We start from the raw sequence: 56,762 nt of genomic DNA on the forward strand, positions 1-56,762 counted from the left end.
CGGTGGCCTTCCGAGTCAGGAGTGCCGGGATCCCGCCCACACACATCATCACTGTGGCCTTCACTGCGGGTCAGCGGGCTCGGACGGCGGCGGCGAGGTCGTCGAGGAGGGTCGCCGTCGTGTCCCAGTCGACGCAGGCGTCGGTGATGCTCTGCCCGTAGGCCAGCTCGTCCGCCTTGCCGAGGGTGAGGTCCTGGCGCCCGCCCTCGAGGAAGCTCTCCAGCATCAGCCCGGTGATCCCGCGTTCCCCGGCGCCGATCCGCCCGGCCAGCTCGCTCACCACACGGGCCTGCCGGTGGTGGTCCTTGCCGCTGTTGCCGTGGCTGGCGTCGATGAGCACCCGCTCGGGCAGGCCGGCCTTGCGCAGGCGGGCGAGCGTGCCGGCGACGGTCTCGGCGTCGTGGTTCGGGCCCGCGCTGCTGCCGCGCAGGATCACGTGGCAGTCCGGGTTGCCCGCCGTGGTGAACAGCGCCGCCAGCCCGTCGGAGTTGATGCCGGGGAACACGTGGCTCGCCGCGGCCGCGCGGGTGGCGTCGACGGCGACCTGCACGTCGCCCTCGGTCGAGTTCTTGATCCCCACCGGCATCGACAGCGCGCTGCACAGCTGGCGGTGCACCTGGCTGGCCGCGGTCCGCGCGCCGATCGAGCCCCAGCTCACGGTGTCGGAGATGAACTGCGGCGTGATCGGGTCGAGGAACTCGCAGCCCACGGGAAGTCCCAGCGCGGAGACGTCGAGCAGCAGCTGCCGGGCCAGGCGCAGGCCCTTGTTCACCGCGAAGCTGCCGTCGAGATCGGGGTCGTTGATGAGGCCCTTCCAGCCCAGCGTGGTCCTCGGCTTCTCGAAGTACACCCGCATCACGATGTGCAGCTGGTCGCGGACCTTCTCGGCGTGCTCGGCCAGCCTGCGGGCGTAGTCGAGCGCGGCGTCGGGGTCGTGCACGGAGCACGGCCCCGCCACGACGAGCAGCCGGTCGTCGCGGCCGTCGAGGATGTCGACGGTGTCGGCACGGCCCTGCGCGACGGTCTTGGCGACCGCGGCGTCCATCGGGTGCTCCTCGCGCAGCAGGGCGGGCGACAGCAGCGGGCTGACGTGCGTGGTCCGCTGCGCGTCCAGCTGCTGAAGCGGGTCGGTGGTGTCCGCGGGAGCTGCGGTGAGTGACATCGGGAGGCTTCCTTTCCGCAAGCCGTCCCGCGTCCCGAGCCGGCTTGGCGTCCGGCTCGAGGTGGTTTCTGATCAGCGCACGGCGTCGCCGACCGACCCACCCGGGGCCGGCCTGCTAAACCAGAAATAGCGCTGCACGGCCGTGACTGTAACAGACGACCGACGCACCTGCACCGATCAAGACCCGTGCCGCTAGGCTGGCCGCGCAAAGTGTGACGCAGAACAAACGCAGGACGAACGCGGAGGTTTGAACTGATGCGAGTCGGTGTGCTGACCGGCGGCGGGGACTGCCCCGGGCTCAACGCGGTCATCCGTGCGGTCGTGCTCAAGGGCATCGACGTGCACGGCTGGGAGTTCGTCGGCTTCCGCAACGGGTGGCGGGGACCGCTCACCGGGGAGGGCAGGCCGCTGGGCCGCGACGACGTCGAGGGCATCCTCACCCGGGGCGGCACGATCCTCGGCTCCTCGCGGACCAATCCGTACAAGGAGGAGAACGGCACCGAGCGCATCAAGGCGGTGCTCGCCGAGCAGGGCGTGGACGCGCTCGTCGCGATCGGCGGCGAGGACACCCTCGGCGTCGCGAAGCGGCTCACCGACGAGGGCGTCAACGTCGTCGGCGTGCCCAAGACGATCGACAACGACCTCGGCGCCACCGACTACACGTTCGGCTTCGACACCGCCGTGCACATCGCGACCGAGGCGATCGATCGCCTGCACACCACCGCCGAGTCGCACCACCGCGCGCTCGTCGTCGAGGTCATGGGCCGCCACGCCGGCTGGATCGCCCTGCATTCCGGTCTTGCCGGCGGCGCGAGCGTGATCCTCATGCCGGAGCGGCCGTTCTCGGTCGACCAGGTCGTGCGGTGGGTGGAGCGCCGGTTCGAGCGCGAGTACGCGCCGATCATCGTCGTCGCCGAGGGCGCGCTGCCCGAGGGCGGCGCGGAAGTGCTGCAGAGCGGCGAGAAGGACGCCTTCGGGCACGTCCGGCTCGGCGGTGTCGGCACGTGGCTCGCCGAGGAGATCGCCGAGCGCACCGGCAAGGAGTCGCGCGCCGTCGTGCTCGGGCACGTTCAGCGGGGCGGGACGCCCACGGCGTACGACCGCGTGCTCGCCACGCGCTTCGGCCTGCACGCGGTGGACGCCGTCGCCGACGGAGACTTCGGCGTGATGGTGGCCTTGCGTGGCACCGACATCGTGCGCGTCAAGCTCGCCGAGGCGACCGCCGAGCTCAAGACGGTGCCGCCCGAGCGCTACGCCGAGGCCGAGGTCTTCTTCGGCTGAGCGGACGCGGACCGCTGACGGGTCTCAGTCGCCCGTCAGCGGGTACGGCGGATCGGCGGCGGCCCTCCGGACGATCTCGGCCAACACCCCGCTGTCCACATCGGACAGTCGCTTGAAACGGATGCAGCTCTTGCCGATCGAGGCCTTGGGCAGCCGGTCCCGGTAGGACTCCGCGAGGTAGCCGTCACCGGTCACGGCGGTGACGTAGAACGAGATGTAGTTCTTGTTGCTCGCGATGGACACCAGCGCCCAGTCGCCTTCCCGGCCGGAGGCGTAGCGGTAGTGGTAGGTGCCGTAGCCGGGCATGCCGAACGCCATCGTGGGCACCAGTTCCGGCGCGGCGGCCCGGACGAGCTCGTGGAGTGCACGCACGTCAGCACGACGCGGCTCGGGCAGCCCGTCGATGTACTCGTCGTGGGTCGCGGCCTTGCGCTTGCCCTCCATCGCGTCACTGTAGCCCGGCCACGATCGCCCGATGCCACACCGAACCCGCGAGGCGCTCGTCGACGCCGCCGCCCGGCTGCTCGACGAGGGTGGCGCGAGGTCGGCCGGGAACGTCCCGCGCGGCGACGCGCCACTATGCCGGCTGGGCCCGCGCGCACCCGGAGCGGTTCAAGCTCGTCTTCGGCCGCCGGCACGGCGACGACCTCCCCGAGCTGGGTGCCGCTGCGTAGACCGCGCAGGCACGGCTGGTCGACGACCTGTTCGAGCACCTCAGAAGCCGAGTTCTAGGGTTGACCCCATGCGGTTCGGGGGTTTCGGCGAGTACGCCATCGACTTCTACGACGGCCTGGTGGTCGACAACTCCAAGACGTACTGGGACGCGAACCTGGAGACGTACAAGGCCGACGTGCGCGCCCCGATGGAGGCGCTGCTCGCCGAGCTGGCGCCCGAGTTCGGCGCCGGGTTCGGCGAGGGCAAGGTGTTCCGGCCCTACCGCGACGTCCGGTTCGCCAAGGACAAGAGCCCGTACAAGACCCACTGCGGCGCGGTGATCGAGCAGGGCCGGGGCGGCGGGGCCTACTACGTCGAGGTGGGACCCGACGGGCTGCGGGTCGGCGGCGGCTGTTTCCACCTCGCCCCCGACCAGCTCGCCCGGTTCCGGCAGGCCGTCGACACCGAGATCCACGGAGCGGCGCTGGCCACGATCCTCGGGAAGCTGCGCAGGGCGGGCTGGGAGATCGCGGGCGACCGCATGAAGACCAAGCCGAGAGGGTTCGACGCCGACCATCCCCGCCTCGACCTGCTGCGGCACCGCTCGCTCTACGCCGTGCGCGTCTGGGACCCGGACGACACGCTGCACCAGCGGGAATGCCTCGATCGCGTACGAAAGGCGTGGCGGCAGCTTCGGCCGTTCAACGAGTGGGCGAGGGACCGCGTGGGGGCCAGCGAGCTGCCCCGGCGGTGAACCGTTCCTTAACGATCACGGGATCGGTAAAGACGTACGGGCGGCGAGGGACTAGGCTTTCCGGGTGTGAGCCGACGAGCGAAGATCGTATGTACCCTCGGCCCGGCGACGGCGACGGCGGAGAAGGTCCGTGCGCTCGTCGAGGCGGGCATGGATGTCGCACGGATGAACTTCAGCCATGGCAGCCATGGCGACCACAAGGAGGTCTACGACCTCATCCGTGCCGCGGCGGCCGACACCGGCCGCGCCGTGGGCATCCTCGCCGACCTGCAGGGCCCCAAGATCCGGCTCGGCACTTTCGCGGGCGGTCCGGTCGAGTGGCGCACCGGCGACAAGGTCCGCATCACCGTCGAGGACGTGGCTGGGACCCACGAACGCGTGTCCACGACCTACAAGGGCCTCGCCAAGGACGCCAGGCCGGGTGACCGGCTGCTGGTCGATGACGGCAAGGTCGGGCTGGTCGTCGAGTCCGTCGACGGCCCTGACGTGATCTGCGAGGTCACCGAGGGCGGCCAGGTCAGCAACAACAAGGGCGTGTCCCTGCCCGGCATGGACGTGTCGGTGCCCGCGCTGTCCGACAAGGACCTCGAGGACCTCGAGTTCGCGCTCCAGCTCGGCGTCGACTTCGTCGCGCTGTCGTTCGTGCGCTCGCCCGCCGACATCGACCTCGTGCACCAGGTGATGGACCGCGTCGGCAAGGGCCGGGTCCCGGTGATCGCCAAGCTGGAGAAGCCCGAGGCCGTCTACAACCTCGAGGCGATCGTGCTCGCGTTCGACGGGCTGATGGTCGCGCGTGGCGACCTCGGCGTCGAGCTGCCGCTCGAGCAGGTGCCGCTGGTGCAGAAGCGCGCGATCCAGATCGCCCGCGAGAACGCCAAGCCGGTGATCGTCGCGACGCAGATGCTGGACTCGATGATCAACAACTCGCGCCCGACGCGTGCGGAGGCGTCCGACGTCGCCAACGCGGTGCTCGACGGCGCCGACGCGGTGATGCTCTCCGGCGAGACCAGCGTGGGCCGCTACCCGATCGAGACGGTCGAGACGATGAGCCGCATCGTCGAGGCCGTTGAGGCCGACCTGCCCTCCGTGCCGCCGCTGAGCCACGTGCCGAGGACCAAGCGAGGGGTGATCTCGTACGCCGCCCGCGACATCGGCGAGCGGCTCAACGCCAAGGCGCTGGTCGCGTTCACGCAGTCCGGCGACACCGTGCGCAGGCTCGCGCGGCTGCACACGCGGCTGCCGCTGCTGGCGTTCACGCCGCTGGAGAGCGTGCGCAGCCAGCTGGCGATGACGTGGGGCACCACGGCGCGGATCGTGCCGCACGCCGACTCGACGGACCGGATGATCCAGCAGGTCGACCACGCGATGCTCGAGACCGGCAGGTATCAGACGGGCGACCTCGTGGTGATCGTCGCGGGCTCGCCGCCCGGCACGGTCGGCTCGACCAACCTGATCCGTGTGCACCGTCTCGGTGAGGACGACCACGCCTGAGGGGCGAGGTCGTCGCGGAGCGTGTTGAATTCCGGGCATGACTGAGCTGGCGAGGGCGGCCGCGTCGGGGCTGGACGGCGACGCGGGCCAAGGCGGGCAGGTGGTGCTCGACCGGCTGGTGGGCCTGCTGGACCTGGAGAAGATCGAGGAGAACATCTTCCGCGGCGTGAGCCCGCCCCACTCGCCGACGCGCGTGTTCGGCGGGCAGGTCGCGGGCCAGGCGCTGGTCGCCGCGGGGCGGACGGTGCCGGAGGAGCGCAAGGTGCACTCGCTGCACGCGTACTTCATCCGGCCCGGCGATCCGAAGGTGCCGATCGTCTACGAGGTCGACCGCATCCGTGACGGTCGGTCGTTCACCACGCGCCGCGTGGTGGCTGTCCAGCACGGCAAGGCGATCTTCGCGCTGTCGGCATCCTTCCAGCTCGAGGAGGAGGGCGTCGAGCACGGCGAGGAGATGCCCGACGTGCCGGATCCCGAGTCGCTGCCGACGCTGACGGAACGAACCCGGGACTACGCGGGCAGGCTCGGACTGCGTGCGCAGCCGAGGCCCATCGACCTCCGCTACGTCAACGACCCGCCGTGGGTCACCAGGGAGAGCGGCGACCGGCCCGCGCGTAACCAGGTGTGGATGCGAGCCGACGGCACGCTGCCCGACAACCAGCTGCTGCACGTGTGCGTGCTGACCTACGCCTCCGACATGACGCTGCTGGACTCCGTGCTGGCCAGCCACGGCGTGTACTGGGATCTGGACCGGGTGCTCGGCGCGAGCCTCGATCACGCGCTGTGGTTCCACCGGCCGTTCCGGGCCGACGAGTGGTTCCTCTACGACAGCGCCTCGCCGGCCGCGTCCGGTGCCCGGGGCCTGGCCACCGGCCGGTTCTTCTCCCGCGACGGCAGGCACCTCGCCACCGTGGTCCAGGAAGGCCTCATCCGGATCCTCTGAGGTCCCGGTGGCCGCGGTGGCCGGATCCCCGGCCGGTCAGCTCGCGGCGTCCAGTGCGGCGCGTCCGCGCCGGTGGTGGCGGGCGGGGTCCGGTGCCTTGCTCGTCGCCTCTTCGATGTCGGGGCCGAGTGCGAGGTGGGCGGCGAGGTAGGCGCGGCACGGCAGGGTGCCGCGGCGGCGGGTGAAGAACCGGGGCCGCCTGCCGTGGCAGACCGCGCAGTGGCCGGTGGCGTCGGGGCGGTGTTCGGAGAGCACGGACCGTAGGGCCGCGATGAGCAGGGCGTTCTGCTGCCGGCACGATCCGGTGCCCGTGGTCACGGAACGGGTGATGTCGTCGAGCTTGCGGTGCACGCTCGCCTGCAGCGGGTTGACGATGGGGTCGCGCCCGGGCACGTGGGTCTCCTGTGTTTCATTGCATGGAACACTCTAACCACCAACGGCAAGAGCATACCGGGTAGTCCTGCAATTTGCAGTCCATCGATCGGGCAGTGTTTCCGGCCCTGGCCGTGGTCAATGCGTCACCCGGTACGGAAGCTGCTGGTTAGATGTCGATCGGGGGACCGAGTGGACCGGAGGTGAAGCCATGACCCGAGGGCAGGGCCCGACCGTTCGCAGGCGCAGGCTGGCGAGCGAGCTACGGCGGCTCCGGGAGGCGGCCGACCTGACGATCGACGAGGTGGGCGAGAAGCTCGAGTGCTCGGCCTCGAAGGTGAGCCGGATCGAGACGGGCCACGTCGGGGTCACGCCGCGCGACGCGCGCGACATGCTCGAGCTGTACGGCGTGCGCGGCGACGAGCAGGAGGCGCTGGTCCAGCTCGCCAGGGAGGCCCGCAAACGTGGCTGGTGGCACGCCTACAACGAGGTGTTCACCGGTACCTTCGTCGGACTCGAGGCCGATGCCAGCTCGCTGCGCGCCTTTCAGGCGTTGCTCGTCCCCGGCCTGCTGCAGACCCGGCGCTACGCGCACGCGGTGATCAGGGCGATGCGCCCGGACGCCGAGGACACCGAGATCGGTCGAAGGGTCGCCGCGAGGATGGAGCGGCAGCAGCTGCTGCGGGATCCGCACCCGCCCGAGTACTGGGCCGTGATCGACGAAGCGGTGCTGCACCGGGAGGTCGGCGGCACCGAGGTGATGGCGGAGCAACTGGCCCGGCTCCTCGAGGTCGCGCAGCTGCCACATGTCACCATTCAGGTGGTTCCTTTCAACGCCGGTGCCCACCCCGGAATGGAGGGTCCCTTTCTCATTCTCGGCTTTCCTGAGCAGGCCGATCACGACGTCGTGTACGTCGACAGCACCAGCACGGGGCTCTATCTCGAACTCGAGGCCGACGTGCGCCGTTATGCACTCATGTTCGATCATTTGCGAGCCGCCGCGCTCAAGCCGGACGACTCGATCCAGGTGATCGTGGACGCCGGACGGCGGTACGACACCTGAGAGAGAAGCCTTCACGAGCTAAGGAGTGGGGAAATGGGGACCAAGGTCGACATTCCCGGTCTGGAATGGCGGAAGAGCACGCACAGCGGTGGCGGCAACGACTGCGTCGAGGTCGCCTTCACACCCGACGGCGCGGCACTGCGCGACTCGAAGAACCCCGCCGCTGGGCTGCTGACGCTGCCCTCCGCAGGCTGGGACGCCCTGCTCAGCGCCGTGCGCTCCGGTGAGCTGAACCTGCGCTGACCACAGTCTTCCGCCGTCCTCCGACCCCTTACCCCGGCTCCCGCGTCTCGCGGGCGGGGGTAAGGGGTCGCTGAGTCTCCGGGCCGCCCTTCCGACGTGAACGCCTGATGCCGCTGCGTCCGCCTCAGGACGAACCTCGTCCTCACCACAGAGGAACGAGGAGTTGAGAGGGATGGCGAGGATGCCGGGGGACTGGGCGTGGGACGCCGTGAGGGCCGAGGTCGCCTACCGACAGGACGAGCTGCGCAAGGCGGGTCGGGGTGCGGCCGCCGCCCGCAGGCGCCGCTGGGGCCGGGCGGTCCCGGAACCGCGGATTCCCGAGCAGCGTGCCGGGGAGTACGACGCGGGCGGGCCCGAGGTGCTGCGCCGCGCGAGCTGAGCGGGGCGCGTCATGCTCTGCGCGAAAACCATGGCGGGAATGTCGGTGGGGTACGGGACAATGCTTCTCGTGCCCCGCCTTGGTTCCGGAATTCCGCTCGTGGGCCGCGCCGACGAGCTTGCGCGCCTGCGCGGCGCGGTCGCGCGCGCCGAGCGGTCGGAGGCCTCGGCGGTGCTGGTCGCCGGTGACGCCGGGGTCGGCAAGACCCGGTTGCTCGCCGAGCTCTCCGCCGAAGCGCACGACCGGGGTGCGCTGGTGCTGACGGGCCGGTGCCTCGACGTCAGGGAGGGCGGTTTGCCCTACCTACCGTTCGCCGAGGCGCTGGCTCCGCTCGCCACCACCGACGACGACGTGATCGCCGCCGCCGTGCGCGCGCGGCCCGCGCTCGCCCGCCTGCTGCCGCTCGTGGCGGGCGAGCCGGAGGCAGGCCCCGACTTCGCGCAACTGTCCGCGCCCGACGTCCACGTGCGGCCCCGGCTGCCCGCGGACCTCGACCTCGGGCAGCTGCAGCTGTTCGACGCCGTGCTCGGCGTGCTCACCGAGGTCGCCGGGCACCGCACCGTCGTGCTGGTGCTGGAGGACCTGCACTGGGCCGACGGCGCCACGCGCAACCTGCTGTCGTTCCTGGCTTCGCGGTTGCGGTCGCAGCGCCTGCTCGTGATCGGCAGCTACCGCGAGGAGGACGTCTACCGCACGCATCCGCTGCGCGCGCTGCTCGTGGAGCTGGTGCGCCTGCCGACCGTCGAACGCGTGGACCTACGGCCCTTCGTCGAGGCGGAGGCACGGGCTTTCGTCGAGGCGCTGGCCGAGGAGCCGCTCACGGCGGAGACAGTGGCCGACCTGGTCGCCCGCTCGGAGGGCAACCCGTTCTTCGCCGAGGAACTGCTGGCCTCGTGCGCCAGTGGCGACGACGTGCCCGCGGGTCTCGCCGAGCTGCTGCTCGCGCGGCTGGAGCGGCTCGCCCCCGACACCCGCCGCGTGCTGCGTGCGGTCGCCGTCGCCAGCGACGCCGTGTCGCACGCCGCGCTGGCCGAGGTGTCGGGGCTCGGGGAGCTGGAGCTGGACGAGTCGTTGCGCGAGGCCGTCCAGCACCACGTGCTGGTGATCGAGCGGGGCTTCTACCAGTTCCGGCACGCGCTCCTGCAGGAAGCCGTCTACGGTGACCTGCTGCCCGGCGAGCGGACCCGCATGCACGCCGCGTACGCGGCCAGGATCCGGGCGACCCCGCAGGGCCGCGGGCACGAGGCCAAGCTCGCCTACCACAGCTTGCGAAGCAAGGACTTCCGCACGGCACTGACCGCGCTGGTGCAGGCCGCCGACGAGGCAGAGCGGCTCGGCGCGCCCGGCACGGCCCTGCGGCACATCGAGCAGGCGCTGGAGATCTGGGACGCCGTGCCGGACAGCGGCAGGCCGGAGGGCTACGACGAGCTGCGGCTGCTGCAGGAGGCCGCGCACTACGCGGGCGTGTCCGGCGATCCGGAGCGCGCGATCGCGTTCGCGCGCTCGGCCGTGCAGACGCTCTCGCCCGATCTCGACCGGGCCCGTTCCGCGATGGCGTGGCGCAGGCTCGCGGAGTCGTTGCTGAGCCTGGACAGCACGTGCGACGAGGCTCCAGGGGCGATCGAGCGAGCGTGGGAACTGGTCGCCGACGGCGAGCCGAGCCGGGCGAGGGCGTGGGTGCTCGCCACGCGCGCGCAGATCCTGCGGGGCCAGCAGCGGCTCGACGAGGCGTGGTGGAGCGCCGAAACCGCCGTGGCCGACGCCCGCGCGGCCGGGGTCGGCGGTGCGGAGGCCTCGGCACTGGTGACGCTCGGTGCGCTGGCCGACTCGGCGGCGCGCGTGGAGGAGGCCCGGCAGCGGCTCGTGGAGGCCGTGCGCAAGGCGCGTGCGGCGGGCGCGCTCCACGTCGAGCTGCGGGCGCTGTACTACCACGCCCTCAGCCACGACGACCAGGGCGAGATCCCGGCCGCGCTCGACCTGTACCGGCAGGCGATCGAACGGGCCGAGGAGACGGGGCTGACCTGGAGCTCCTTCGGGATCGGCTCCCGGGTGCGCTACGTCGCCCTGCGCTACACCAGCGGCGACTGGCCCGAGGACCGCGGTGAGCGCCCCAATTCCTCGGTGTCCAGCACCGCCACCACGATCATGAACACCGCGTGGGTCCACCTGCTGGTGGCGAGGGGCCGCTTCGCCGAGGCCGAGCGGCTGATGCCCGAGCTGCGGAGCCAGCTCCGCTCCGACCTCTGGATCGCGCTGGCGGCCAGCTCGGGCGGGATCGAGCTGGCGTACTGGCAGGGCGAGTACGAGGAGGCCGTGCGCCGGTGCCGCGAGGGCATCGGCTGGCTGGACGAGCTGTCCCCGAGGGCGATCGGCGGCATCCGCGTCGGCGCGCTGGGCATCGAGGCCGCCGCCGCGTGGGCGGCCGCGGCCCGGCTCCGCGCCGACGTCGCCGCGGCGGGCGCCGCGGTATCGGCGGGGGAGGAGCTGCTGGCCCACGTCCGCGACTGCGCCGAGCGCGGCCGCCCGCGCACGGACACGCTCGGCCCTGAGGGGCAGGCATGGCTCGCGAGGGCCGAGGCGGCGGCGAGTGGCCTGACCGGGCCCGCCGATCCGGCGCTGTGGGCCAAGGCGGCCAAGGGGTTCGGCTACGGCGCCGTGTACGAGCAGGCGATCTGCCGGCTGCACCACGCCGACGCGCTGCTGGCAGCAGGGGACACCGGGCTCGCCGCGCAGGAGCTGGGCGAGGCGCATGCGCTGGCCGAGCGGCTCAGCGCCGTGCCGTTGCGCACGGCCGCACGGGCGCTCGCGAAACGGGGGCGGATCGCGCTGCCAGGCCTGGCGCCGCCGAGGGAGACCGTCGACCTGCTCACCGAGCGGGAACGCTCGGTGCTCGAACGGGTCGCCCTCGGCCGCACCAACCGCCAGGTCGGCGAGGAGCTCTTCATCAGCGAGAAGACGGTGAGCGTGCACCTGTCGAGGGCGATGGCGAAGCTCGGCGCGAGCAGACGCGCCGAAGCCGTCGCCATCGCCTACGACAAGGGCCTGCTGACCAAGGCGGCGCAGTAACCGCAGGTACCGACCCCCTCCGCAGTCGAGTCCACCCTGCCTGCTGCAAAGGCCACCTTCACCGCGTGGAATCGGGAACAGCGGCGCACAGCGCCTCCGTCTCGGCGGTGGGGGAGACGGGCGGGCGCAGGCAAGGTGGCCTTCACTGCGAACGCGGCGGTGCTCCCGTCACGCGCACGCTCAGCGCCCCGGCAGGTGCCGCAGGGCCTTCATGCCCGCCGTCATCGCCTTGGTCCACAGGGCCGGCGGCAGGCCGCGCGGCGGGCGCAGCCGCAGGCCCCGCTGCACGGCGATCGCCTGCGCCTCGGTGTACTTGAGCAGGCCCTCTGCGCCGTTGCGCCGGCCGACGCCGGAGTCCTTCATACCGCCCATCGGAACGCCGACCGTGCCGAACGTGGCCGCGTAGCCCTCGTTGACGTTGACCGTGCCCGCCTTCAGCCGTGCGGCGACGTCCCAGCCGCGGCGCGCGTCCCGCGTCCACACGCTCGCGTTGAGCCCGAACGGCGTGTCGTTGGCGCGCTCCACCGCATCGTCCACTTCGGAGTAGCCGTAGACCGACACGACCGGGCCGAAGGTCTCCTCGGCGAACAGCCTGGCGCGTTCGGTGACACCCGTGAGGATCGTGGGCTCGTAGAACAGCGGCCCGAGATCCGGCCGGGGCCGCCCGCCGGTGACCACGGTGGCCCCCGTGGCTCGCGCATCGTCCACATGCGACGACACGGCGGCCAGCTGTTCCCGCGACGTCAGGGAACCCATGCCCGCGGTGTAGTCCAGCGCGGCCCCGAGCCGCAGCGCCTCGGTGCGCGCGGCGAACTCCCGGAGGAACTCCTCGCGGATGCTCTCCTGGACGTAGATGCGTTCCACCGAAACGCACAGCTGTCCGGCCGAGGCGAAGCACGCGGTGACCGCGCCGGCCGCCGCCTTGCGGACGTCGGCGTCGGGCAGCACGATCATCGGGTTCTTGCCGCCCAGTTCGAGCGAGTAGCCGGTGAGCCGCGTGGCGATGCGGCCCGCGAGGTCCTTGCCCGTCGGGGTGGAGCCGGTGAAGCAGACGTAGTCGGACTCCTCGACGATCGCGTCGCCGATCCGCGAGCCCCTGCCGAGGACGATCTGCCAGGCGTCCACGGGCAGGCCGGCCCGCTCGGCGAGTTCGTGCAGCCACAGCGCGGACAGCGCCGTCTGGTTGTCCGGCTTCTGGACGACGGCGTTGCCGGCCACGAGCGCGGGCAGTACGTCCATCGCAGTGAGCGCGAGCGGGTAGTTCCAGGGCGAGATGATCCCGACCACGCCCTTGGGGTGGCGCACCTCGCCCGCCTTGGTCAGCACCGGCAGCGCGCCCGGCGCCCGCCTCGGGGCGAGCAGGCGCGCGGCATGCCTGCCGTAATGGTCTGCGACGAGCGCGGTGGCGCTGACCTCGTCGAAGGCGTCGAGCCGGGCCTTGCCCGCCTCCACCTGCACCAGGTCCAGCGCCTCGTCCTGGTGCCGGAGCACGAGTTCGTGCAAACGGAGCAGCACCCGGGCGCGCTCGGCGGCCGGCCGGGCGGCCCACGTGCGCTGGGCGTGGCGCGCCTTGGCGAACACGGCGCGGGTGTCGGCGTCGGTGGCCTGCGGCAGGACCGCCGTGGTCAGGCCGGTGAAGGGGGCCTTCATCTCGACCGGCGCCGAGTCCTCACCCCCGGCGACGCGGTTGACCAGTGTGGTGGCCCTGCTCGCGGGCGGGGCGCCGGCCACCCCGCCGATCGTGCCCGGCAGCTGTGTGCGTGCGGGAACGGTGCTCGTCATGGCGCCTCCGTTAGCGACGTTGTTACCGACGAGTACAACATACCGTGAGTATGGCCGCCAGTGCCCGTGCTGTGAACCCTCAACCTGCGAGGTGGGCCACGGCGATGCGCTTCCACTCGTCGAGCAGCTGCTTGCGGCGATGCGGGTCACCGCCGAGCTCGGCGTCGAGGGCGAGCCCCCTGGTGATGTTCACGGTCAGCCAGTACAGCGTCTCCACCTTCTCTCTCGGCAGGTCGCCGGAGAGGGTCGCGATCTGTTCCAGCGTCGAGCGGCCCAGCGCGCGGTCGACGGGGCGCATCGCCGCGCGCAGCTCGGGATCGGTGCGCGCGGCGATCCACAGCTCCATGGCGGCTGTGGCGAGCGTGCCGGAGTAGGAGTCCCACAGCAGGTCGACGGCGGCGGCGATCCGCTCCGGCCCTTCGGGCAGCCTGCCGATCTCGGGCTCGCGCTGCTCCTTGAGCCGGTTGGTGAGGTGCTCCACCGCGGCGGCCATGAGCTCGGCCTTCGCCGCGAAGTGGTGCTGGAAGGCGCCCTTGGACACGCCGGCCCGCGCGCAGATCTCCTGCATGGAGGTGCGCGGGTAGCCCAGCTCGACGAGGCAGTCGATCGTGGCGTCGAGCAGCGCCGTCCTGGTCTGCTCGCGCCGTTCGGCCTGCGTGCGGTGTCCCCGTGCCGTGGTCACGCCGCCCCCTTTACCCGTCCGCCGGACGCATGTACATTCCGGTCAGAACTTACATTCCAACTGGATTGTTTTCCAGTCATCGGGGATCAGGAGGGCAGGCCCGTGCCGCTGAACATCCAGAGAAGCTCGTGGATGACCGAGGATCTCGACGACTTCCGGCAGCTCGCGAAGACCTTCTGCCAGAAGGAGCTGACGCCGAACCAGGAGCGCTGGATCGCGGCGAAGCAGGTCGACCGCGAGCTGTGGACCAAGGCCGGTGAGGTCGGCCTGCTCGCACTGTCCATTCCGGAGGAGTACGGCGGTGGCGGCGGCACGTTCGCCCACGAGGCCGTGCTGTACGAGGAGCAGGCGCGCAGCGGCGACGGCGGCTGGGGCGTGTCCGTCCACAACGGAATCGTCGCGCACTACCTCCTCGCGTACGCCTCCGAGGAGAGGAAGAAGGAGTGGCTGCCGAAGTTCGCCAGCGGCGAGTACGTTGGCGCCATCGGCATGACCGAGCCGGGCACCGGGTCGGACCTGCAGGGCATCAAGACCCGCGCCGTACGCCAGGGCGACGAGTACGTCATCAACGGCGCCAAGACGTTCATCACCAACGGGGCCCACGCCGACCTCGTGGTGCTGGCCGTCAAGACCGACCCCGACCCCGAGGCGGGTGCCAAGGGTCTCTCCCTGATCGCCGTGCCCACCGACACCCCCGGCTTCCGCCGCGGCCGCGTGCTCGACAAGGTGGGTTTGCGCGGGCAGGACACCGCCGAGCTGTTCTTCGACGACGTCCGCGTGCCCGCCACGAACCTGCTCGGCGACGAGGAGGGGCAGGGCTTCATCCAGCTCATGCAGCAGCTGCCACAGGAGCGGCTGATCATCGCGGTCACCGCGGTGGCGGGCATGGAGGCCGCCGTGGAGCAGACGCTGGCCTACACCAAGGAGCGCACGGCGTTCGGTCGGCCCGTCTTCGGTTTCCAGAACACGAAGTTCAAGCTCGCCGAGGCCGCCACCGAGGCCGCCGTGGCGCGCGCGTTCCTCGACCAGTGCATCGAGCGGCACCTGAAGGGCGAGCTGGACGTGCAGGGCGCGGCCATGGCGAAGTTGTGGACCACCGAGCGTGTCAACAAGGTGGTCGACGACTGCGTGCAGCTCTTCGGTGGCTACGGCTACATGATGGAGTACCCGATCGCGCGAGCCTGGGCCGATGTCCGCATCTCGCGGATCTTCGGTGGCACCAGCGAGATCATGAAGGACATCATCTCTCGCACGCTCTGAAAGGGAGTTCCGCGATGAAGGCTGGTCCGCTCAGCGGCCTCAAGGTGATCGAGCTCGCCGGGCTGGCCCCGGCGCCGTTCGCCTGCACGATCCTCGCCGACCTCGGCGCCGACGTGATCCGGGTCGACCGCGTCGTGCCGGGTGAGGACGTGCTCGGCCTGCCCTACGACCCGCTCCTGCGCGGGCGAAGGACGATCGGCGTGAACACCAAGACGCCCGAGGGCGTCGAGCTGGTGCTCAAACTGGCCGAGAAGGCCGACGCGCTCGTGGAGGGCTACCGGCCCGGCGTGGCCGAGCGGATGGGGCTCGGTCCGGCGGACCTGCACGCGCGCAACCCGAGGCTCGTCTACGGCCGGGTCACCGGCTGGGGCCAGGACGGGCCGCTCGCGCAGGCCGCCGGGCACGACATCAACTACCTCGGCCTCGCCGGGGCGCTCGAGCCCATCGGCAGGGCCGGGGAACGCCCCGTGCCGCCGGTGAACTTCCTCGGCGACTTCGGTGGCGGCGGGCTGTTCCTCGCGATGGGCATCCTCGCGGCGCTGTACGAGCGGACCTCCTCTGGCAAGGGGCAGGTGGTGGACGCGTCGATGGTCGACGGGGCCGCCCTGCTCACCACCCAGCTCTACGGTCTCAAGGCCAGCGGTGTGTGGGAGGGCGGCCGCGGCGAGAACCTGCTCGACGGCGGCGCGCCCTTCTACGACACCTACGAGTGCGCCGACGGCAAGTACGTGGCCGTCGGCGCGCTGGAGATGCGGTTCTGGGCGGCGCTCGTGCAGGTGCTCGACCTCGACGCCGACGAGCTTCCCGTGCACCTCGACCAGCGCGAGTGGCCCCGGCTGCGCAAGATCCTCGCGGAGGCGATCGGCAAGCACACCCGCGACGAGCTCGTCGCGAAGGCGGAGGGCACGGACGCGTGCCTCACCCCGGTGCTCTCGCCGTGGGAGGCGGCGGAGCACCCGCACAACGCGGCGCGCGGCACGTTCGTCGACGTCGGTGGCGTCACGCAGCCCGCGCCGGGGCCCAAGTTCGACCGCACGCCGCCCGCGACCCCGGAGCCTCCGCACGAGAAGGGTGCCGACACCGCCGAGGTGCTACGGGAGCTCGGACTCGGCGACGGCGAGATCGCGCAGCTACGCGACGGGGGAGTGACGGCGTGAGGCGTGTCGTACCCACCGCGGGTTGTTGATCACGCCTAGGGTGACCTCTGTCAGCCGGACTGAAGGGATTTCACGACCTACGGGCAGTCACTACCAACGCCCATTCGCGTGATTACCCGTCGGGATGCCTTGGGGTAGGGCATCATGGCGGTGTACTGCGCGGGGAGAGCAGCGCGGTCACCGTGCACGTTTCGGTGCCGCCGAGATGAATCGGATGGAGCTATGTCGCCGGGTCTCAAGAAAGTACTCATCTTCGGCGTCGTCGCACTCGTCCTGTTCTTCTTGATCACGCGGCCGACCGAGTCGGCCGATGCCGTCCAGGCCGCGCTCGGCTGGCTCCGGGACGGCGCCGAAGCCATCGTCACGTTCGTGCAGAGCCTCTTCTCCTGACCCGAAACCGCGCCCGACCGGCACCGTTGAACCGGTGCCGGTCGGTTTGTCGCGCGCGGGCCGGTGTGATCACCCTCTGTCGCGAAACTGGCCTTCCAGCTCGGTTGCTCCACCATCCGGGTGGATTCAGGGGGTTAAGACGCTGGTCAACGGATTGGTCACCGAGAGGGTCTGGCGGAGGGCTGGCTCACTCTCATACGGTGCTCACATTGCGTGATCGGCCGGTTCCCCAGGCCTCACGCTCCACATCTCGAACAACGTTGCTCGACCAGTCTTTTGCGATACGACAGCAGTGCCGTTGCAGAGGAGGCAGGGATGCGAGATCCCGGAGTTGACGCGGTGATCCGGCAGTGGACGTCCGAGCGCGAGCAGAGCGCCGAGGACCGCGAGATCACCAGGATCGCGTCGGCGTGGCTGGCGGAGGCCCCGCAGACCTCCCAGCCGGCCCCGGGCATCCCGGGACAGCGCAGGAACACCGGTGCCGGCAGCTGGGCGCCGGTCGACGCCGCCGATCCCGGCTACCTCGCCGCCATGCGTGAGCGACTTCCCGAGGTCCCCGACGAGCTGCTGACGGCCGCGGCAGGCTGGTGGCAGATGATCGGCGACGTGAGCGAGGCCGAGGCGTGGTGGGACGCCGGCATCAGCCCGCTCGACCAGCGTGCGCTCGACTACCGGGCCGCGGGCCTCGCGCCCGCCGACCTGAGCAAGCGGCTCGGCCCGCTCACCGTGCTCGAGCACCTGCGTCGCGGCAGCGCCCCGGCGTGGTGCGTGGCCAGGCTCTCGCGCCAGCGCCGCGACGCCGCCAGCTGATCTCCTTCCAGTCCCCGTAACGCTAGGCTGCACCGGCTCGTTGTCAGTAGGTCACAAGGTCGGTCAGGTGGAGGCCCAGCGGTGCAGGATCCGGGGACGCGGGAGACGACGCGTCCAGGCTGGGCGGCCCTCGTCCGATTGGTCATCGTCGTCGCCGTGCTGGGCGTGGCGGGCGTGGGAGCGTGGCTCCTCGCCCGCGCGGGCACCCCGGAGGCGAGCCCGACGACCACCGACATCCCGGCGCTCCAGGTGGAGCCAGCCGACGTCGAGCCGGGATCGGTGATCCCGGCGGCCGACACGATCGCGGGTGCCGAGACCGGCGGCGGCGAGGTCCGGCCGCAGCAACAGGCGGGCGACCCGCTCGGGGCGTGGGCGGAACGGACGTCGGCCGCGGTCGGCGTCCCGGCAAGGGCCCTGCGGGCCTATGGCAACGCCGAGCTCGCGCTGCGGGCCCACCAGCCGGACTGCCGGATCTCCTGGGCGACCCTCGCCGGGATCGGCCGTGTCGAGTCGGATCACGGCCAGTACCGCGACGCGGTGCTGGGCGACGACGGCAGGCCGTCCACCCCGATCATCGGCGTCCCGCTCAACGGCTCCGCCGGGGTGCGGGCCATCCCCGACACCGACGGCGGCAGGCTCGACGGCGACCCGGTGCACGACCGGGCCGTCGGCCCGATGCAGTTCATCCCCTCGACCTGGGAGCGCTGGGCCAGCGACGGCAACGGTGACGGGCTCGCCGACCCGCATCAGATCGACGACGCGGCGCTCACCGCGGCCCGCTACCTGTGCGCGGGCGGGCGCGACATGGCCAGCGCCGAGGGCTGGTGGGCCGGGATCATGTCCTACAACAACTCCGTCGAGTACGCGCAGAAGGTCTTCGGCCTCGCCGACACCTACGCGAGGCAGGCCCAGACCGCGCAGGGCTGACCTGTGGCGGCCCTCACCTCGGGGTAGGTGCTAGTTTCGATGGCGTGTCCCCGAGCTCAACGACGGCACGCCGGCTCGCGATCGTCGGCGTCTCGGTGCTGAGCCTGGTGATCTGCTGCGGGCTCGCCTGGTGGCAGTGGGAGCGGTACTCCTCGGCCGGCGGCACGTTCCAGAACCTGGGTTACGTACTGCAGTGGCCGCTGTTCGGGCTCTTCCCGGCCTTCATGTTCTGGCGCATCCGCAGGCTGAGCCGTCAGGCGAAGGAAGCCGAGCAGCACGGCGCGAGCGGAGGGGACACGACGAGCAGTGGCCGGGCCGAGTGGGGCCGCAGGCCCGCCGAGGTCCCGGCGCCCCGTCCCGCCGCGCGCCAGGCTCCGTCCTCCGAGCCTGCCGACGACGAGGACGAGGAGCTGGCCGCCTACAACAGGTACCTGGCCGAGTTGAACGCCCGCGATCAAGAGGTGACATGACATGGTGACGACCGACCGCGACGAGACGCAGGCGGCTCCGGCCGCGACGTCCCTGCGTGGACCACTCCAGCGGTTCCGCATCGCGGCCTTCGCCACCGGCATCGGGCTGATCGGGCTGTGCGTGGTGATGATCGTGCGCTACGGCTTCGACAACCCGGGCCCGTCCGCGATCTATTCGCCCATCCACGGCGTGATCTACATGATCTACCTCGTCGTGGCGGTGGACCTCGCGCTCAAGGCCCGCTGGTCGGTGAAGGGGACCGTCGGCGTCCTGCTCGCCGGCTGCGTCCCCCTCCTTTCCTTCTACGTCGAGCGCAAGGTCACCCAGCGCGTCACCGAGGGCCGGAAGCTCTGACCGAGTACGGCGGCACGGTGCAGCCGCGCAGCGTCTCGGCGTCGATCGAGGCGGGGCGGTAGCCCGTTCCGGCCGTGAGCCGCGTGGTCATGGCGCCCACCGGGTCGGCCACCACGTCGGTGCGGCCGGAAAGGAACGCCCACTCGTGCTCGTCGGAGCCGAAGTACACGACCGTGCCGAACACCTCGGTGAACCGGCGCCACGCCGCGAGCAGCGTGTCGTTGCGCCACAGCGTCGGGCAGCCGGCCTGGCAGGTCACCACGCCACCGGGGGCGAGCACGGCTGCGCAGCTGCGCAGGAAGCCCGTCTCGTAGAGCCGGTTGTGCTGTGCCTGCTCGTCGGTGTTCTCGTCCGGCAGGTCGATCACCACGACGTCGTAGCGGGTCCGCGTGGTGGCGAGGAAGTCGAAGCCGTCGCGGTAGTGCACCCGCACCCGGCCCTCGCCCCGTTCGGCCTCGGCGAGCTCGGCAGGTGTGTAGCCGTAGGGCAGGTGCTCGGCGCACGCGCGCACGGCGAGGTGGTCGATGTCGACGTGGTGGACCAGCCCGGCGCCGTGGGCGACGGCGAGCTGGCTCGCGACGCCCTCGCTGGAACCGACCACCAGCACGTTGCGCACCTGGTCGGCCAGCAGCAGCGCGGGCACCATGAGCGCCTCGTGGTAGACGAGCTGGCTCTGCTCCGTGCTCTGCCGCTCGTCGTCGCAGAACAGCGTGATGCCCTGGGCGGTCCGCCCGATCACGACGTGCTGGAAGTCGGTGTGGGTGTCGAGGATGGTCTCCGACACGTCCCAGATCCGGGTGAGGCCGGGACCGAGCGGTTCGACGATCTGCTTGGTCATCTCACGCCCCCGCGGTGGTGGCCTGCCGTCCGCGCTGGACGGTCTTCATGGTCAGTGAGCCGGTGCCGAGCGCGGCGGCGAGCAGCCGCACGGCCTCCTCGGGATCGGCCCGGTCGCCGCACGTGAACACGTCGACGAACACCGCGCCGATCTCCGGATAGGTGTGCACCGAGGCGTGCGACTCGGCCAGCATGGCGAGCACGGTGACGCCCTGGGGCTCGAACCGGTGTGCGATCACCTCGCGCACGGTCGCCCCGGCCGTGGTCAGCGTGTCCGCGAGCGTGGTGCGCAGGAACCGCTCGTCGTCGAGCACTCCCGGCTCGATGCCGTCCAGCTCGGCCAGGACGTGCCTGCCGGAGAAAACGCCGACCTCGGCGAACTCACTCGGCACTCGGGGGCCTCCCTTCATGGATGCTGTGGATGCAGTAGGTGCGCAGGGGCGGGATACCGTTGAACGCCACAGACGAGTAGCTCGCCGTGTAGGCACCGGCGGAGAGGATGTCGATCCGGTCGCCCGGCCGCAAGGACAGGGGCAGCCGGTAGGGCGTCCGCTGGTACAGCACGTCGTCACCATCGCATGTCGGACCTGCGATGATCACCGGCCCGTCCGCCGTCGAGTGATCTGTGACAACCTCGAGCCGGTACGCGATCGCCTCGTTCTCCGTCTCGGCCAGCCCGTTGTAGCGGCCGACGTCGAGATACACCCAGCGTTCCGGGTCGTCGGCGGACTTGCGGGACACCAGCACGACCTCGCAGCGGATGAGCCCCGCCTCGGCGACGATCGCCCTGCCCGGTTCGAGCACCACCTCGGGTTCCTGCCCCGGAAGGTGCTCGCGCAGGGCCGCGCCGATCGCGGCGGCGTAGTCGGCCGGTGCGGGCGCCGGCCCGGTGTAGGCGACACTGATGCCGCCGCCGACGTTCAGCCTGCGCAGTGGCACGCCGTGTTCGGCCGTCGCCGTGAACACCTTGGCGGCGGAGGCGATCGCGAGGTCCCAGGCGCCGGTGTCGAGCTGCTGAGAGCCGACGTGGAAGCTGACCCCGGCTGGATCGAGGCCGAGTTCGGCGGCACGCAGCAGGAGCGGCACGGCCTGGTCGGCGGCGCAGCCGAACTTGCGGCCGAATGGCGTCACCGACGCGGGCGCCTCCACCAGCAGGCGCACCGACACCTCCGCGCCCGGCGCCCGCTCGGCGACGTTGACCAGGTCGCTCTCGGCTTCGACCACGTACTCGCGCACGCCCGCGCGGTGGGCGAACGCGATGTCGGCAGGCTTCTTGACCGTGTTGCCGTACGACAGCGTCTCCGGAGCGGCGCCCGCGGCGAGGCACAGCTCGATCTCCGCCGGGCTCGCGACGTCGAAGGAGGCGCCCGCGGCCACGAGCGCGCGCAGCACGGCGGGCTCGGGGTTGGCCTTGACGGCGTACTGGACGCGGCTGCCTTCGAAGGTCGCGGCCAGTGTGCGGTAGCGCTCCAGGACGGTGTCGACGTCGATCACGAGACAGGGAGTGGGCGGGTCGTGTTCGGCGAGGAAGCCGCGAATTCGATCGAGCGTGGTACTCACCCTGCCCAGCGTCTCAGGTCCCGGCGCGCCGTGGGAACGCGGCTCCATTCCGTGCGGAGCAGAGCGGCGCGCGAGCGGTGAAGTTGCAGTCCTGACCTCGGCGTCAGCTCTCGGCGCCACGGTGGGGAGGCGCCCATTCGAATAGCACGCCGGGTGCCGGAAATATATGGCTTTGGCCATTGTCCGAATAGTTCGCCGTGAAATGGCCGCGGCGCGAATCCGACCTTCGCGCGCGCTGTGCCGACAATTCCGGATGGAGGTGGAATGCGTCCCGGCGGCCTTCCTGGGCGCGCCGGACGGCGGCTCGGGCGCTGGGGGCCGCCGGCATCACGAACGTGGCTTGTCGCGATGTCCCGGAACGCGCTTCCGGGACCCTGATCACGGGTAAGGCCAGGCTAAATCGCAGGCTCACCCTGCTCGACCGGCTCCGGGGTCGCGTTCGGTCATGGTCAGCGGGGTGTCGTGGGGTAATGGGTGAATGATTCCCGAGATCGAAGCCGGTGTGGTTTACCCTGGGTAGCACGCCAAGATGGGAGAGCGGGGTCTGGACCGCAGTGTCCGCGATGTCACGCTTCGGTGAAGATCCCCTGGCCGAGACGCTGAACCCGTTAAGAAGCACCGGATACATCCCGTTCGCCGAAGCCACAACATCGGGGACTCTTTGGTGTGTTCACTCCACCGTGACGGCGTGTCGACTAGGCCGTTCGAGTGGCTAGAAGGTGTCCATTGCTCTATGTGGGTGATGCTTGATGCCTTGCTTGCCATGAATGCGGTAACCGAATTGCCGGGGACCGGATCGCCGTCGGGTGATTCGGTGGGCCACCGAAGAGTGAGAATCGGTATTTCCGCTGGTCACGGGCCATAGATCGAGAACATTTGCCGAGCACCCGATTGGTGTACGCTTTCTGGCACCTCGACCGAAGTCAATTGGGCACTGATGCGCGCCTGGACGCTGTGCAGTTCGCATGATGCGATGTGCGGTGCCCTCAGGGGGTTGACGGACGTCGTGCCGGTAGACGTACGAGAACGGCTGAATGCTGGCGAGGACCAGCGGCGAAGGATGGGCTCACATGCGGTACACGACTGGTCGCGTACGACACTTGGCCTCGCCTGACGGGACCCGGTAGGCGAGGAGCCATGAGCCGTCCGCAGTCAGCGAGCAAGCCGGAAGAGGAGTCACCTTCGTGACCGTTGCTGGAGAAGGTCAAGTGCCCGTGGGGACGCTTCTCGGCCAGCCGGCCCCGACGCCGTCCAAGTGGCGTGCCCTCGTGCGATGGCGCGACTGGAGCCTGCCCGTCAAGCTCGGCGCCGTCACGCTGGTCCCCATCGTCATCGCGCTCGTGCTGGGCGGCATCACGCTCGGCAACCAGATCGAGCGCTCCGACCGCTACGACCGCGTGGCGCAGCTCGCCGACCTCGGCGCCTCCACGCGCGCCGTGCTCGACGGCCTGCAGCGTGAGCGCACGCAGACAGCGCGGCTGCTCACCGACGGCTCCGGCCTGAACTCACCGGAGCTGCGCGACGCGCGAGCCGCCGTCGACCGCGCGGCCGGTCCGCTCACGTCCGCGGCGGGCGCCGCCGAGCTGGACGGCATCGCCGGCCCTCGTCAGGAGGTCAGCGATCAGCTGGGCCGGCTCGGCAGCCTGCGCGATCAGGTCGCCGCGGGCCAGGTCGGCCCCGTGCCGGCCGTCACCGAGTACTCGAGCATCACCTCGGCCCTGCTCAACCTCGACGTCGCGGTCGTGGCCGGCATGGGCGACGACGGCCTCGGCGGCACGCCGAGCGCACTGCACGACCTGCTAGTCGCGCGGGAAGAGGTGTCGGTCCAGCAGGCGCTGATCGGCTACGGCATCAGCCGCGGCGGTCTCGCGCCGAGCGAGTTCAACCAGGTCCGCACGTCGGACGTGCGGCTGACCGACCGACTCGCGGAGTTCCGCATCGCCGCCACCGGCGCCCAGCTCCAGGACTTCGACTCCACGGTCCGCGGGGACGACTTCGACAACCGCGACCGCGTGGTCAAGACGGTGCTGGCCGAGCAGGACTCGGGTGGCTCCGCGGGCTTCGGCTCGACCTCGGAGCAGCAGTGGGCCGACACCTCCGGCGCCGTGTTCACGAGCCTCGGAGACGTCAGCGACAGGCTCGGCGGCGAGCTCACCAGCACGGCGGGCGAGCTGGCCGACGGCGCGAGCACTGGCGTGGTCGTGCTCGCCGTGGTCCTCGTCATCGCGCTGCTGCTCGCGGCGGCCGTGGTCTTTCTCATCACGCGGCAGCTGCTGCGCTCGCTGAAGCTCTTGCGCACCAGGGCACTGGAGGTCGCCGAGCACGACCTGCCCTCGGCCGTGCGCACGATCCAGGAGGGCCGGTCGCAGAGCACGGACGTGCAGCCCGTGCCCGTCGGGACCAACGACGAGATCGGCGAGGTCGCCAGAGCGTTCGACGCCGTGCACAGCCAGGCGCTGCGCCTCGCCGTCGAGCAGGCCGGCATGCGCACCGGCTACGCGAGCGTGTTCGTCAACCTGTCGCGGCGCAGCCAGAGCCTCGTGCAGCGGCAGCTGCAGCTGATCGAGCGGCTCGAACGCGACGAGGAGGACGCCGACCAGCTGGCGACGCTGTTCCAGCTCGACCATCTCGCCACGCGCATGCGGCGCAACAACGAGAACCTCATGGTGCTTTCCGGCGCGGAGCCGGGCCGCAGGTCCGGCCAGCCCGTCAGCACCACCGACGTCCTGCGGGCCGCGGTGTCGGAGATCGAGCAGTACCAGCGGGTCGTGGTGCAGCCGCCGCCTCAGGTGCGGGTCGTCGGCTACGCCGCGGGCGACCTGGTCCGGCTCGTCGCCGAGCTGCTCGACAACGCCACCGCGTTCTCCGCGCCCGAGACACAGGTGACGGTGGCGACGCGGCAGCTGGAGGACGGCTCGCTGTCGATCGACATCATGGACCGCGGCATCGGCATGAACGAGGCCGAGGTGACGGAGGCCAACGCGCGCCTGACCGAGGCGGGCTCGGTGGACCTCGCCACGTCGCGCCGCATGGGCCTGTTCGTGGTCGGCCGGCTCGCGAGCAGGCACAACTTCGGCGTCGCCCTGCACGGCGGCAAGGACATCGTCGGGGTGCGTGCGACCGTGAAGGTGCCCGCTGAGCTCGTGATGGACGGCCAGGGCACGCCGCAGTCCATGCCCCCGCGGGGCGAGACCACCCCGCAGCTGCCACAGGCACCGCAGGCCTCGGCCCCCGCGGGTCAGGGCCCCGGCGGGCTGCCCCGCAGGCAGACCAACGGCGCGAGCAGGCCGGGTGCGCTGCCGGCGTTCTCGCAGGGCACGCCACCGCCCTCGGCCAACGAGGTGTCCGGCACAGCGTTGTTCACGCCGATCGGGCGCGACGAACCGGAGGAGGGGGCCCGCACTCAGCAGGTGCCACCGCCCAGGTGGCCCCAGCAGCACGACCAGCAGGCCGCGGCCGACGAGCCGTCCCGCAACGGCGTCGTGCCCCCGGAGACGGCGGCGGAGACCACCGCGGCCACCCCGGTCGTCACCGACGGCGCGGTTGCCGAGGACACGGAGGCCACCGAACGCACGCCGGCTCCCGGGGCGCCGTCCGAGGAGACCGGGCGGCAGCCGGATCCGGAGAAGGCGGCCGAGCCGGCAGCGGAGCAGCCGCAGGCCGACGATGCGCTGAGCGGCAAGGAACTCTTCGCCGCCAACAGCACCGTCGTGAGCGACTGGTGGAGCGCGGCCACCACGGCGAGCGACGCCGAGCGCCGCGCCCGGCAGAGCATGGACCCGTCGGAAACGACGCCGATCTTCGACGAGATGCTCTCGGTGTGGTTCCGCAGCGATGCCGACGCGTCGGCGTCCCAGGGCGGCCGCAGTGGCTGGGACTTCGCCGCGGACGAGCGGTGGCGCGCCGTGCAGGCCGTGTCGGAGGTGTCGCCTTCGGACTACACCAAGGCCGGACTTCCCAGGCGTCGCAAGGGAGAACAGCTCCTGCCCGGTAGCGCGGTCCCGCCGAGCCCGGCCCCGGACGCCGCGGCGAAGGAGAAGGACGGCAAGCCGGAACTGCCCGCGCGGGACCCGGTCGACGTGCGCAGCAGGCTCAGCAGCTTCCAGCAGGGCGTGAGCCGAGGCCGCAGGCAGAGCGGCGCGGCCGAGCCGGAGACCCCGGAGTCGCCCGCGGCCCAGCCGCAGGCCGAGCGGCCGAAGACCACCGCCTCGGGACTGCCACAGCGGCAGCCGAGGAAGAAGGCGGCACAGACGCCGGCACCGGCGCAGGCGGCGGACACCGCGGCGGCACGGCCGGCCGCGGAACCCGCGCCGCAGGCCGGTGCGAGCCAGGGCGCCGCTCCCGCCTCGGAGTGGGCGTTCGCCTCCGACGACCGGTGGCGGACCGTGCAGGCGGTTGCCGAGTCCTCGCCGTCGAGCTACACGGCGGCGGGCCTGCCGAGGCGCCGCAGGGGTGAACAGCTGCTTCCCGGCAGCGTGTCCGCATCGAGCACGACCGAGAGCCGGCCGAGGACCGAACGCGACCCCGCGGACGTCAGGGGCAGGCTCAGCAGCTTCCAGCAGGGTATTCGCCGAGGCAGGCATCGGACCGCTCAGGCGACCGAGAGCACTCAAGAGAAAGTGGAGGGTGAATGACCGCGCCGGAACGGGCTCAGCCCCAGCAGAATCAGTTCGGGTGGCTGGTGAACGACTTCGCCGAGCGGGTGCCCGGCGTGGCCCACGCCGTGGTGGTGTCGGCGGACGGGCTGCTGCTCACCGCCTCCAACCGGCTCCCCCTCGACCGGGCCGACCAGCTCGCCGCGGTCGCCTCCGGGCTCGTCAGCCTCACCCAGGGTGCGGCACGCTGCTTCGAGGCGGGCGCGGTCAACGAGACCGTCGTGGAGATGGAGCTCGGCATCATGGTGCTGATGTCCATCAGCGACGGCTCGTGCCTCGCCGTGCTGGCCGCGCCCAACTGCGACATCGGTCAGGTGGCGTACGAGATGACGCTGCTCGTCGACCGCGTCGGGCAGATCCTCACGCCGGAGCTGCGGGCTCAGCTGCAGGGCGCGGGCGGCCCGCTGGTCGGCGAACCGGTGGGATGACCGCGCGATGAGCACGGGGGCTGGATCCTCGGCCGAGGACGACCCGGGCACGTTCGCCGACGTGCTGGGCGGTTTCGCGCTGGGTTCCGGTCGTGTCCGTCGCAAGAAGGGCAAACGCAGGGACGACCCCGGTGAGGAAAACGGCCGGGAAGCACCACCGGCCACCCCGCCAGCCGAGGCGGAGGAGCGCGGTGAGACCCGGTCGTGGACCGGAGAGGAGCAGTTCGTGTCGGCCGAAGCCATTCCGTTCATACCGGCCACAGCGCCGAATCCAGCGGAGGAGACCGGTTTCGTCCGTCCGTACGCCATCACTGGCGGCCGGACGAAGGCGAACTATCCACTGGAGCTCGAGACCTTGGTCTCCACTCGCGAGGCCGCTGTGATTGCGGTGCCCGACCAGATCGAGCACCAGCTGATCATGGAAGAATGTCGAACCCCACGTTCGGTCGCCGAGATCGCTGCGGCTCTCCGTGTCCCGCTCGGCGTGGCGCGGGTGCTGATCAGTGACGCGGCGGACACGGGGCTGGTCACCGTGCACAAGACCATCTCCGGTGACGAGGGCGCCGAAGCGCATCTGATGTTGATGGAAAGGGTTTTGAGTGGACTCCGTCGGCTTTAAGGCACCGCGCGAAGCCGCGCCGAAGACGATGACGTCGGCCAAGATCGTCGTGGCCGGCGGGTTCGGGGCGGGCAAGACGACCTTCGTCGGGTCGGTGTCGGAGATCGTGCCGCTGACGACCGAGGCGATGATGACGGACGCCAGTACCGGCATCGACGATCTCGAGGCGACGCCCAACAAGGCCACGACGACCGTGGCCATGGATTTCGGCCGGGTATCTCTCGACGAGGATCTGATCCTGTACCTCTTCGGGACGCCCGGCCAACAGCGCTTCTGGTTCATGTGGGACGACCTGGTGCGCGGCGCGATCGGCGCCGTGGTGCTCGCCGACACCAGGCGGCTCGCCGACTCGTTCGCCCCGGTCGACTTCTTCGAGGACAGGGGCCTGCCCTACATCGTGGGGGTGAATACGTTCGACGGCGTGTTACACCACGACCTGAACGATGTTCGAGAGGCGTTGTCGATCGACCCGGCCATCCCGATCGTGCGCTGCGACGCCCGTGACCGGGAGTCCACCAAGCAAACCCTGATCACCCTGGTCGAGTACGCGATGCGCCAGTGGATCGCGCTGCGTTCCCCGGCCCCCGCCGGCTGAATCGATTCCGGGCGGCTGAGACCGCCGTCACGGTGAAGCTTGGGTTCAAAACAGTAGGAAGTCCAAGTATTTTGGAGGCATGACCTCCGAACTGCACCGGCCTGCGCACCCCGTCCGGTTCGTGACCGCGGCGAGCCTCTTCGACGGTCACGACGCGTCCATCAACATCATGCGGCGGATCCTCCAGTCGCAGGGCGCCGAGGTGGTCCACCTCGGCCACAACCGGTCGGTGGACGAGGTCGTCACGGCGGCGATCTCGGAGGACGTGCAGGGCGTGGCCATCAGCGCTTACCAGGGCGGGCACGTCGAGTACTTCACGTACCTCGTCGACCTGCTCCGGGAGCGCGGCGCCGGACACGTCAAGGTGTTCGGCGGCGGTGGCGGTGTCATCGTCCGCGAGGAGATCGAGCTGCTGCACTCCCGCGGCGTGGCGCGGATCTTCTCGCCGGACGACGGCCTCGAGATGGGCCTGCCCGGCATGATCAACTCGATGATCGCGGCGTGCGACGTCGACCTCGCGGCTCAGGAGACGGGGTCGGTCGACCAGCTGCTCTCCGGTGACGTCCGGACGCTCGCGCGCACCATCACGCGCCTGCAGCAGGAGGTTCTGCAGGGGGAGTGGCTCACCGCGATCCGGGACGCGGCGCGGACGCGCACGGTGCCGGTGCTCGGCATCACCGGCACCGGCGGCTCCGGCAAGTCGTCGCTCACCGACGAGCTGGTGCGCCGGTTCCGGCTCGACCAGGAGGACAAGCTCCGCATCGCCGTACTCGCGATCGACCCGACGCGGCGCAAGGGTGGCGGCGCGCTGCTCGGCGACCGCATCCGCATGAACTGCCTCGACGGCGACCGCGTGTTCTTCCGCTCGCTGGCCACGCGTACCACCAGCGGCGAGATCCCCGCCGGGCTCGACGACGCCATCCTGGCGTGCAAGGCCGCCGGCTACGACCTGGTGATCGTCGAGACGCCGGGTATCGGCCAGGGCGACGCCGGCATCGTCGACCACGTCGACCACGCGCTGTACGTGATGACGCCCGAGTTCGGCGCGGCCTCGCAGCTGGAGAAGATCGACATGCTCGACTTCGCCGACGCCGTGGCCATCAACAAGTTCGAGCGGCGAGGGGCGGAGGACGCGCGCCGCGACGTGGCCCGGCAGCTCGTGCGCAACCGCGAGGAGTTCCACGCCGCGCCCGAGGACATGCCGGTGTTCGGCACGAGCGCCGCGAAGTTCAACGACGACGGCGTCACGGCGCTGTACCAGCACCTGCGGGACCTGCTCGCCGGCAGCGGGCTGTCGGTGTCGACCGGGGTGCTGCCGAAGGCGGAGGGCAAGGTCTCCACCGAGCTCAGCACGATCATCCCCACCGACCGCACCCGCTACCTCGCCGACATCGCGGCCACCGTGCGCGGATACCACGACCGGACCGCGAGCCAGGTCGAGGCCGTCCGCAGGCGCGAGCACCTCGCCGCCGCCCGGGACGAACTGGCCGCGGCCGGCGCCGACACCGAGGCGCTCGACCGGCTGCTCGCCGACGCCGAGTCCGGTGTGGACGGTGCGACCGTGAAGCTGCTGGAGGAGTGGAAGCGCCTGGCCGACGAATACCGGGGCGAGGAGCTGGTGTTCAAGGTCCGCGACAAGGAGATCCACACGCAGCTGTGGCGGGAGACCCTGTCCGGCAACCGCGTGCCAAGGGTCGCGCTGCCGCGCTACAGCGACTCCGGCGAGCTGGTGTCGTTCCTGCGTCGCGAGAACCTGCCCGGCTACTTCCCTTACACGGCGGGTGTTTTCCCGTTCAAGCGCGAGGGCGAGGACCCGGCCCGCATGTTCGCGGGCGAGGGGGACGCGTTCCGCACCAACCGGCGGTTCAAGTACCTTTCCGCCGACTCCGAGGCCAAGCGGCTCTCGACGGCGTTCGACTCGGTGACACTCTACGGCTTCGACCCGGACACCCGGCCCGACATCTACGGCAAGGTCGGCACGTCCGGCGTCTCCATCGCGACGCTCGACGACATGAAGGCGCTCTACGACGGTTTCGACCTCACGGCGCCGAGCACGTCGGTTTCGATGACGATCAACGGCCCCGCCCCGACGATCCTCGCGTTCTTCCTCAACACCGCGATCGACCAGAAGCTCGACGCGTTCCGGGAGGAGCACGGGCGGGAGCCGTCGGCAGAGGAGGCCGGGCAGATCCGCGACTGGACGCTGCGGCAGGTGCGCGGCACCGTGCAGGCCGACATCCTCAAGGAGGACCAGGGTCAGAACACCTGCATCTTCTCCACCGAGTTCAGCCTGCGGATGATGGCCGACATCCAGGAGTGGTTCATCGAGAAGGGAGTCCGCAACTTCTACTCGGTGTCGATCTCCGGCTACCACATCGCGGAGGCCGGGGCCAACCCGATCTCACAGCTGGCCTTCACCCTCGCCAACGGGTTCACCTACGTCGAGTCCTACCTGGCGCGCGGCATGGACATCGACGATTTCGCGCCGAACCTGTCGTTCTTCTTCTCCAACGGCATGGACGCGGAGTACTCGGTGCTCGGCCGGGTCGCGCGGCGGATCTGGGCGGTCGCGATGCGGGAACGCTACGGCGCCAACGACCGGTCGCAGAAGCTCAAGTACCACGTGCAGACCTCGGGTCGCTCGCTGCACGCGCAGGAGATGAGCTTCAACGACATCCGCACAACGCTGCAGGCGCTGTGCGCGCTCTACGACAACGCGAACTCCTTGCACACCAACGCCTACGACGAGGCGATCACCACGCCGAGCGAGAGCTCGGTGCGCCGCGCGATGGCGATCCAGATGATCATCAACAAGGAGTGGGGCCTGTCGAAGAACGAGAACCCCCTGCAGGGCTCGTTCGTCATCGACGAGCTGACCGACCTCGTGGAGGAGGCCGTGCTCACCGAGTTCGACCGCATCTCCGAGCGCGGCGGCGTGCTGGGCGCCATGGAGACCGGATACCAGCGCGGCAAGATCCAGGACGAGTCGATCCTCTACGAGCGCCTCAAGCACGACGGCTCGCTGCCGATCGTCGGGGTGAACACCTTCCGGAACCCGCACGCCGACGAGGAGGAGGTGGAGGTCGAGCTGGCCCGCGCCACCGAGGAGCAGAAGCAGTCGCAGCTCGACCGGCTCGCCGACTTCCAGCGGCGCCACCACGACGAGGCGCAGCAGGCGCTCAAGGAGCTGCGGGAGGCGGCCACGCGCGGCGACAACGTGTTCGCGGTGCTGATGGACGCCGCGCGGGTGTGCTCGCTCGGCCAGATCACCGAGGCGTTCTTCGAGGTCGGAGGCCAGTACCGGCGCAACGTCTGAGCCGGAGGAACAATCGGCGCGCACGCCGGGTTCCATGGTCATATGAAGTTCGGTGTCTCGACCTTTCTGACCGACGAGGGCATCCGGCCGGACGTGCTGGGCAGGGCGCTGGAGGAGCGCGGGTTCGACTCGCTCTTCGTGACCGAGCACTCGCACATCCCCGCCAGCAGGGAGTCGCCCTATCCTGGCGGCGGCGAGCTGCCGAGGATCTACTACCGGACCCTCGACCCCTTCGTGGCGCTCGCCGGCGCGGCCACGGTGACGAAGAACCTCCTGCTCGGGACCGGCGTGGCACTGCTGCCGCAGCGCGACGTGCTGCACACGGCGAACGAGGTGGCGAGCCTCGACCTGCTCTCCGGCGGGCGCTTCGTGTTCGGCGTCGGGGTCGGCTGGAACCGCGAGGAGATGCGCAACCACGGCACCGACCCGCGCACGCGGGGCAGGCTGATGGACGAGCAGCTCCAGGCGCTCAAGGCGCTCTGGACGCGGGAACGGGCGGAGTTCCACGGCGAGTTCGTGGACTTCGACCCCGTCTACGCGTGGCCGAAGCCCGTGCAGCGGCCGCATCCGCCGGTCTACATCGGCGGGGAGAGCCCGGCCGCGCTGGCCCGGCTCGTCGCGCACGGTGACGGCTGGCTGCCGCGCGCCGAGACCACGCCCGAGGAGATCCGCCGGGTCCGGAAGTGGCTCGCCGAGCAGGGCAGGCCGGACGTGCCGGTGACGATGTTCGCGATCGGGCGCAGGGCTTCGGCGGACCTCGCCGGGTGGGCCGACGCGGGGGTCGACCGGGTGACGTTCTACCTGCCGACCAAGCCGGAGGACGAGACCCTGCGCAGGCTCGACGAGTTCACCGCGCTCACCGAGCGTCACGGGAGGTAGGTTGATCGGAGAGGCACAGGGGCACGCAGAAGGGTTGGTACAGGCGTGAGTGACGTTCAGATCGGCATCGCGGCGGCGCTGGAGCAGTTCTCGCCGAGGGAGTCCATCAAGCTGGCGGCGCTGGCCGAGCAGCACGGGTTCTCCGGCCAGATGGCGGCCGACCACTTCCAGCCGTGGGTGCCGGCGCAGGGCGAGGCCTCGTTCGTGTGGAGCGTGCTGGCCTCGCTCGCCGAGAACACCACGGGAGACCTCGGGCCGGGGGTGACCTGCCCGTCGTTCCGGCTGCACCCGTCGATGGTGGCGCAGGCGGCAGCGACGCTGGAGGCGACGTACCCGGGTCGCACGTGGCTCGGCATCGGCTCCGGTGAGGCGCTCAATGAGCACGTCATCGGCGGCTACTGGCCGGAGGCGCCGGAGCGCGTGCGCCGGATGTTCGAGGCGCTCGAGATCATCCGCAAGCTGTTCACCGGCAAGGACGTCAAGCACAGCGGCGAGTTCTTCAAACTGCACACCACCCGCCTGTGGACGCTGCCGGACGCCCCGCCGCCGATCTACATCGCCTCTGCGGGCCCGTACACCTCGCGCAAGACCGGTGAGCTCGCCGACGGGCTGATCACGCCGGGCGCGTCGCTGGAGAAGCTCGCCGGCATCCTCGACAACTTCGGGAAGGGCGCCAAGAAGGCGGGAAAGGACCCGGACAGCATGCCGAAGCTGCTGCAGGTGCACCTCTCGTGGGCGGCGACCGACGACGAGGCCTGGAAGAACGCCATGGAGCAGTGGCCCAACGGTGGCATGAAGTTCCCGAAGGCCGACATCCGCTCGCCGTTCGACTTCGAGCAGATGGCCAAGCTGGTGCGCCCGGAGGACTTCGAGGGCCGCATGGTGGTGTCGTCGGATCCCGACGTGCATCGCGCGTCGCTGCAGAAGTTCATCGACGCCGGGTTCAACCGGATCTACATCCACAACGTGGGCCGCAACCAGGAGGAGTGGATCGAGACCTTCGGCCGCGAGGTGCTGCCGAAGCTCACCGCGTAACCCCGGGGCTCAGCTGCAGTGAAGGCCACCTTGCCTGCGTTCAACGCAGTGAAGGTGGCCTTCACTGCGTCCGGCCACTGCGTCCGGGGCGACCTAGTCGAGGAGCAGGTGGACCGAGAGCTCCAGGCGGTTGGCGACGTCGGCGGCGGAGGCTCTGCGCGTCACCCACGCCACCAGGTTCGCCATCCAGACGTCGGCGATGACGTGGAAGACGTCGCGATCGTGGTCGGTCGGCTCGTCGATGCCCATCGCCTTGGCGAACATGTTCTCCATGTGCCTGCCGACCTGCTCCACCTCGGCGGCCGCGGTGGTGTCGGCGAACATGAACGCCCGGACCATCGCCTCGGTGAGGTGCGGGTCGCGCTGCATCATCCGCGTGTTGCGGCCGAGCACGAACAGCAGCCGCTCGGTGGGCGTGTCGCCGGGGATGGAGCCGCGGTCGAGCTTGTCCTGCGCACGCTCGAACTCCCGCGCCAGCCCCGAGACGAGCAGGTGGATCTTAGAGGGGAAGTAGCGGTACAGGGTGCCGAGGGCGACGTCGGCGCGTTCGGCGACCGTCCGCATCTGGACGGCGTCGTACCCGCCCTTGGCGGCCAGCGCGAGCGTCGCGTCGAGAATGCGCTTGCGCCGGTCGCGCTGTGCGGCCGAGCCCAGCTCCTCGCCGCCGATCGGGCTCAGCGCGCCCCGGCCCTTCGTCTGGGCCGGTGCCTTGGGCTTGCTTGCCATCCGCAGTCTCCCCGTTGCAGAACTTGTTCCACTTTGCGTGCTCAGCGTACCTAATGCCGGACGTGGATCGGGTATGAGGTTGATCGCCCAAAAACTGAAACACGTTCTATAATCGCCCTCGTGTCGATCGCGATCACCGATGAGCAGCGCGCACTGGCCACGTCGATCCGTGCCTGGGCGGCAGGCGGGCGTGACCCCGATGGTCTCATCGGGATCGGGTTGCCCGCGATCGCCGTGCCCGAAGCCCTCGGCGGCGCTGGAGCCGGCGTGGCCGATCTCGCGGCCGGCGTCGAGGAGGCCGCCGCCGTGCTCGCGGAGGGGCCGCTGTTCGGCAGTCTCCTCGCGGGGCTCGTGCTGGCGCGGTTCCCTGACTTGCCCGTGGCGAAGGAGCTCGTCCCGGCACTGGCCGAGGGCACCGTCCGCGCCGCGGTGGCTCTCGGGCCCGGCGAGATGTCCGGGAGCCGGGCGCCCGGCGGCGGGCTCGTGGTGTCGGGCCGCACCCCGGCGATCCCTGACGCAGGAGACGCAGGGCAACTGCTGCTGGCCGCCCGCGTCGACGGCGGGCCCGTGTGGTTCGCCGTCGACGCCGCCCTGGTCACCGTGACGCCCGCGACCGCGTTCGACCCGTCGAGGCCGCTCGCCCGCGCCGAGCTGGCCGCCGTGGAGGTGCCGCCGGAGTCGGTGCTGCCCGGCGCGCCGGTCCCCGAGCTGGCCGCGACCCTCGCCGCCGCCGAGGCCGCGGGCGTGGCCGCCTGGTGCGTGCGCACCGCGAGCGAGTACGCGCGGGTGCGCGAGCAGTTCGGCCGCCCGATCGGGTCGTTCCAGGCCGTCAAGCACCTCTGCGCGGAGATGCTGTGCCGTTCCGAGCTGGCCTCGGCGCTGGCGTGGGACGCCGCGCGGGCGGCCGACGAGGACGGCACGGACCCCGCTCAGCACGCCTTCGCCGCCGCCGTCGCCGCCGCGGGCGCACTCGACGCCGCGGTGGACAACGCCAAGGACTGCATCCAGGTGCTCGGTGGCATCGGCTTCACGTGGGAGCACGACGCGCACCGCTACCTGCGCCGCGCGCTGGCTCTGCGGCAGCAGCTCGGTGGCGCGGCGCGCTGGCGGCGCCGGGCCGCGGAACTGGCGCTGACCGGCACCCGCAGAACCCTGGACATCGACCTCACCGGGCACGAGGACGACCCCGTCGCCGTGGAGGCCCGGCGGCTCGCCGCCGAGCTGGCCGGGCTCGAGGCTCACCGGCAACGCGAGCGGCTGGCCGAGACCGGCTACCTCGTGCCGCACTGGCCCCGGCCGCACGGGCTCGACGCGACCCCCGCGCAGCAGCTGCTCATCGACGCCGAGCTGCGCCGCGCAGGCGTGCGCAGGCCCGACCTGGTGATCGGCGCGTGGGCCGTCCCGACGATCCTGCGGCACGGCACCGCCGAGCAGCGCGAGCGGTTCACCGGGCCGACCCTGCGCGGCGAGCTCACGTGGTGTCAGCTGTTCAGTGAGCCCGGCGCCGGCTCCGACCTCGCCTCGCTGCGCACGAGGGCCGTGCGCGCCGAGGGCGGCTGGCGGCTCAGCGGGCAGAAGGTGTGGACATCGCTCGCGCACGAGGCCCACTGGGCGATCTGCCTCGCGCGCACCGATCCGGACGCGCCGAAACACCGCGGCATCACGTACTTCCTCGTGGACATGCGGGCCGAGGGCATCGAGATCAGGCCGCTGCGCGAGATCACCGGCGAGACGCGGTTCAACGAGGTGTTCCTCGACGACGTGTTCGTGCCCGACGCCGACGTGGTCGGCGAGGTGAACGACGGCTGGCGGCTGGCGAGGACCACGCTCGCCAACGAGCGGGTGGCCCTCGGTGGCGGATCCTCCGTGGGCGAGGCCGTGGAGCAGCTGCTGGCGGAGCACCCCGACCTCGGCACCGAGCGGCTCGGCGCCCTCGTGGTGCAGGGCTGCGCGGTGTCGGTGCTCGGGCTGCGCGACACGCTGCGCAGGCTCGGCGGCGGGGAACCGGGCGCGGAGTCGAGCGTGAGCAAGCTGCTGGGCGTGCGGCACCGGCAGGAGGTCGCCGAGGCGGCGCTCGACGCGCTCGGCGAGCACGGCGTGGTGGTCGACGAGTCGACATCGGCCGCGCAGCACGAGTTCCTGCTCACCCGGTGCCTGAGCATCGCGGGCGGCACCACGCAGGTGCTGCTCAGCGTGGTGGCCGAGCGGCTGCTGGGTCTGCCCCGGAGTTGATGAGGTAGCGGACATAGGTCCACTCCAGGAACCGTTCCACGCCTCGCACGACGTGGGCGCTGCGGATCGACGGGAACAGGTCGAACGCGTGCTGCGCGCCGGGGATCTCCGCGTACGCCACCGTGTTCGGGGAGAGCTCGCGCAGCCTGCGGACGAACTCGCGGGCCTCGCGCACCGGCACGAGCGTGTCGTGCTCGCCGTGGACGACGAAGAACGGCGGCGCCTTGTCGGTGATGCGGTCCAGCGGGGAGGCGGCCACGTACTCGTCGAGGAACTCCTCGGGGTCCTTGCCGACGACGAAGCGCGCGAGCAGGTGCCGCCGGGTCGTGCTCGCCCTCGACCCGCTCGTCGCGGCGAAGTCGTAGACCCCGTAGTGCGGCACGCACGCCTGCACGCTCGTGTCGATCTCGGTGAAGCCGGGCTGCAGGCGCGGGTCGTTGGGCGTGAGCGCGAGCAGTGCCGAGAGGTGCCCGCCCGCCGACCCACCGGTGGCCACCACGTAGTCAGGGTCGCCGCCGTACTCCGTGATGTGCTGGCGGATCCACGCCAGGGCCCGCTTGGCCGCGACGATGTGGTCGGGCCAGTGCGCCGAGGGCGAGAGCGGGTAGTTGATCGCCACGCACACCCACCCGCGCTGGGCCATGTGCAGCATCAGCGGGATGCCCTGCTGGTCCTTGTTCCCGACCGTCCACGCCCCGCCGTGCACCTGCAGCAGCACCGGCCTTCCGGACACGGGCTCGCGCGGCCGGTACACGTCGAGCAGGAACCGCCGCCCGCCAGGCGCGTAGGCGATGTCGCGGTCGCGGCGGACCTCCTTGTCGTGCATGCGGAACGGCAGCACGAGCTGGCCCCACGGTGTGGCGAGGTCCTTCGGACTCGGCGGCCTGCTCAGCTCCTGGCGGTAGGCGGGGCCGAGTGCCTCGACGAGGGCGTCCTCCACCGCGCCCTTCGCGCGCTGCGCCGACACGATGAGCGAGGCGAGGCCCGCCGCCGAGAGGCCCGCCATGGCGAGCCCGGGCTTGTCGGCCCGGCGAAGGCCGCGTTTGGCGATGTGGGCGGCCGTGTCCGCGACGGTGAGCGCGAGCAGGTGCGGCGCGAGTTCGGCGGTGAGCCAGCCGGCGAAGAACGCCGGGAACGCGGCACGGCTACCGGGCAGCGGACGCACGGCGTTGGCCGTGAACCCCAGTTGCACCGCCCGGCGGGTCCGGAACGAGGCATGCATGATCCACGAGCGTACCGATCTCGTTCGCCTACGCTAGGCGAGTGGAGCGATTGAGCGGGCTCGACGCGAGCTTTCTCTACCTGGAGACGTCCTCGCAGCCGCTGCACGTGTGCGGGCTGGTGACCGTCGACCCGTCGGCCGTTCCCGGCGGGTACGGCTTCGCACAGTTGCGCGCGCGGCTGGCCGAGCGGGTGCGGGGCAACCCCGTGTTCCGGCGCAGGCTCCACAACCCGCTCCTGAACCTGAACCACCCCGTGTGGGTGGAGGACGAGGACTTCGACCTCGACCGGCACGTGCACCGCGCCGAGGTGCCCGCGCCCGGCGGCCGGGAGCAGCTCGCCGAGGTGTGCGCCGGGATCGCGGGCACACGACTCGAACGGTCCAGGCCGCTGTGGGAGATCCACGTCCTGGAGGGGCTCGCCGACGGCGGGGTCGCCGTGCTGGCGAAGATGCACCACGCGAGCGTCGACGGCGTGAGCGGAGCGAACCTGCTGACCTACCTCGCCGGGCTGGAGCCCGACTCGCCGGCGCCGGAGCCCGGGGAGCCGGTGAACGCGGAACCGCCGGGCCAGCTCACGATGCTGCGCAGGAGCGCGTTGGACGTCGCCCGCAGGCCGGTGGAGCTGGCGCGGCTGCTGCCCGGCCTGGTCGGGCTGGTGCCGCGGTGGGTGGGCCGTTCACTGCAGGGCAAGGGCATGGCGACGCCGTTCACGGCGCCGCGCACGTCCTTCAACGGCACGATCACCGCCGAGCGCGCCGTCGCCTTCGCGCAGGTGGACCTCGACGACGTCAAGGCCATCAAGAACGCCTTCAACGTCACCGTCAACGACGCGGTGCTGGCGATGTGCGCCGGAGCGCTGCGCCGCTACCTGCTGGAGCGCGGGGAGCTGCCGGAGGATCCGCTCGTGGCGACGGTGCCGGTGTCGGTGCAGGAGCGCAGCGAGCGCGAGGCCGGCAGCAACCGCGTGTCCGCGTTCTTCGCCTCCCTGCCGACGCACCTGGCCGAGCCCGCCGCGCGCGTGTTCACGCTCGCCGAGAACAACCGGCTCTCGAAGGAGCACCACCACACCATCGACGCCGACATGCTGCAGGACTGGGCGCAGTTCGCGGCGGCGACGACGTTCGGCCTTGCCGTGCGCGCCTACTCGGCGTTCCGGCTGGCCGAGAAGCACCCGGTGGTGCACAACCTGGTGATCTCGAACGTCCCGGGCCCGCCGGTGCCGATCTATCTCCTCGGCGCGCGCGTCACCGGCCTGTACCCGCTCGGCCCGGTCTTCCACGGCGCCGGGCTGAACATCACCGTGCTCTCGCAGGCCGGCAAGGTCGACATCGGCCTGCTCGCCGCACGAGAACTCGTTCCAGATCTATGGCACCTCGCCGACGCGATGCCGGACGCGCTCGAGGAACTACTCGCCGCGAGGCCCTGATCCACCTGCCCCCAAGGCCACCTTTGTTGCGTTCAGCGCAGCAAAGGTGGCCTTGAGGGCAGGTAGGGGAGCGTTGGCGAGGGTGGGGGTTGCCGTGATCGGCTCCTGTGGTGAACACTAGAACGTGTTTCAGTCTTGGGCGGTTCTGGGCCAGTGAGGAGCAGCGTGGACTTCACCCCCGACGAGACCCAGCGTGAGATCGCCGAGCTCACCGCCGGGGTCCTGCGCAGGGCGGGCGACGACGGCGAGGCAGCCTGGCGCGGGCTCGCCGAGGCGGGCCTGCTGGCGTTGTCGCTGCCCGCCGAGCTCGGCGGTGACGGGCTCGGCGTCGCCGAGGTCGCCGCCGTGCTCACCGAGACGGGCCGGGCCGCCGCGCCGGTGCCCGCCCTCGCGACGCTCGCGCTCGGCGTGCTGCCGCTGGGCCGCCTCGGCACTCCCGCGCAGCGGGCCACCCTCCTGCCGGATGTCGCCGAGGGGCAGGCCGTGCTCACGGCCGCGCTGCACGAACCGTCCGCGCCGCTCACCACCAGGCCGGCCACCACGGCCACCCCGGTGGACGGCGCGTGGCTGCTCACCGGCGTCAAGACCGCCGTGCCGTACGCCGCCACCGCGCGCCGCGTGCTGGTGCCCGCGTCCGTCCCCGGCGGCACCGGCGTCTTCCTGGTGGACCCCCACGGCGAGGGCGTCACGGTCACCGCGACCCCGGCCTCGGCGGGCGGTCCCGAGCACACGCTCCGCCTCGACGACGCGGCGGTCGCCGACGAGGACCTGCTCGACACGCGCAGCGCCGGTGAGGGCCTGCGGGTGCTGCACCGGTACGCGCTGGCCGGGGCCGCCGCGGTGGGCGACGGCGCGCTCGCGGGCGCGCTCGCGCTCACCACCACCCACCTCGGCACGCGCGAGCAGTTCGGCAGGCCGCTCGCCACGTTCCAGGCCGTCGCCCAGCAGATCGCCGACGTCTACATCGCCTCGCGCACGGTGCACCTCGCGGCGACGTCGGCCGTGTGGCGGCTCGGCACGGGTCTGGACCCGGATGCCGAGCTCGACATCGCCACCTACTGGCTCGCGCGGGAGGCGCCCGCCGCTCTCGCCGCGTGCCACCACCTGCACGGCGGGATCGGCCTCGACATCACCTATCCGCTGCACCGCTACTCGTCGCTCGTCAAGGACCTCGTGCGCGGCCTCGGCGGCGTGGAGTCGCGAGTGGACGGAGTCGGCGCGCTCGTGGGAGGTGTGTGATGGACATCGAGCTCACCCCGGCACAGCGCCAGCTGCGCGCCGAGCTGCGCCGCTACTTCGCGAACCTGGTGACGCCTGAGGAGCGCAGGACGATGCTGCGCGAGCGGCACGGCGAGACCTACCGCGCGATCGTGCGCCGCATGGGCCGGGACGGCTGGCTCGGCGTCGGCTGGCCCGAGGAGTACGGCGGCCGGGGCTTCGGCCCCGTCGAGCAGCACCTCTTCGCCGACGAGGCGGCGCGGGCGGACGTGCAGCTGCCGTCGGTGACCCTGCAGACAGTCGGGCCGACCCTGCAGCAGTTCGGCACCGACGAACAGAAAGGGCTGTTCCTGCCGAAGATCCTCGCCGGTGAGGTGCATTTCGCCATCGGCTACAGCGAGCCGGACGCCGGCACCGACCTCGCCTCGCTGCGCACCTCCGCCGTCAGGGAGGGCGACCACTACGTCGTCAACGGGCAGAAGATCTTCACCACCGGCGGGCACGACGCCGACTACATCTGGCTCGCCGTGCGCACCGACCCGGACGCCCCCAGGCACAAGGGCATCTCGATCCTCATCGTCGACACGCGCGACCCCGGCTACTCCTGGACCCCGATCATCACGTGCGACGGCGCGCACCACGTCAACGCCACGTACTACTCGGACGTCCGTGTGCCCGCGAACATGCTGGTGGGCGAGGAGAACCGCGGCTGGGGCCTCATCACAACGCAGCTCAACCACGAGCGCGTGATGCTCGGACCCGCCGGGCGCATCGGGGGTCTCTACGACCGGGTGCGCGACTGGGCGGCCGCCCGCAAGACGCCCGACGGCACACCGTTGCTGGACCTGCCCGACGTGCGCAGGGCGCTCGCCGAGACGCTCGCCGTGGTGCGCGTGAACGAGCTGCTCAACTGGCAGGTCGCCGTGTCGGAGCCGGGTTCGGTGGCCGACGCGTCGGCCACCAAGGTGTTCTCCTCCGACCGGCAGCAGCGGGCGAGCCGGGCACTGGAGGAGATCGTCGGCAGGCACGGTGACCTCGCCGACCCCGAGACCGCCGAGCTGGCCGCGTGGCTGGACGTGCTGGCGAAACGCAACATCGTGCTGACCTTCGGCGGCGGCGTCAACGAGATCCAACGGGAGCTGATCGCGATGTTCGGGCTGGGCCTGCCGAGGGTGCCGCGATGATCGATGTCGAGGAGGCCGCGCGGCGGATCGCGGCGAAGGGGGAGTCGCGGCCGAGGCTCGCGCGAGACCCGGTGAACCAGGCGATGGTCAACAACTGGGTCGAGGCGCTCGGCGACGCGAACCCCGTCTACACCGATCCCGAGTTCGCGGCGAGCTCCGTCCACGGTGGACTCGTCGCGCCGCCAGCGATGGCGCAGGTATGGTCGATGAACGGGCTGCACGGCCAGCGGGCCGCCGACGACCCGCTCGGCGCTATGATGTCCATTCTGGACGAAGCCGGTTACACCTCCGTGGTGGCGACCAACTCCGAGCAGACCTACCACCGCTACCTGCGGCCCGGCGAGCACGTGTCGTCGTCGATCCGGCTCGAGGACGTCACCGGGCCCAAGCGCACCGCGCTCGGCGAGGGCTGGTTCGTCACCACGAGGACCACCTGGCGGGTCGGCGACGAGGTCGTGGCTGAGATGGTGTTCCGCGTGCTGAAGTTCAGCCCCGCGGCGCGGCGGGAGACCGTGCCGGACGCCGGTGCGGTGCTGCGGCCGGTGATCAGCCGTGACACCGAGTTCTTCTGGGAGGGCACCCGCAAGGGTGAGCTGCGGATCCAGCGCTGGGGCGACGTGCTGCGCCACCCGCCGGGCCCGCTGCCGCCCGACGGGGACCTGACGGCCGAACCGGATTACGTCGTGGCCGAGGGCACCGGCGCCGTCTACAGCTACCTCGTGCACCACCACCCACAGGTGCCCGGCAAGAAGCTGCCGTTCGTGGTCGCGCTCGTGGAGCTGGCCGAGGGTGTGCGGGTGCTCGGCGAGCTGGTCGACACGGATCCGGAGGATGTCCACATCGGACTCCCGGTCGAGGTGACCTTCCTGCGCGTGGACGACGAGCTGACCCTGCCGGCCTGGAAGGTGCGCGCATGACCATCGCGATCGGCACCGAGCTGCCGGAACTGACCATCGAGGCCACACCGACGTTCGTGATCAGCACGGCACTGGCCACCCGCGACTTCCAGGACGTTCACCACGACCGCGACGCCGCGGTCTCCCGTGGCTCGAAGGACATCTTCGTCAACATCCTCACAGACACCGGCCTGGTGCAGCGGTTCGTCACCGACTGGGCGGGCCCGGAGGCACTCGTGCGCTCGATCAGGATCCGGCTCGGCGTGCCGTGTTACGCCTACGACGTCCTCACGTTCACCGGCCACGTGACCGCGGTCGACGGCGACGACGCGGAGATCGCCGTTACCGCGAAGGGGAGCCTCGGTGACCACGTCACGGGCACGGTGCGCGTGACACTGCCGGGAGCGGGCTCATGACACTCGCGGGCAGGGCGGCGATCGCGGGCATCGGCGCCACCGAGTTCTCCAAGGACTCAGGGCGCAGCGAGCTGCGGCTGGCCGCCGAGGCGGTGAGCGCGGCACTCGCCGACGCCGGGCTCACGCCGTCCGATGTGGATGGTCTGGTGACGTTCACCATGGACGGGAACGCGGAGATCGCCGTCGCCCGTGAGCTGGGCATCCCCGAGCTGACGTTCTTCAGCCGCGTGCACTACGGCGGCGGCGCCGCGGCCGCGACCGTGCAGCAGGCGGCGATGGCGGTGGCCACCGGGGTCGCCGACGTGGTCGTGGCCTACCGGGCGTTCAACGAACGCTCGGGGCACCGGTTCGGACAGGTGTCCTCCGCCGCCGCGCAGCAGGTGAACACGTCCGGTGTGGACAACGGCTTCCACTACCCGATGGGCCTGGCCACGCCCGCCGCGACCGTGGCGATGGTGGCTCAGCGGTACCTGCACACCTACGGCGCGACGAGCGAGGACTTCGGCCGCGTCGCCGTGCTCGACCGCAAGCACGCGGCGACCAACCCGCGCGCGTGGTTCCACGGCAAGCCGATCACGCTGGAACAGCACCAGGCCTCGCGCTGGGTAGCCGAGCCGCTTCACCTGCTCGACTGCTGCCAGGAGAGCGACGGCGGCGTGGCCCTCGTGATCACCAGCGCCGAGCGGGCCCGCGACCTCGCGCAGCCGCCCGTCGTGGTGGCGGCCGCCGCGCAGGGCAGCGGCCCCGACCAGTACATCATGACCAGCTACTACCGCGACGACCTCGCCGCACTGCCCGAGATGGGCGTCGTGGCACGGCAGCTGTGGCGGCAGTCCGGGCTCGAGAGGTCCGATGTGGACGTCGCCGTGCTGTACGACCACTTCACGCCGTACGTGCTGATGCAGCTCGAGGAGCTCGGGTTCTGCGGCCGGGGCGAGGCCAAGGACCTCGTGGCGAGCGGTGCGCTGGAACTGGACGGCTCGCTGCCCCTCAACCCGCATGGCGGCCAGCTCGGCGAGGCCTACATCCACGGCATGAACGGCATCGCGGAGGGTGTGCGGCAGGTGCGGGGCACCGCCGTGAACCAGGTGCCCGGCGCCCGCCACGTTCTCGTCACGGCGGGCACCGGGGTACCCACGAGCGGCCTGATCCTCACCGCCGCCTGACCCGGCGGCCAGTGCCAGCTGTCGGCGAAGTGGTTGTCGAACCGCTCCTGCTTCTCCAGGTTCTCGCGCGGGCTCGCCTTTCCCCTTGCTGACCAGCTCGCCGAGGCGGAGGTACTCGAACCGCTCATCACGAGCCCGTCGGCCTCGGCGTCCTCCGCCGCGCCGAAGGCGGGTGGCATACCCTTCGGCGCCGCGAGGAAGTCGCCCTCCTCCAGGGTCACCACGCGGTCGCCCGCGAGCGCGCGCAGGCGCCGCCGAGCACGGAGAGCAGCTCGGTGGAGCCGCGGTGGACGTGCGGCGGCGGGCCCATCGGCGCTGAGCGGACATGCCGAGTTCGCCCATCACGCCTCGTGGCGCACGCCGCGCCGCCAGACGCCGGCGATGGCCCGGGTGGCCGTGATGTCACGGGTCGGGTCGCCCTCCACGAGCACCAGGTCGGCCCGCAGCCCCGGGGCGATCCGGCCACGGTCGGCGAGGCCGAACACGCGAGCGGGCACGCTGGTGGCCGCGGCCAGCGCCTCGGCGGGATCGAACCCGGCGGAAGTCAGCAGCTCCAGCTCCCGGTGCATGCTCTCGCCGTGCACGGGCGCGAACGGGGTGGCGTCGGTGCCCGCCAGCAGCGTCACGCCGGCCCGGCGTAGGGCCTTCGCGGCGGCGACGGCCTTGCCGAGGTCGGCGATCACCTCGAAGTAGGTGAGCGTGCTGACCACGAACACGCCCTGTGTGGCGATCCGCGCGGCGAGGTCGGCGGCGGCCGGGTCGCCCCCGGCGAGGTCGCCGAAGACGTGGGCGAGGCCGTCGACCCCGGCGTCCAGCGCGATGCCGACCTCCCGCGCGGTGATCGCGTGGGCGATGGACCGCAGGCCGTGGGCGTGCCCCGCGCGCACGAGCGCGGTCACGATCTCGGGCGAGAGCGCGGGCAGCTCCTCGCCCCGCAGCTCGCCGTCCTCGATCACGAGCTTGAGATAGTCGCTGCCCTCCGCAAGGCGGGCCTCGACGAACGCCGGGACGTCGGCGACGGCCGAGATCGTCGTGAACGCGCCCACGGCGTCCCCGAGCTGGGCCGTGTCGAGTTGCTTCATCAGCTGGCTGGGGTGCCCGCCGGGCGCGGTGGCGAGCAGGCCCGCGCTGCGCATGTCGGCCACGTCGTCGTGCTCGGCCGCCAGCTTGCGCTGTCGTTCCAGGTTGCCGGGCAGGCAGAACATGTCGAGCTCGGTGGTGACGCCATGGCGAAGCGCCTGCGCGAGGCTGCCGTCGAAGACGTGGGTGTGGGCGTCGATCAGTCCGGGCAGCAGGGTCCGGCCCCGCCCGTCGACGACGACGTCGGGCTCGGGGCCGGGTTCGGCGAGCACGGCGCCGTCGATGAGCACGTCGGCCGTGGGCCGGCTCCGCTCGCCGTCGAACACGCGGACGTCGTGGATCAGGGTGCGCATGGGATCTCCTCGGTGCGGTCCGGCACGGGTCACCGGATCGCGACCAGGAGCCCGGGCCGGGCCGCACGTGTGACATCGATGAGACCTGGGTCACGGTCTTGCCCAGTAGGTCACACCCGGCGGCGTGCGAGGCTCAGAGGTGGTGACGCGACAGGAGGACTCGCGATGACCGATCCGGCGACCCAGACGTTCCTCGACCACCGCGAGCTGCTGTTCTCCGTGGTGTACAACCTCCTCGGCACGGTCTCCGACACCGAGGACGTGCTGCAGGAGACGTGGCTCGCGTGGGCGCCGCGCGCCCGCTCCGGGGAGCCCGTCGCCAACCCCAGGGCGTACCTGGTGCGGATCGCGGTGAACCAGGCACTCGGCAGCCGCGCCGCCATCAACAGGCGGCGCGAGACCTACGTGGGCCAGTGGCTGCCCGAGCCGCTCGTGGAAGGGGAGAGCGACCCGGTGGAGCGCGCCGAGTCGACGTCGATGGCGCTGCTCGTGGTGCTGGAGACGCTGAGCCCGCTGGAACGCGCGGTGTTCGTGCTGCACGAGGTGTTCGGCTACGCCCACACCGAGACCGCGGAGATCCTCGGCCGCAGTCCCTCGGCGGTGCGCCAGCTCGCCCACCGCGCCCGCGAGCACATGCACGCGCGGCGGCCCCGGTACCGGCCCGATCCGGCGATCCGGCGCGAGGTCACGGAGCGGTTCCTCGCCGCGGCGCTCGGCGGCGAACTGGAAGCACTGCTGGAGGTGCTCGCGCCCGACGTGACCCTCTGGACCGACGGCGGCGGCAAGGGCCCGGCGCGCAGCCTGTCACCCGTCCACGGCCGCGACGCGGTCGCGCGTCTCTTCGTCGCGGTGGCAGCGCATGCCCCGCCGGCGATGGACGTGCGGTACCGCCGCGTGAACGGTGACCCCTCGGCCGTGCTGTTCGACGGCGACGCCCCGTTCGCGGTGTTCGTGCTCGACCTCAGCCCCGACGGCGACCGGGTGGCCGCCATCTACTCGGTCACCAACCCCGACAAGCTGAGCGGCGTCCGCTGACCCGTGTCCCGGGCATCACCTGCTTGACCCTTGGCGTGGGTGCCGTCGCGTGCGACGGTTGTCCCCACGGTGCGGCGAGTGAGGTGATGATGCAGATCCCGGGGATCGTGGCGTGGCTGCTGACTGGCGCCTTCCTACTGCTCACCCTGCCCTGCGTGGTGCGCCTGGTGCGGCTCGACTACGTGCGGCTCGGCGGCGGGGTGCGGCACATCGACCTCGCCGGCCTGCTCATGACCCTCGCCATGGTGGCCATGGTGTCGCCCGTCGGCGCACCCATCCCCGTGCCGGGCTGGCAGGCACTGTTCCTGCTCACCGCCGGCTGGTTCATCGCGGGTGCCGTGCGCAACCGCGTGGCCGATGGCGTGTGCCGCCGCTGCGACCTGCACCATGCCCTCGCGGCGGTGGCGATGCTCTACATGCTCACCGCGATGCCCCACGGCGGGCACGGCACGTGGCCGACCATGGTCACGGGCGACGCGGGTGGCCTGGCGTGGCCGGTGGTGGCCGCGCTGGCGGCCGCGTACTTCTCCTTCGACGGGGTCCAGACCGCCGTGCGCGCACTGCGTTCCCGCGGCCGCGGCACCCTCCCGGAAGGGTTCGGCTCCCGCACCCTCTGCCGCACCGTCATGGGCCTCGGCATGGGCTACATGTTCCTCGCCGCGCTGTAGGCCAGGCAGCGCGCTGCCTGGCCCGTGTCGCGGTGCGGGCAACGGCGCGGCTGACGGCCCTGGCTGGTGACGCCGCGATCCGCTGAGCCACTCCGCGCTACCGCACCTCGGTCAGCACGGCGTCCGAGAGCACGGGCGCCTCGTCGCGGTCCGGTGCCGTCGTGGTCACGAGCAGCCGCCCGTCCTCGCGCCACACCCGCGTGCGCAGCCGCTCGCCGGGCAGCACGATGCCGGCGAACTTCGCCGACCACGACCGGACCCGCCGCACGTCGGCGTCCAGCAGCGCGTCCGTCACGGCCTTGAGCACCACGCCGTACGTGCACAGCCCGTGCAGGATCGGCGCGTCGAACCCGGCGCCCTTCGCGAACTCCGGGTCGGCATGCAGCGGGTTGCGGTCGCCGCAGAGCCGGTAGAGCAGCGCCTGCTGGGGGAGGGTGGGCGTGTCGAGCACGGCGTCGGGCTCGCGGTCCGGCGGCTCGACGCGGTCTGAGGTGCCCCGCTTGCCGCCGAAGCCGCCCTCGCCGCGAGCGAAGATGCTCGACCGCGCCGTCCACAGTGGATCCCCGGCGTCCGAGGTCACCGCGATCTCCGAGACGATCACCGCGGCCTTGCCCTTGTCGAGCACGTCGACCACCCGCGACCGCCCGGTGGCCTTGCCCTCCACGGGGATCGGCCGGTGCATGACCACCTCCTGCGTGCCGTGCACCACCTTGGCGAGCTCGACGCTGATGCCGGGGAAGGTCACGGCGGGCGGCTCGAACAGCCGCAGGTTCGGCGCCACGGTGGCGAAGCTCGGCAGCACCCGCAGGTCGCGCTCGTAGGCGTAGCGCAGCTCGCGCTCGTCGGTGGGGTCGGCGCCCGCGCCCAGCGCGAGGTGGTAGAGCAGCACGTCGGAGGACGTCCAGGCGAAGGTGGTCTCGCCGAGGTCGGCTCCGATCGCGGTGTCGGCGTCGATGGGCACGCGGAACTCCCTACTCGTAGCTGATCGTGACCTCGTCGGTGAGCGGCAGCGACTGGCACGCCAGCACGATGCCCTCGGCGATGTCCTCGGAGTCGAGCACGTCGTTGTTCAGCATCTTCACCTCACCGGAGACGATCCGGCAAGCACACGCGCTGCACTGACCCTCGCGGCACGAGTACGGCGCGTCGAGCCCGGCTTCCAGCAGCAGATCCAGCAGCTTGCGGTGGCGTGGCCACGAGAGCGCGCGCTCCTGCCCGTCGAGCGACACCGACAGCGCGGACGGCTCCTCCCCGGACGGTTCCTCGACCTCCGTGCTTCCCGCCGCCTCGAAGGGATTGCCCTCCAGCGAGACGAACTTCTCCACGTGTACACGCGACCTCGGGACGCCGACGTCCGCGAGCGCGGCCGTCACCTCGGCCATGAACGGCCGGGGCCCGCACACGAACGCCTCGCGCCCGGCGAGCGGCTCCGCGAGTGCCCGCAGCCGCCGCGCGCTCGGCAGGCCCTGCAACGTCTCCAGCCAGTGCACGAGAGTGAGCCTGCCGGGATGGGCCTCGGCGAGCTCGCGCAGCGTGTCCGCGAAGATCACCGAGCGTTCGTCACGGTTGGCGTAGACGAGCGTGACCGAGCCGCTTCCCTTCGCCAGCACCGACTTCACGATCGACAACACCGGCGTGATGCCGCTGCCCGCGGCGAACAGGGCGAGATCGGCGTCGAGCGAGGCCGGGGTGAACAGCCCGCTCGGCGGCAGCACCTCCAGCTCGGTTCCCTCGGTGACGTTGTCGCAGATCCAGTTCGAGGCGTAGCCGTCCCGCTTCACGGTGACCTGCGGCGCCTCGCCGGTGTCGGGGGAGCTCGAGAGCGAGTAGCAGCGCGCCACCGAGCCGCACCGCTCGCTCGGCACCCGCACGGTGAGGAACTGGCCGGGCCGGTAGGCGAGGTCGGCGTCGAACACCACCGAGCACGCCTGCTCGGTCTCGGTGACCACTCCGGCCACCCGAAGCCGCCGCGGGGACACTTCAGCCATGGGCGAAGGCGCCTTCCCTCGCCGCATCGGCGATACTGTCGCGCAGCCTCTCGCACGTGTCGAGCAGCGCGGGATGCGCGCCCTCGGAGACCTTCTCGGCGAACACGGGGCAGCTGGTCGCCGCGTCGGTGGTCCACTGGATGCTCGTGTGCTGCGGGCTGTTCTTCTTCACCAGCACCGTCGTGGCACACGAGCGGCAGGCCACCGGGACGAGCCCGGCAGTGAGGAACTCGTCCTTCTCGCGAGTCCCCCGCTCCTGCTCGCGAGTCCCCCGCTCCTGCGCGCGAGTCCCCCCGTCCTGCGCGCGAGTTCCCCGCTCCTGCTCGCGAGTTCTGCCGTCCCGCTCGTGAGTTCCGCGAACCCCGCTGCGGAACTCGCGGTCCGGAGTGCGGAACTCGCGGTCCGGAGCGGGGGACTCGCGGTCCGGAACGGGGGACTCGCGGTCCGGAGCGGGGGACTCGCGCGGTTGGCCCGGCACTACGACACCCCGGCTTCCTGCTGCTGGCGGGCCAGGTTCTCGGCGACCTCCTGCTCCCACACCTCGTTGGCGCGCGTGGTGTCCACCTCGAACTCGAAGCGCCGCGTCATGTCCTCGGTGACCTCGGCGGCGTCGACGTAGAACTGGTCGTACCAGCGGCGCAGCTGATAGACCGGCCCGTCCTCCTCGCACAGCAGCGGGTTGTCGATGCGCGTCTTGTTCTTCCAGATCTCCACGTCCTGGAGGAACCCGACGCCGATGCTCTCGGCGAACTTGCCCGCGATCTTGTCGGCCTGCTCGTCGGACACGCCGGGCAGCTTCTTGACGATCACGCCCCACTGCAGCACGAACGAGTCCGGCGTGACCGGGTAGTGGCAGTTGATCAGAACGTTCTCGATCTCGAGTCCCTTGTACGTGTTGAGGAGCTTGTTGATCATGTACGAGGGTCCGTAGTACGACGCCTCCGACCGCAGGAGGTTTTCCTCGCCGCCGTAGTTGGACGCCATGCCGACGTCGGGACGGCCCTTGGTGTTGAGGTACTGGGTGGCGATGTGGCCCTCGAAGACGTTCTTGAAGTAGGTCGGGAACGCGAAGTGGATGTAGAAGAAGTGGGCCATGTCCACGACGTTGTCCACGATCTCGCGGCAGTTGGCGCCCTCGATGAGCACCGAGTCCCACGTCCAGTTGCTCCACTCGCCGTTGAACACGCCCTCGATGCGCGGGATCACGACGTGGTCGGGCGGCGGGTTGCCCTCCGGGTCGTGCCACACGAACAACTGCTTGTTCTCCTCCAGCGTGAGCCAGGCGCGGGTGCGGGCCCGCAGCGGAACCCGTTTGGCGTAGGGGATCGAGACGCATTTGCCGTTGCCGGCCCAGCGCCAGTCGTGGAACGGGCACGCGATCTCGTTGCCCTTCACGGTTCCCTGGGTCAGGTCGCCGCCCATGTGCCTGCAGTACCCGTCCAGCACGTTGAGCTTGCCGTCCTCGCCCTGGAACACCACCAGCTTGGTGCCGAAAGCGTTGATGGCGTGCGGTTTCCCGTCCTTGAACGAGTCCGCGAGCCCGAGGCAGTGCCAGCCGCGGGCGAATCGGGTGGGCGGTGCGCCCGCGTCGATCGTGCGAACGGCTGCCTGCGTCATTGCGGACCTCCAGCGTGTCGTGCCGTGGGCTGTGCTCGATTCTGTGTGGCGAGGTGGCGCGCCGCAAGGTAGCCGAAGACCATCGCCGGCCCGATCGTCGCGCCGGGACCGGCGTAGGTCCGGCCCATCACGGCGGAGCTCGTGTTGCCCGCCGCGTACAGGCCCTCGATGGGCGTTCCGTCCTCGCGCAGCACGCGGGCGTGCACGTCGGTGACGAGCCCGCCCTTGGTGCCGAGGTCACCCGGCACGATCTTGACCGCGTAGAACGGCGCCTGCTCCAGCGGGCCGAGGCTCGGGTTGGGCTTGTTGCGCGGGTCGCCGTAGTAGTGGTCGTAGGCGCTCGCGCCGCGGCCGAAGTCCTCGTCGGCGCCGTTCCTGGCGAAGGCGTTGAACCGCTCGACGGTCGCCGTCAGCGCTTCGGCGGGCACCTCGATGCGTTCCGCCAGTGAGGCCAATGTGGAGCCCTTCGCGGCGATCCCGGCCTTGAACCAGCGGCCGGGCAGCGGCTGGCGCGGGCCGAGCCCGGTGAACATGTAGCGGTTGCGGTAGCGCTGGTCGAACACCAGCCACGTGGGGATGTTGTGCGCGGGACCCTCGCCGGGGCCGTACATCGCGTGCACGGCCTCTACGTAGGGCGCCGACTCGTTGACGAACCGCTCGCCGCGCGCGTTGACCAGGATGCAGCCGGGCCGCGAGCGCTCGGCGAGCGCGAACCACGGGCCACCGGTCAGCGGAATCGACGGGCCCCACCACGCGTCGTCCATCAGGTCCACGGTCGCGCCGAGCCGCAGCCCCGCCGTGATGCCGTCGCCGGTGTTGCCCACCGCGCCGACTGTCCACTTCGTACCGATCGGCTGGCGCTGGTACTTCTGCCGCAGCTGGTCGTTGTGCTCGAAGCCACCCGAGGCGAGCACCACACCGCGCCGGGCGCGCAGCAGCACCTCGCGGCCGTCGCGCCGCGCGAGCACCCCGGTGACGACGCCGTTCTCGCTCTGCAGCCCGGTCATGGGGGTCGAAAGCCACACGGGCACGTTCGCGCTCTGCAACCCGGCGCGCAGCCCGGCCGCCAGCGCCTGGCCCATGGAGAGCAACCGCTTGCCGGTGAGCCGTCCGGCGAGCCCGCGCAGCCCCAGCCGCAGCAGCCGGGCGATCCCGCGCGGGTGCCGGGCGAGCAGGCTCAGCCAGCGGTAGTCGGCCTGGGTGATGGGCACGCCCAGTGGCGGGGCGCTGTAGGGCGGTTCGAGCTTGGCGAGCTCGGCGCCGAGCACCTTCCCGTCGAGCGGCACCGGTTCGACGGAGCGTCCGCCCGGCCGCCCGCCGGGCGCCTCGGGGTGGTAGTCGGAGTAGTCCCGGACCCATCGCAGCCGCAGGGGGGTGTGCTCGTGGACGAAGGCGACCACCTCCGGGCCGTGGTCGAGGTAGGCCTGGCGCCGCTCGGCGGGCACGACGTCGCCGACGATCGCCTCGAGGTAGCGCCGGGCGTCCTCGGACATGTCGGTGAGCCCCGCGGCCCGCAGTGCCTCGTTGCCGGGGATCCAGACGCCTCCGCCGGAGCGGGCCGTCGAGCCGCCGAAGCGGGCGGCCTTCTCGATCACCACGACGTCGAGGCCCGCGTCGGCGGCGGCGAGGGCGGCGGTCATGCCCGCGGCCCCGCTGCCCACGACGACGACGTCGAACTCCGCGGAGGGATCGGCGTCCCCAGCCATGCCACCTCCTGTAACACGTTATAGACAGCTGCGCCGCTGCTGGGCGGCACTTCCGTCACGATAGACGAGAACGTGTTTCAGTTCTAGAGTAGTGGACGTGAGCGGTCATGCGGATGTGATTGTCGTCGGTTTCGGCGCGGCCGGCGCGTGCGCGGCCATCGAGGCCGCCGAGGCCGGCGCCGACGTGCTGGTGATCGACCGGTTCGGCGGGGGCGGGGCGAGCGCGCTGAGCGGCGGCATCGTCTACGCGGGCGGGGGCACCGCCCAGCAGCGCGACGCGGGCGTCGACGACTCGGCGGACGCGATGTTCGACTACCTCCGGCTCGAGGTCGGCGACGTCGTCTCGGCGGGGACCCTGCGCCGGTTCTGCGACAGCAGCCCGGACATGATCACCTGGCTTGAGGAGCACGGCGTGCCGTTCGAGGGCAGCCTGTGCCCGGTCAAGACGTCGTACCCGAACAACGACTACTACCTGTACTACTCCGGCAGCGAGGCCGCGGGCGGGTTCTGCGACGCCGCGAAACCGGCGGCGCGCGGGCACCGGGCCAAGGGCAGGGGCACCTCGGGCAAGGTGCTCTTCGCCGGTCTCGCCAGTGCCGCACGTGCCCGGGGCGTGCGCGTGTGGCCGCAGACCACGGCGTACGAGCTGGTCACCGAGAGCGGCGCGGTCACCGGCGTGCGGGTGCGGACCCTGCGCGACGCGCCGCGCTGGGCGAGGTGGGCACACCGCCTGCTCGGCCGGTACTCGGCCAAGCCGGGGATCTACGTGCCCGCGCTGCGCAAGGTGCTGCAGCGCGGCGTGGAGCGGCTCGAACGGCGCTTCGCCCGCGAGGCGGCGCTGACCGCGCGGCGCGCGGTGGTGCTCACCGCGGGCGGCTTCATCGCCAACCGGGCGATGGTGCGCGAGCACGCGCCCGCCTACCGCGGCGGGCTCCCGCTGGGCACGGCGGGCGACGACGGCTCGGGGCTGCGGATGGGCATCGAGGCCGGTGCGGCGACGGCCGCGCTGGACAAGGTTTCCGCGTGGCGCTTCCTCACGCCGCCAAGCGCGTTCCTCGGCGGCGTGCTGGTGGGTCCCGACGGGCGGCGGTTCATCGACGAGTCCCGGTACGGCGCCGCGATCGGCGAGGCGATGATCCGGGAGCACGGCGGCAGGGGCTGGCTGCTCGTGGACGACGAGATCGTGCGGGAGGCCCGCGCGCGGGCGCGCCGGGAGAGTCAGTGGTTCCAGTGGCTGCAGGCGGTGTATCTGCTGCGCCGGGGGCGCGTGACCGCGGACTCGGTCGAGGCGGTCGCCCGCAAGGCCGGGGTCGACGCCGGAGCGCTCGCCGAGACCGTGCGTGCCTACCGGGCCGGCAACCCCGACCCGCTCGGCAAACCCGCGGGTTTCGTCCGGCCGCTCGCGACGCCGCCGTACTCGCTGGTGGACCTGACGATCAAACCGAACATCGGGTACCCGTGCCCGATGCTGACCCTCGGCGGCCTCGTGGTGGACGAGGACACCGGCCAGGTGCGGGACACCGAGGGCGTGCCGATTCCCGGTCTCTACGCCGCGGGACGCACCGCGGTGGGAATCTGTTCCAGTTCGTATGTGAGCGGGCTCTCGCTCGCGGACTGTGTGTTCTCGGGAAGACGGGCCGGGCTGTCCGCGTCGGCGTGACAAAAACGAGAACGTGTTCTAGTCTTGGCGATGTCAGACCAGGTAGACCCGCATGGTTTCGTGACCAGGAACGAGGCAGGTATGAGCGAGCAGGGCACCCACGCGGTGATCGCCGGGATCGGGGAGCTGCTGCCCGTCCTGCGTGAGCGCGCGCAGGAGACCGAGGACGCACGCCGCATCCCCGACGCGTCCATCAAGGCCCTGCAGGAGACCGGTTTCTTCAAGCTGCTGCAGCCCAAGCCCTACGGCGGCTACGAGTCCGACCCGGTGACCTTCTACACCGCGGTGAAGCTCGTCGCGAGCGCGTGCGGCTCCACCGGCTGGGTCGCCTCCATTCTCGGGGTGCACCCGTGGCATGTCGCCCTGTTCGACGCCGAGGCGCAGCGCGAGGTCTGGGGCGAGGACATCGACACCCGGATCTCGTCGTCCTACGCGCCGATGGGCAAGGCGACGATCGTCGAGGGAGGCTACCGGCTCTCCGGCAGGTGGAGCTTCTCGTCGGGCTGCGACCACGCGACGTGGGTGCTGCTCGGCGCGCCCGCGTTCGACGCCGACGGCAAGCCGGTGGACTTCTGCACCTACCTGCTGCCGATCGCCGACTACACGATCGAGGACGTGTGGGACACGGTGGGCCTGCGCGGCACCGGCAGCAACGACGTCATCGTCGACGACGTGTTCGTGCCCCGGCACCGCGCGCTGAGCTTCGTCGCCACGTCGAAGTGCAAGACGCCCGGCCAGGAGGTGAACCCCGGCCCGCTGTACCGGCTGCCCTACGGCTCGGTGCATCCGAGCACCATCACGGCGCCGATCATCGGCATGGCACAGGGCGCCTACGACGCCCACGTGGAGTACCAGCGCGAACGCGTCCGCGCCTCCTACCTGGGCGAGCAGTCCAAAGAGGACCCGTTCGCGAAGGTGCGGATCGCCGAGGCGGCCAGCGAGATCGACGCCGCGTGGCTGCAGCTGACCCACAACATCGACGAGCTGTACCAGATCGCGTGCGAGGGCGGGAAGCTGCCGTTCTCCACGAGGCTTCGCGTGCGGCGCGACCAGGTGCGCGGCACCGAGCGCGCCATCGCCGCGATCGACCGGCTCTTCGAGAACTCCGGCGGCCGCGCACTGCGCTCCGGCACGCCGATCCAGCGCTTCTGGCGCGACGCGCACGCCGGGCGCGTGCACGCCGCCAACGACCCCGAGCGGGCGTACACGATGTTCGGCACCGGCGCCTTCGGGCTGCCCGTCGAGAACGCGATGGTGTGACGGAGTGATCATGACCGAGGGTTCGTACGTCGAGGCGCGGCCGGGGCTGCGGCTGCACTACCACGAGGCGGGCTCCGAGCACGCCGAGACCGTGATCCTGCTGCACGGAGGCGGACCGGGGGCGTCGGCGTGGAGCAACTTCTCCCGCAACATCGGGGTGTTCGCCAAGTCGTTCCGCGTCCTCGCCGTCGACCAGCCCGGTTTCGGCCGCTCCGACAAGCCCACCGACCACCCGCAGTACTTCACGCACAGCGCGAACGCCGTGGCGGGCCTGATGGACGCGCTCGGCATCGAGCGCGCGCACTTCGTCGGCAACTCGCTCGGCGGGGGAGCGGCGGTACGCCTGGCGCTGGACCACCCGGACCGCGCGGGCAGGCTCGTGCTCATGGGACCCGGCGGGCTGAGCGTCAACGTGTTCGCGCCCGACCCCACCGAGGGCGTGAAGAACCTCGCGAAGTTCGGTGGGGCGCCAAGCAAGGAGAGGCTCGAGGCGTTTCTGCGCGTGATGGTGTACGACCAGTCGCTCATCACCGACGAGCTGGTGGAGGAGCGGTTCGCCGCGGCGAGCACGCCCGAGTCGCTGGCCGCGATGGCGGCGATGGGCGCGTCGTTCGCCCGGCCCGAGACCTACGAGCAGGGCATGCTGTGGCGCGAGGCCCACCGGCTGCGCCAGCGCGTCCTGCTCGTGTGGGGCCGCGAGGACCGCGTCAACCCGCTCGACGGCGCGCTCGTGGCGCTGAAGACGATCCCGAGGGCCCAGCTGCACGTGTTCGGCCGGTGCGGGCACTGGGCGCAGCTGGAGAAGTTCGACGAGTTCAACAGGCTGGCCATCGACTTCCTGAAGGACGAGTAATGGGTATTCGCTCGCTCGGCTACCTGCGCATCGAGGCCACGGACATGGCCGCGTGGCGCGAGTTCGGCCTCAAGGTGCTCGGCATGGTGGAGGGCAAGGGCACCAACCCCGACGCCCTTTACCTGCGGATGGACGACTTCCCCGCGCGGCTGGTGATCGTGCCGGGCGAGACCGACCGGCTGGCGCAGGCCGGCTGGGAGGCCGCGAACGCCGCCGAGCTCGACGTGGTGCGGGAAAGTCTTGCCGCACACGGTGTTCCGTTCAAGGAGGGCACCGCCGAGCAGAAGGCCGACCGCGGCGTCTACGAGCTGATCACTTTCGACGACCCGTCCGGCAACACGCTGGAGGTGTTCCACGGCATCGCGCTGCAGCACCGCCGCGTGGTGAGCCCGTACGGGCACACGTTCGTCACCGGCGAACAGGGGCTGGGCCACGTCGTACTGTCCACTCACGACGACGAGGCCGCACTGAGGTTCTACCGCGACGTGCTGGGGTTCCGGCTGCGCGACTCGATGCGGCTGCCCCCGCAGCTCGTGGGCAGGCCCGCCGACGGCGACCCGGCGTGGCTGCGGTTCTTCGGCTGCAACCCTCGCCACCACAGCCTCGCGTTCCTGCCCATGCCGACACCGAGCGGGATCGTGCACCTGATGGTCGAGGTGGAGAACACCGACGACGTCGGCCTGTGCCTCGACCGCGCGCTGCGGCGCAAGGTGCCGATGTCGGCGACGCTGGGCAGGCATGTCAACGACCTGATGCTGTCGTTCTACATGAAGACGCCAGGGGGCTTCGACGTCGAGTTCGGCTGCGAGGGCAGGCAGGTCGACGACGAGTCGTGGATCGCGAGGGAGAGCACCGCGGTGAGCCTGTGGGGGCACGACTTCTCCGTCGGC

51 protein-coding genes (1 of these 51 running past the window's edge) are annotated in these 56,762 nt (G+C 71.3%); 35 read left to right on the top strand and 16 right to left on the bottom strand.

The window, feature by feature from the left end; translation table 11 throughout:
• Positions 1-70 precede the first annotated feature (70 nt).
• Positions 71-1,162, bottom strand: coding sequence for a 3-deoxy-7-phosphoheptulonate synthase (locus FCN18_RS18650; protein ID WP_137095721.1), 1,092 nt, complete (start codon positions 1,160-1,162; stop codon positions 71-73).
• Between the two features lie 255 nt (positions 1,163-1,417).
• Here FCN18_RS18650 and FCN18_RS18655 point away from each other — a divergent pair, with 255 nt between their 5' ends.
• Positions 1,418-2,443, top strand: coding sequence for a 6-phosphofructokinase (locus FCN18_RS18655; RefSeq protein ID WP_112267132.1), 1,026 nt, complete (start codon positions 1,418-1,420; stop codon positions 2,441-2,443).
• Between the two features lie 24 nt (positions 2,444-2,467).
• Here the strand turns inward: FCN18_RS18655 and FCN18_RS18660 are convergent, their stop codons facing one another.
• The gene (locus FCN18_RS18660; protein ID WP_137095722.1) at positions 2,468-2,887 is read right to left on the bottom strand and encodes an iron chaperone; all 420 of its coding nucleotides are present in this window, start codon (positions 2,885-2,887) and stop codon (positions 2,468-2,470) included.
• Positions 2,888-3,185: 298 nt separating this feature from the next.
• On the opposite strand from FCN18_RS18660, the gene FCN18_RS18665 reads away from it, so the two are divergent.
• The 3 genes from FCN18_RS18665 to tesB all read left to right on the top strand — a co-directional run bounded on the left by FCN18_RS18665 (position 3,186) and on the right by tesB (position 6,285).
• On the top strand, positions 3,186-3,851 hold the full coding sequence (locus FCN18_RS18665) for a DUF2461 domain-containing protein (RefSeq protein ID WP_113643978.1): 666 nt from the start codon (positions 3,186-3,188) through the stop codon (positions 3,849-3,851).
• A 66-nt stretch (positions 3,852-3,917) separates the two neighbouring features.
• Positions 3,918-5,342: a pyruvate kinase gene (gene pyk, locus FCN18_RS18670; protein WP_112267124.1), complete on the top strand. Its 1,425-nt coding sequence runs from the start codon at positions 3,918-3,920 to the stop codon at positions 5,340-5,342.
• 37 nt (positions 5,343-5,379) lie between these two features.
• Positions 5,380-6,285, top strand: a complete 906-nt coding sequence (tesB, locus tag FCN18_RS18675; RefSeq protein WP_112267122.1) for an acyl-CoA thioesterase II — start codon at positions 5,380-5,382, stop codon at positions 6,283-6,285.
• A gap of 36 nt (positions 6,286-6,321) precedes the next feature.
• On the opposite strand, the gene FCN18_RS18680 is transcribed toward tesB, so the two are convergent.
• Positions 6,322-6,678: a hypothetical protein gene (locus tag FCN18_RS18680; RefSeq protein ID WP_199543231.1), complete on the bottom strand. Its 357-nt coding sequence runs from the start codon at positions 6,676-6,678 to the stop codon at positions 6,322-6,324.
• A 190-nt stretch (positions 6,679-6,868) separates the two neighbouring features.
• On the opposite strand from FCN18_RS18680, the gene FCN18_RS18685 reads away from it, so the two are divergent.
• The 4 genes from FCN18_RS18685 (at position 6,869) to FCN18_RS18700 (ending at position 11,408) form a co-directional block, all read left to right on the top strand.
• Complete coding sequence (locus FCN18_RS18685) at positions 6,869-7,720, top strand: helix-turn-helix domain-containing protein (protein WP_112267120.1); 852 nt, start codon at positions 6,869-6,871, stop codon at positions 7,718-7,720.
• A 33-nt stretch (positions 7,721-7,753) separates the two neighbouring features.
• Positions 7,754-7,963, top strand: a complete 210-nt coding sequence (locus FCN18_RS18690; protein ID WP_112267118.1) for a DUF397 domain-containing protein — start codon at positions 7,754-7,756, stop codon at positions 7,961-7,963.
• 172 nt (positions 7,964-8,135) lie between these two features.
• Positions 8,136-8,342, top strand: coding sequence for a hypothetical protein (locus tag FCN18_RS18695; RefSeq protein WP_112267116.1), 207 nt, complete (start codon positions 8,136-8,138; stop codon positions 8,340-8,342).
• A 60-nt stretch (positions 8,343-8,402) separates the two neighbouring features.
• Positions 8,403-11,408: a helix-turn-helix transcriptional regulator gene (locus tag FCN18_RS18700; RefSeq protein ID WP_112267114.1), complete on the top strand. Its 3,006-nt coding sequence runs from the start codon at positions 8,403-8,405 to the stop codon at positions 11,406-11,408.
• Positions 11,409-11,588: 180 nt separating this feature from the next.
• Here FCN18_RS18700 and FCN18_RS18705 read toward each other — a convergent pair whose 3' ends face one another.
• Together FCN18_RS18705 and FCN18_RS18710 are read right to left on the bottom strand one after the other, a co-directional pair.
• Positions 11,589-13,190 (bottom strand): succinic semialdehyde dehydrogenase, encoded by a 1,602-nt coding sequence (locus tag FCN18_RS18705; protein ID WP_137095723.1) that lies wholly within the window; start codon positions 13,188-13,190, stop codon positions 11,589-11,591.
• A 79-nt stretch (positions 13,191-13,269) separates the two neighbouring features.
• The gene (locus tag FCN18_RS18710; protein ID WP_112267110.1) at positions 13,270-13,872 is read right to left on the bottom strand and encodes a TetR/AcrR family transcriptional regulator; all 603 of its coding nucleotides are present in this window, start codon (positions 13,870-13,872) and stop codon (positions 13,270-13,272) included.
• A 132-nt stretch (positions 13,873-14,004) separates the two neighbouring features.
• On the opposite strand from FCN18_RS18710, the gene FCN18_RS18715 reads away from it, so the two are divergent.
• The 7 genes from FCN18_RS18715 to FCN18_RS18740 all read left to right on the top strand — a co-directional run bounded on the left by FCN18_RS18715 (position 14,005) and on the right by FCN18_RS18740 (position 19,241).
• Positions 14,005-15,132, top strand: a complete 1,128-nt coding sequence (locus FCN18_RS18715) for an acyl-CoA dehydrogenase family protein (RefSeq protein WP_407675783.1) — start codon at positions 14,005-14,007, stop codon at positions 15,130-15,132.
• A 14-nt stretch (positions 15,133-15,146) separates the two neighbouring features.
• Positions 15,147-16,289, top strand: a complete 1,143-nt coding sequence (locus FCN18_RS18720; RefSeq protein WP_137095725.1) for a CaiB/BaiF CoA transferase family protein — start codon at positions 15,147-15,149, stop codon at positions 16,287-16,289.
• Positions 16,290-16,511: 222 nt separating this feature from the next.
• A complete protein-coding gene (locus tag FCN18_RS39515) occupies positions 16,512-16,679 on the top strand; it encodes a hypothetical protein (protein ID WP_170200570.1) in 168 nt (55 codons plus the stop codon).
• Between the two features lie 315 nt (positions 16,680-16,994).
• Positions 16,995-17,489 carry a helix-turn-helix transcriptional regulator gene (locus FCN18_RS18725; RefSeq protein WP_112267104.1) on the top strand — a complete coding sequence of 165 codons (495 nt, stop codon included), beginning with the start codon at positions 16,995-16,997 and terminating at the stop codon, positions 17,487-17,489.
• Positions 17,490-17,570: 81 nt separating this feature from the next.
• On the top strand, positions 17,571-18,416 hold the full coding sequence (locus FCN18_RS18730; protein ID WP_112267102.1) for a lytic transglycosylase domain-containing protein: 846 nt from the start codon (positions 17,571-17,573) through the stop codon (positions 18,414-18,416).
• A 44-nt stretch (positions 18,417-18,460) separates the two neighbouring features.
• Positions 18,461-18,886: a hypothetical protein gene (locus tag FCN18_RS18735; RefSeq protein ID WP_112267100.1), complete on the top strand. Its 426-nt coding sequence runs from the start codon at positions 18,461-18,463 to the stop codon at positions 18,884-18,886.
• Between the two features lies 1 nt (position 18,887).
• Positions 18,888-19,241: a DUF3817 domain-containing protein gene (locus tag FCN18_RS18740; RefSeq protein WP_112267098.1), complete on the top strand. Its 354-nt coding sequence runs from the start codon at positions 18,888-18,890 to the stop codon at positions 19,239-19,241.
• Here FCN18_RS18740 and FCN18_RS18745 read toward each other — a convergent pair.
• Genes FCN18_RS18745 through FCN18_RS18755 form a run of 3 tightly spaced genes read right to left on the bottom strand, consistent with a single transcriptional unit; the run spans position 19,219 to position 21,638 of the window.
• Positions 19,219-20,079 carry a spermidine synthase gene (locus FCN18_RS18745; RefSeq protein WP_137095726.1) on the bottom strand — a complete coding sequence of 287 codons (861 nt, stop codon included), beginning with the start codon at positions 20,077-20,079 and terminating at the stop codon, positions 19,219-19,221. The two genes, FCN18_RS18740 and FCN18_RS18745, sit on opposite strands and share 23 nt — an antisense overlap.
• A 1-nt stretch (position 20,080) precedes the next feature.
• Positions 20,081-20,470 (bottom strand): adenosylmethionine decarboxylase, encoded by a 390-nt coding sequence (gene speD / locus FCN18_RS18750; RefSeq protein WP_112267094.1) that lies wholly within the window; start codon positions 20,468-20,470, stop codon positions 20,081-20,083.
• A complete protein-coding gene (locus tag FCN18_RS18755; RefSeq protein WP_112267092.1) occupies positions 20,460-21,638 on the bottom strand; it encodes a type III PLP-dependent enzyme in 1,179 nt (392 codons plus the stop codon). Before FCN18_RS18755 ends, speD begins: the two co-directional genes overlap by 11 nt.
• Positions 21,639-22,846: 1,208 nt before the next feature.
• On the opposite strand from FCN18_RS18755, the gene FCN18_RS18760 reads away from it, so the two are divergent.
• The 7 genes from FCN18_RS18760 (at position 22,847) to FCN18_RS18790 (ending at position 33,165) form a co-directional block, all read left to right on the top strand.
• Entirely contained in the window at positions 22,847-26,272 is a 3,426-nt protein-coding gene (locus FCN18_RS18760) for a sensor histidine kinase (RefSeq protein WP_170200577.1), read from the top strand.
• Positions 26,269-26,721, top strand: a complete 453-nt coding sequence (locus FCN18_RS18765) for a roadblock/LC7 domain-containing protein (RefSeq protein WP_110338650.1) — start codon at positions 26,269-26,271, stop codon at positions 26,719-26,721. The genes FCN18_RS18760 and FCN18_RS18765 overlap by 4 nt, the downstream gene beginning before the upstream one ends.
• Positions 26,722-26,782: 61 nt before the next feature.
• A complete protein-coding gene (locus FCN18_RS40185; RefSeq protein ID WP_407675784.1) occupies positions 26,783-27,340 on the top strand; it encodes a DUF742 domain-containing protein in 558 nt (185 codons plus the stop codon).
• Positions 27,321-27,935, top strand: coding sequence for a GTP-binding protein (locus FCN18_RS18775; RefSeq protein ID WP_170200572.1), 615 nt, complete (start codon positions 27,321-27,323; stop codon positions 27,933-27,935). The genes FCN18_RS40185 and FCN18_RS18775 overlap by 20 nt, the downstream gene beginning before the upstream one ends.
• Positions 27,936-28,014: 79 nt before the next feature.
• On the top strand, positions 28,015-31,251 hold the full coding sequence (gene icmF, locus FCN18_RS18780; RefSeq protein ID WP_112267088.1) for a fused isobutyryl-CoA mutase/GTPase IcmF: 3,237 nt from the start codon (positions 28,015-28,017) through the stop codon (positions 31,249-31,251).
• A gap of 42 nt (positions 31,252-31,293) precedes the next feature.
• Positions 31,294-32,130 (top strand): LLM class F420-dependent oxidoreductase, encoded by an 837-nt coding sequence (locus FCN18_RS18785; protein ID WP_112267086.1) that lies wholly within the window; start codon positions 31,294-31,296, stop codon positions 32,128-32,130.
• A gap of 45 nt (positions 32,131-32,175) precedes the next feature.
• Positions 32,176-33,165 carry a TIGR03557 family F420-dependent LLM class oxidoreductase gene (locus FCN18_RS18790; protein ID WP_112267084.1) on the top strand — a complete coding sequence of 330 codons (990 nt, stop codon included), beginning with the start codon at positions 32,176-32,178 and terminating at the stop codon, positions 33,163-33,165.
• A 93-nt stretch (positions 33,166-33,258) separates the two neighbouring features.
• Here FCN18_RS18790 and kstR read toward each other — a convergent pair whose 3' ends face one another.
• Entirely contained in the window at positions 33,259-33,891 is a 633-nt protein-coding gene (kstR, locus tag FCN18_RS18795; RefSeq protein WP_112267082.1) for a cholesterol catabolism transcriptional regulator KstR, read from the bottom strand.
• A gap of 120 nt (positions 33,892-34,011) precedes the next feature.
• Between kstR and FCN18_RS18800 the strand changes: the two genes are divergently transcribed.
• Positions 34,012-36,123, top strand: a complete 2,112-nt coding sequence (locus tag FCN18_RS18800; protein WP_137095728.1) for an acyl-CoA dehydrogenase family protein — start codon at positions 34,012-34,014, stop codon at positions 36,121-36,123.
• On the opposite strand, the gene FCN18_RS18805 is transcribed toward FCN18_RS18800, so the two are convergent.
• Positions 36,080-37,345: an alpha/beta hydrolase gene (locus FCN18_RS18805; protein ID WP_113643988.1), complete on the bottom strand. Its 1,266-nt coding sequence runs from the start codon at positions 37,343-37,345 to the stop codon at positions 36,080-36,082. The genes FCN18_RS18800 and FCN18_RS18805 overlap by 44 nt on opposite strands.
• A gap of 41 nt (positions 37,346-37,386) precedes the next feature.
• Between FCN18_RS18805 and FCN18_RS18810 the strand changes: the two genes are divergently transcribed.
• The 6 genes from FCN18_RS18810 (at position 37,387) to FCN18_RS18835 (ending at position 43,652) form a co-directional block, all read left to right on the top strand.
• Positions 37,387-38,772 carry a WS/DGAT/MGAT family O-acyltransferase gene (locus FCN18_RS18810; protein WP_137095729.1) on the top strand — a complete coding sequence of 462 codons (1,386 nt, stop codon included), beginning with the start codon at positions 37,387-37,389 and terminating at the stop codon, positions 38,770-38,772.
• 165 nt (positions 38,773-38,937) lie between these two features.
• Positions 38,938-40,011 carry an acyl-CoA dehydrogenase family protein gene (locus FCN18_RS18815; protein WP_137095730.1) on the top strand — a complete coding sequence of 358 codons (1,074 nt, stop codon included), beginning with the start codon at positions 38,938-38,940 and terminating at the stop codon, positions 40,009-40,011.
• The gene (locus tag FCN18_RS18820; protein WP_137095731.1) at positions 40,011-41,174 is read left to right on the top strand and encodes an acyl-CoA dehydrogenase family protein; all 1,164 of its coding nucleotides are present in this window, start codon (positions 40,011-40,013) and stop codon (positions 41,172-41,174) included. The genes FCN18_RS18815 and FCN18_RS18820 overlap by 1 nt, the downstream gene beginning before the upstream one ends.
• Complete coding sequence (locus FCN18_RS18825) at positions 41,174-42,091, top strand: bifunctional MaoC family dehydratase N-terminal/OB-fold nucleic acid binding domain-containing protein (RefSeq protein WP_112268255.1); 918 nt, start codon at positions 41,174-41,176, stop codon at positions 42,089-42,091. Before FCN18_RS18820 ends, FCN18_RS18825 begins: the two co-directional genes overlap by 1 nt.
• Entirely contained in the window at positions 42,088-42,486 is a 399-nt protein-coding gene (locus tag FCN18_RS18830) for a MaoC family dehydratase (protein ID WP_113643992.1), read from the top strand. Before FCN18_RS18825 ends, FCN18_RS18830 begins: the two co-directional genes overlap by 4 nt.
• A complete protein-coding gene (locus FCN18_RS18835) occupies positions 42,483-43,652 on the top strand; it encodes a lipid-transfer protein (RefSeq protein WP_137095732.1) in 1,170 nt (389 codons plus the stop codon). The genes FCN18_RS18830 and FCN18_RS18835 overlap by 4 nt, the downstream gene beginning before the upstream one ends.
• 341 nt (positions 43,653-43,993) lie before the next feature.
• On the opposite strand, the gene FCN18_RS18840 is transcribed toward FCN18_RS18835, so the two are convergent.
• Positions 43,994-45,085, bottom strand: a complete 1,092-nt coding sequence (locus tag FCN18_RS18840; RefSeq protein ID WP_113643994.1) for an amidohydrolase family protein — start codon at positions 45,083-45,085, stop codon at positions 43,994-43,996.
• 165 nt (positions 45,086-45,250) lie between these two features.
• Here FCN18_RS18840 and sigJ point away from each other — a divergent pair, with 165 nt between their 5' ends.
• The gene (gene sigJ / locus FCN18_RS18845) at positions 45,251-46,120 is read left to right on the top strand and encodes an RNA polymerase sigma factor SigJ (protein WP_112267064.1); all 870 of its coding nucleotides are present in this window, start codon (positions 45,251-45,253) and stop codon (positions 46,118-46,120) included.
• An 89-nt stretch (positions 46,121-46,209) separates the two neighbouring features.
• Positions 46,210-46,788: a DUF5134 domain-containing protein gene (locus FCN18_RS18850; protein ID WP_112268253.1), complete on the top strand. Its 579-nt coding sequence runs from the start codon at positions 46,210-46,212 to the stop codon at positions 46,786-46,788.
• A gap of 97 nt (positions 46,789-46,885) precedes the next feature.
• Here the strand turns inward: FCN18_RS18850 and FCN18_RS18855 are convergent, their stop codons facing one another.
• From FCN18_RS18855 to kstD, 5 genes are all read right to left on the bottom strand, one after another.
• Positions 46,886-47,749, bottom strand: a complete 864-nt coding sequence (locus tag FCN18_RS18855) for a MaoC/PaaZ C-terminal domain-containing protein (RefSeq protein ID WP_112267062.1) — start codon at positions 47,747-47,749, stop codon at positions 46,886-46,888.
• A 10-nt stretch (positions 47,750-47,759) separates the two neighbouring features.
• Entirely contained in the window at positions 47,760-48,776 is a 1,017-nt protein-coding gene (locus tag FCN18_RS18860; RefSeq protein WP_137095733.1) for a ferredoxin--NADP reductase, read from the bottom strand.
• Positions 48,769-48,981, bottom strand: coding sequence for a hypothetical protein (locus FCN18_RS18865; protein WP_112268251.1), 213 nt, complete (start codon positions 48,979-48,981; stop codon positions 48,769-48,771). The genes FCN18_RS18860 and FCN18_RS18865 overlap by 8 nt, the downstream gene beginning before the upstream one ends.
• A 272-nt stretch (positions 48,982-49,253) precedes the next feature.
• Positions 49,254-50,393, bottom strand: a complete 1,140-nt coding sequence (locus tag FCN18_RS18875) for a Rieske 2Fe-2S domain-containing protein (RefSeq protein ID WP_137095734.1) — start codon at positions 50,391-50,393, stop codon at positions 49,254-49,256.
• Positions 50,390-52,099: a 3-oxosteroid 1-dehydrogenase gene (gene kstD, locus FCN18_RS18880; RefSeq protein ID WP_137095735.1), complete on the bottom strand. Its 1,710-nt coding sequence runs from the start codon at positions 52,097-52,099 to the stop codon at positions 50,390-50,392. Before kstD ends, FCN18_RS18875 begins: the two co-directional genes overlap by 4 nt.
• 97 nt (positions 52,100-52,196) lie before the next feature.
• Here kstD and FCN18_RS18885 point away from each other — a divergent pair, with 97 nt between their 5' ends.
• From FCN18_RS18885 to hsaC, 4 genes are all read left to right on the top strand, one after another.
• Positions 52,197-53,759 carry an FAD-binding protein gene (locus FCN18_RS18885; RefSeq protein WP_407675785.1) on the top strand — a complete coding sequence of 521 codons (1,563 nt, stop codon included), beginning with the start codon at positions 52,197-52,199 and terminating at the stop codon, positions 53,757-53,759.
• Positions 53,760-53,840: 81 nt separating this feature from the next.
• Positions 53,841-55,019, top strand: coding sequence for a 3-hydroxy-9,10-secoandrosta-1,3,5(10)-triene-9,17-dione monooxygenase oxygenase subunit (gene hsaA, locus FCN18_RS18890; RefSeq protein ID WP_137095736.1), 1,179 nt, complete (start codon positions 53,841-53,843; stop codon positions 55,017-55,019).
• Between the two features lie 10 nt (positions 55,020-55,029).
• Positions 55,030-55,872, top strand: a complete 843-nt coding sequence (gene hsaD / locus FCN18_RS18895) for a 4,5:9,10-diseco-3-hydroxy-5,9,17-trioxoandrosta-1(10),2-diene-4-oate hydrolase (RefSeq protein WP_170200574.1) — start codon at positions 55,030-55,032, stop codon at positions 55,870-55,872.
• Positions 55,872-56,762 carry the 5' portion of an iron-dependent extradiol dioxygenase HsaC gene (gene hsaC / locus FCN18_RS18900; protein WP_137095738.1) on the top strand. It continues 9 nt past the right edge of the window, so only the first 891 of its 900 coding nucleotides appear in the window; the start codon lies at positions 55,872-55,874; its stop codon lies off the right edge, out of view. The genes hsaD and hsaC overlap by 1 nt, the downstream gene beginning before the upstream one ends.

The sequence above is a fragment of the Prauserella endophytica genome, assembly GCF_005146945.1.
GTDB lineage: Bacteria > Actinomycetota > Actinomycetes > Mycobacteriales > Pseudonocardiaceae > Prauserella_A > Prauserella_A endophytica.

Bases quoted from the DNA above. Each gene is read 5' to 3' on its own strand.
- FCN18_RS18650 (WP_137095721.1), bottom strand. From the start codon at position 1,162: ATGTCACTCACCGCAGCTCCCGCGGACACCACCGACCCGCTTCAGCAG.
- FCN18_RS18655 (WP_112267132.1), top strand. From the start codon at position 1,418: ATGCGAGTCGGTGTGCTGACCGGCGGCGGGGACTGCCCCGGGCTCAAC.
- FCN18_RS18660 (WP_137095722.1), bottom strand. From the start codon at position 2,887: ATGGAGGGCAAGCGCAAGGCCGCGACCCACGACGAGTACATCGACGGG.
- FCN18_RS18665 (WP_113643978.1), top strand. From the start codon at position 3,186: ATGCGGTTCGGGGGTTTCGGCGAGTACGCCATCGACTTCTACGACGGC.
- tesB (WP_112267122.1), top strand. From the start codon at position 5,380: ATGACTGAGCTGGCGAGGGCGGCCGCGTCGGGGCTGGACGGCGACGCG.
- FCN18_RS18685 (WP_112267120.1), top strand. From the start codon at position 6,869: ATGACCCGAGGGCAGGGCCCGACCGTTCGCAGGCGCAGGCTGGCGAGC.
- FCN18_RS18690 (WP_112267118.1), top strand. From the start codon at position 7,754: ATGGGGACCAAGGTCGACATTCCCGGTCTGGAATGGCGGAAGAGCACG.
- FCN18_RS18695 (WP_112267116.1), top strand. From the start codon at position 8,136: ATGGCGAGGATGCCGGGGGACTGGGCGTGGGACGCCGTGAGGGCCGAG.
- FCN18_RS18700 (WP_112267114.1), top strand. From the start codon at position 8,403: ATGCTTCTCGTGCCCCGCCTTGGTTCCGGAATTCCGCTCGTGGGCCGC.
- FCN18_RS18705 (WP_137095723.1), bottom strand. From the start codon at position 13,190: ATGACGAGCACCGTTCCCGCACGCACACAGCTGCCGGGCACGATCGGC.
- FCN18_RS18715 (WP_407675783.1), top strand. From the start codon at position 14,005: ATGACCGAGGATCTCGACGACTTCCGGCAGCTCGCGAAGACCTTCTGC.
- FCN18_RS18720 (WP_137095725.1), top strand. From the start codon at position 15,147: ATGAAGGCTGGTCCGCTCAGCGGCCTCAAGGTGATCGAGCTCGCCGGG.
- FCN18_RS39515 (WP_170200570.1), top strand. From the start codon at position 16,512: ATGTCGCCGGGTCTCAAGAAAGTACTCATCTTCGGCGTCGTCGCACTC.
- FCN18_RS18725 (WP_112267104.1), top strand. From the start codon at position 16,995: ATGCGAGATCCCGGAGTTGACGCGGTGATCCGGCAGTGGACGTCCGAG.
- FCN18_RS18740 (WP_112267098.1), top strand. From the start codon at position 18,888: ATGGTGACGACCGACCGCGACGAGACGCAGGCGGCTCCGGCCGCGACG.
- FCN18_RS18745 (WP_137095726.1), bottom strand. From the start codon at position 20,079: ATGACCAAGCAGATCGTCGAACCGCTCGGTCCCGGCCTCACCCGGATC.
- FCN18_RS18765 (WP_110338650.1), top strand. From the start codon at position 26,269: ATGACCGCGCCGGAACGGGCTCAGCCCCAGCAGAATCAGTTCGGGTGG.
- icmF (WP_112267088.1), top strand. From the start codon at position 28,015: ATGACCTCCGAACTGCACCGGCCTGCGCACCCCGTCCGGTTCGTGACC.
- FCN18_RS18785 (WP_112267086.1), top strand. From the start codon at position 31,294: ATGAAGTTCGGTGTCTCGACCTTTCTGACCGACGAGGGCATCCGGCCG.
- kstR (WP_112267082.1), bottom strand. From the start codon at position 33,891: ATGGCAAGCAAGCCCAAGGCACCGGCCCAGACGAAGGGCCGGGGCGCG.
- FCN18_RS18805 (WP_113643988.1), bottom strand. From the start codon at position 37,345: ATGCATGCCTCGTTCCGGACCCGCCGGGCGGTGCAACTGGGGTTCACG.
- FCN18_RS18820 (WP_137095731.1), top strand. From the start codon at position 40,011: ATGGACATCGAGCTCACCCCGGCACAGCGCCAGCTGCGCGCCGAGCTG.
- FCN18_RS18830 (WP_113643992.1), top strand. From the start codon at position 42,088: ATGACCATCGCGATCGGCACCGAGCTGCCGGAACTGACCATCGAGGCC.
- FCN18_RS18835 (WP_137095732.1), top strand. From the start codon at position 42,483: ATGACACTCGCGGGCAGGGCGGCGATCGCGGGCATCGGCGCCACCGAG.
- FCN18_RS18840 (WP_113643994.1), bottom strand. From the start codon at position 45,085: ATGCGCACCCTGATCCACGACGTCCGCGTGTTCGACGGCGAGCGGAGC.
- sigJ (WP_112267064.1), top strand. From the start codon at position 45,251: ATGACCGATCCGGCGACCCAGACGTTCCTCGACCACCGCGAGCTGCTG.
- FCN18_RS18850 (WP_112268253.1), top strand. From the start codon at position 46,210: ATGCAGATCCCGGGGATCGTGGCGTGGCTGCTGACTGGCGCCTTCCTA.
- FCN18_RS18860 (WP_137095733.1), bottom strand. From the start codon at position 48,776: ATGGCTGAAGTGTCCCCGCGGCGGCTTCGGGTGGCCGGAGTGGTCACC.
- FCN18_RS18875 (WP_137095734.1), bottom strand. From the start codon at position 50,393: ATGACGCAGGCAGCCGTTCGCACGATCGACGCGGGCGCACCGCCCACC.
- kstD (WP_137095735.1), bottom strand. From the start codon at position 52,099: ATGGCTGGGGACGCCGATCCCTCCGCGGAGTTCGACGTCGTCGTCGTG.
- hsaA (WP_137095736.1), top strand. From the start codon at position 53,841: ATGAGCGAGCAGGGCACCCACGCGGTGATCGCCGGGATCGGGGAGCTG.
- hsaD (WP_170200574.1), top strand. From the start codon at position 55,030: ATGACCGAGGGTTCGTACGTCGAGGCGCGGCCGGGGCTGCGGCTGCAC.